The 57,671-nt window shown below is 52.8% G+C and carries 50 protein-coding genes (2 of these 50 cut by a window edge); 37 read left to right on the top strand and 13 right to left on the bottom strand.

Features of this window, described 5'->3' with window-relative positions:
* The 6 genes from BMX91_RS03535 to BMX91_RS03510 form a co-directional block, all read left to right on the top strand.
* Positions 1-1,209, top strand: the 3' portion of a protein-coding gene (locus BMX91_RS03535) for an MFS transporter (RefSeq protein WP_092050003.1). 84 nt of this gene lie to the left of the window's left edge; only the last 1,209 of its 1,293 coding nucleotides appear in the window; its start codon lies beyond the left edge, outside the window; the stop codon is at positions 1,207-1,209.
* 29 nt (positions 1,210-1,238) lie between these two features.
* Positions 1,239-2,243, top strand: a complete 1,005-nt coding sequence (locus BMX91_RS03530) for a dihydroxyacetone kinase subunit DhaK (RefSeq protein ID WP_092050001.1) — start codon at positions 1,239-1,241, stop codon at positions 2,241-2,243.
* 12 nt (positions 2,244-2,255) lie between these two features.
* Positions 2,256-2,912 carry a dihydroxyacetone kinase subunit DhaL gene (gene dhaL, locus BMX91_RS03525; RefSeq protein ID WP_092049999.1) on the top strand — a complete coding sequence of 219 codons (657 nt, stop codon included), beginning with the start codon at positions 2,256-2,258 and terminating at the stop codon, positions 2,910-2,912.
* Between the two features lie 121 nt (positions 2,913-3,033).
* Positions 3,034-3,525, top strand: a complete 492-nt coding sequence (gene rpiB / locus BMX91_RS03520; protein WP_092049996.1) for a ribose 5-phosphate isomerase B — start codon at positions 3,034-3,036, stop codon at positions 3,523-3,525.
* Entirely contained in the window at positions 3,526-4,497 is a 972-nt protein-coding gene (glpX, locus tag BMX91_RS03515; protein WP_092049995.1) for a class II fructose-bisphosphatase, read from the top strand.
* 239 nt (positions 4,498-4,736) lie between these two features.
* Positions 4,737-6,302, top strand: a complete 1,566-nt coding sequence (locus BMX91_RS03510; RefSeq protein ID WP_092049992.1) for an FGGY-family carbohydrate kinase — start codon at positions 4,737-4,739, stop codon at positions 6,300-6,302.
* Positions 6,303-6,374: 72 nt separating this feature from the next.
* Here BMX91_RS03510 and BMX91_RS03505 read toward each other — a convergent pair whose 3' ends face one another.
* Together BMX91_RS03505 and BMX91_RS03500 are read right to left on the bottom strand one after the other, a co-directional pair.
* Positions 6,375-6,710 (bottom strand): hypothetical protein, encoded by a 336-nt coding sequence (locus BMX91_RS03505; RefSeq protein ID WP_092049990.1) that lies wholly within the window; start codon positions 6,708-6,710, stop codon positions 6,375-6,377.
* Positions 6,711-6,720: 10 nt separating this feature from the next.
* Positions 6,721-8,109: a YfcC family protein gene (locus BMX91_RS03500; protein WP_245744228.1), complete on the bottom strand. Its 1,389-nt coding sequence runs from the start codon at positions 8,107-8,109 to the stop codon at positions 6,721-6,723.
* A 113-nt stretch (positions 8,110-8,222) separates the two neighbouring features.
* Between BMX91_RS03500 and BMX91_RS03495 the strand changes: the two genes are divergently transcribed.
* Positions 8,223-9,020, top strand: coding sequence for a MurR/RpiR family transcriptional regulator (locus BMX91_RS03495; RefSeq protein ID WP_092049986.1), 798 nt, complete (start codon positions 8,223-8,225; stop codon positions 9,018-9,020).
* A gap of 17 nt (positions 9,021-9,037) precedes the next feature.
* A complete protein-coding gene (locus BMX91_RS03490) occupies positions 9,038-10,171 on the top strand; it encodes a M20 peptidase aminoacylase family protein (protein ID WP_092049984.1) in 1,134 nt (377 codons plus the stop codon).
* Positions 10,172-10,329: 158 nt separating this feature from the next.
* Here the strand turns inward: BMX91_RS03490 and BMX91_RS03485 are convergent, their stop codons facing one another.
* The 5 genes from BMX91_RS03485 to BMX91_RS03465 form a co-directional block, all read right to left on the bottom strand.
* On the bottom strand, positions 10,330-11,220 hold the full coding sequence (locus BMX91_RS03485; RefSeq protein WP_177168251.1) for a VOC family protein: 891 nt from the start codon (positions 11,218-11,220) through the stop codon (positions 10,330-10,332).
* An 18-nt stretch (positions 11,221-11,238) separates the two neighbouring features.
* Positions 11,239-12,822 (bottom strand): bifunctional 3-(3-hydroxy-phenyl)propionate/3-hydroxycinnamic acid hydroxylase MhpA, encoded by a 1,584-nt coding sequence (mhpA, locus tag BMX91_RS03480; RefSeq protein WP_092049980.1) that lies wholly within the window; start codon positions 12,820-12,822, stop codon positions 11,239-11,241.
* A 70-nt stretch (positions 12,823-12,892) separates the two neighbouring features.
* Positions 12,893-13,876, bottom strand: coding sequence for a fumarylacetoacetate hydrolase family protein (locus BMX91_RS03475; protein ID WP_092049978.1), 984 nt, complete (start codon positions 13,874-13,876; stop codon positions 12,893-12,895).
* A 14-nt stretch (positions 13,877-13,890) separates the two neighbouring features.
* On the bottom strand, positions 13,891-14,622 hold the full coding sequence (locus BMX91_RS03470; RefSeq protein WP_143059342.1) for a FadR/GntR family transcriptional regulator: 732 nt from the start codon (positions 14,620-14,622) through the stop codon (positions 13,891-13,893).
* Between the two features lie 208 nt (positions 14,623-14,830).
* A complete protein-coding gene (locus tag BMX91_RS03465) occupies positions 14,831-15,424 on the bottom strand; it encodes a TetR/AcrR family transcriptional regulator (RefSeq protein WP_092049973.1) in 594 nt (197 codons plus the stop codon).
* A gap of 163 nt (positions 15,425-15,587) precedes the next feature.
* Here BMX91_RS03465 and BMX91_RS03460 point away from each other — a divergent pair, with 163 nt between their 5' ends.
* Genes BMX91_RS03460 through BMX91_RS03450 form a run of 3 tightly spaced genes read left to right on the top strand, consistent with a single transcriptional unit; the run spans position 15,588 to position 20,450 of the window.
* On the top strand, positions 15,588-16,916 hold the full coding sequence (locus BMX91_RS03460; RefSeq protein WP_092049971.1) for a short-chain fatty acid transporter: 1,329 nt from the start codon (positions 15,588-15,590) through the stop codon (positions 16,914-16,916).
* 19 nt (positions 16,917-16,935) lie between these two features.
* Positions 16,936-18,465 (top strand): class I adenylate-forming enzyme family protein, encoded by a 1,530-nt coding sequence (locus BMX91_RS03455; protein ID WP_092049968.1) that lies wholly within the window; start codon positions 16,936-16,938, stop codon positions 18,463-18,465.
* On the top strand, positions 18,462-20,450 hold the full coding sequence (locus BMX91_RS03450) for an acetoacetate--CoA ligase (RefSeq protein ID WP_092049966.1): 1,989 nt from the start codon (positions 18,462-18,464) through the stop codon (positions 20,448-20,450). Before BMX91_RS03455 ends, BMX91_RS03450 begins: the two co-directional genes overlap by 4 nt.
* Before the next feature lie 188 nt (positions 20,451-20,638).
* On the opposite strand, the gene BMX91_RS03445 is transcribed toward BMX91_RS03450, so the two are convergent.
* Genes BMX91_RS03445 through BMX91_RS03430 form a run of 4 tightly spaced genes read right to left on the bottom strand, consistent with a single transcriptional unit; the run spans position 20,639 to position 24,097 of the window.
* Positions 20,639-21,991 carry a tripartite tricarboxylate transporter permease gene (locus BMX91_RS03445; protein WP_092049964.1) on the bottom strand — a complete coding sequence of 451 codons (1,353 nt, stop codon included), beginning with the start codon at positions 21,989-21,991 and terminating at the stop codon, positions 20,639-20,641.
* Positions 21,991-22,227, bottom strand: coding sequence for a hypothetical protein (locus BMX91_RS03440; RefSeq protein WP_092049962.1), 237 nt, complete (start codon positions 22,225-22,227; stop codon positions 21,991-21,993). Before BMX91_RS03440 ends, BMX91_RS03445 begins: the two co-directional genes overlap by 1 nt.
* 17 nt (positions 22,228-22,244) lie before the next feature.
* Entirely contained in the window at positions 22,245-22,796 is a 552-nt protein-coding gene (locus BMX91_RS03435) for a helix-turn-helix domain-containing protein (protein WP_245744226.1), read from the bottom strand.
* 5 nt (positions 22,797-22,801) lie between these two features.
* Positions 22,802-24,097: a hydroxymethylglutaryl-CoA reductase, degradative gene (locus BMX91_RS03430; RefSeq protein WP_092049958.1), complete on the bottom strand. Its 1,296-nt coding sequence runs from the start codon at positions 24,095-24,097 to the stop codon at positions 22,802-22,804.
* A 374-nt stretch (positions 24,098-24,471) separates the two neighbouring features.
* Here BMX91_RS03430 and BMX91_RS03425 point away from each other — a divergent pair, with 374 nt between their 5' ends.
* The 12 genes from BMX91_RS03425 (at position 24,472) to BMX91_RS03370 (ending at position 39,670) form a co-directional block, all read left to right on the top strand.
* The gene (locus tag BMX91_RS03425) at positions 24,472-26,052 is read left to right on the top strand and encodes a sigma-54-dependent Fis family transcriptional regulator (protein WP_177168250.1); all 1,581 of its coding nucleotides are present in this window, start codon (positions 24,472-24,474) and stop codon (positions 26,050-26,052) included.
* A gap of 167 nt (positions 26,053-26,219) precedes the next feature.
* Positions 26,220-27,212, top strand: coding sequence for a 2-keto-3-deoxygluconate permease (locus BMX91_RS03420; protein ID WP_092049954.1), 993 nt, complete (start codon positions 26,220-26,222; stop codon positions 27,210-27,212).
* 3 nt (positions 27,213-27,215) lie between these two features.
* The gene (locus BMX91_RS03415; protein WP_245744225.1) at positions 27,216-28,496 is read left to right on the top strand and encodes a four-carbon acid sugar kinase family protein; all 1,281 of its coding nucleotides are present in this window, start codon (positions 27,216-27,218) and stop codon (positions 28,494-28,496) included.
* A 31-nt stretch (positions 28,497-28,527) separates the two neighbouring features.
* Complete coding sequence (gene pdxA, locus BMX91_RS03410) at positions 28,528-29,496, top strand: 4-hydroxythreonine-4-phosphate dehydrogenase PdxA (protein ID WP_407640869.1); 969 nt, start codon at positions 28,528-28,530, stop codon at positions 29,494-29,496.
* Positions 29,497-29,633: 137 nt separating this feature from the next.
* On the top strand, positions 29,634-30,812 hold the full coding sequence (locus BMX91_RS03405) for a hydantoinase/carbamoylase family amidase (RefSeq protein WP_245744276.1): 1,179 nt from the start codon (positions 29,634-29,636) through the stop codon (positions 30,810-30,812).
* A gap of 174 nt (positions 30,813-30,986) precedes the next feature.
* Positions 30,987-32,579, top strand: a complete 1,593-nt coding sequence (locus BMX91_RS03400; protein ID WP_092049945.1) for an ATP-binding protein — start codon at positions 30,987-30,989, stop codon at positions 32,577-32,579.
* Positions 32,576-33,262 (top strand): response regulator, encoded by a 687-nt coding sequence (locus BMX91_RS03395; RefSeq protein WP_092049943.1) that lies wholly within the window; start codon positions 32,576-32,578, stop codon positions 33,260-33,262. Before BMX91_RS03400 ends, BMX91_RS03395 begins: the two co-directional genes overlap by 4 nt.
* A gap of 246 nt (positions 33,263-33,508) precedes the next feature.
* The gene (locus tag BMX91_RS03390; RefSeq protein ID WP_092049941.1) at positions 33,509-34,522 is read left to right on the top strand and encodes a tripartite tricarboxylate transporter substrate binding protein; all 1,014 of its coding nucleotides are present in this window, start codon (positions 33,509-33,511) and stop codon (positions 34,520-34,522) included.
* Positions 34,523-34,685: 163 nt separating this feature from the next.
* Complete coding sequence (locus BMX91_RS03385) at positions 34,686-35,144, top strand: tripartite tricarboxylate transporter TctB family protein (RefSeq protein ID WP_092049939.1); 459 nt, start codon at positions 34,686-34,688, stop codon at positions 35,142-35,144.
* A 13-nt stretch (positions 35,145-35,157) separates the two neighbouring features.
* On the top strand, positions 35,158-36,660 hold the full coding sequence (locus tag BMX91_RS03380; protein WP_092049937.1) for a tripartite tricarboxylate transporter permease: 1,503 nt from the start codon (positions 35,158-35,160) through the stop codon (positions 36,658-36,660).
* Positions 36,657-38,060, top strand: coding sequence for an SLC13 family permease (locus BMX91_RS03375; RefSeq protein ID WP_143059341.1), 1,404 nt, complete (start codon positions 36,657-36,659; stop codon positions 38,058-38,060). Before BMX91_RS03380 ends, BMX91_RS03375 begins: the two co-directional genes overlap by 4 nt.
* A 368-nt stretch (positions 38,061-38,428) precedes the next feature.
* Positions 38,429-39,670, top strand: a complete 1,242-nt coding sequence (locus tag BMX91_RS03370) for an MFS transporter (protein WP_092050769.1) — start codon at positions 38,429-38,431, stop codon at positions 39,668-39,670.
* Between the two features lie 55 nt (positions 39,671-39,725).
* On the opposite strand, the gene rpoN is transcribed toward BMX91_RS03370, so the two are convergent.
* Positions 39,726-41,012, bottom strand: coding sequence for an RNA polymerase factor sigma-54 (gene rpoN / locus BMX91_RS03365; RefSeq protein WP_092049933.1), 1,287 nt, complete (start codon positions 41,010-41,012; stop codon positions 39,726-39,728).
* A 141-nt stretch (positions 41,013-41,153) separates the two neighbouring features.
* Between rpoN and BMX91_RS03360 the strand changes: the two genes are divergently transcribed.
* The 14 genes from BMX91_RS03360 to BMX91_RS03295 all read left to right on the top strand — a co-directional run bounded on the left by BMX91_RS03360 (position 41,154) and on the right by BMX91_RS03295 (position 56,513).
* A complete protein-coding gene (locus BMX91_RS03360; protein WP_177168248.1) occupies positions 41,154-42,515 on the top strand; it encodes a sigma-54 interaction domain-containing protein in 1,362 nt (453 codons plus the stop codon).
* A 204-nt stretch (positions 42,516-42,719) separates the two neighbouring features.
* Positions 42,720-43,508: an enoyl-CoA hydratase/isomerase family protein gene (locus BMX91_RS03355; protein WP_092049929.1), complete on the top strand. Its 789-nt coding sequence runs from the start codon at positions 42,720-42,722 to the stop codon at positions 43,506-43,508.
* A 16-nt stretch (positions 43,509-43,524) separates the two neighbouring features.
* Entirely contained in the window at positions 43,525-44,658 is a 1,134-nt protein-coding gene (locus BMX91_RS03350) for an acyl-CoA dehydrogenase family protein (protein WP_245744223.1), read from the top strand.
* 27 nt (positions 44,659-44,685) lie between these two features.
* Positions 44,686-45,567 (top strand): 3-hydroxyacyl-CoA dehydrogenase family protein, encoded by an 882-nt coding sequence (locus tag BMX91_RS03345; protein ID WP_092049927.1) that lies wholly within the window; start codon positions 44,686-44,688, stop codon positions 45,565-45,567.
* Complete coding sequence (locus BMX91_RS03340; protein ID WP_092049924.1) at positions 45,545-46,321, top strand: enoyl-CoA hydratase/isomerase family protein; 777 nt, start codon at positions 45,545-45,547, stop codon at positions 46,319-46,321. The genes BMX91_RS03345 and BMX91_RS03340 overlap by 23 nt, the downstream gene beginning before the upstream one ends.
* 20 nt (positions 46,322-46,341) lie before the next feature.
* Entirely contained in the window at positions 46,342-47,820 is a 1,479-nt protein-coding gene (locus BMX91_RS03335; RefSeq protein WP_092049921.1) for a class I adenylate-forming enzyme family protein, read from the top strand.
* 44 nt (positions 47,821-47,864) lie between these two features.
* Entirely contained in the window at positions 47,865-48,998 is a 1,134-nt protein-coding gene (gene dctP / locus BMX91_RS03330) for a TRAP transporter substrate-binding protein DctP (protein ID WP_177168247.1), read from the top strand.
* A gap of 82 nt (positions 48,999-49,080) precedes the next feature.
* A complete protein-coding gene (locus BMX91_RS03325) occupies positions 49,081-50,400 on the top strand; it encodes a TRAP transporter large permease (RefSeq protein ID WP_092049917.1) in 1,320 nt (439 codons plus the stop codon).
* A gap of 24 nt (positions 50,401-50,424) precedes the next feature.
* Positions 50,425-50,955, top strand: a complete 531-nt coding sequence (locus BMX91_RS03320; protein ID WP_092049915.1) for a TRAP transporter small permease — start codon at positions 50,425-50,427, stop codon at positions 50,953-50,955.
* 36 nt (positions 50,956-50,991) lie between these two features.
* A complete protein-coding gene (locus tag BMX91_RS03315) occupies positions 50,992-52,173 on the top strand; it encodes a thiolase family protein (RefSeq protein WP_092050765.1) in 1,182 nt (393 codons plus the stop codon).
* Between the two features lie 214 nt (positions 52,174-52,387).
* Positions 52,388-53,779: a YfcC family protein gene (locus BMX91_RS03310; RefSeq protein WP_245744221.1), complete on the top strand. Its 1,392-nt coding sequence runs from the start codon at positions 52,388-52,390 to the stop codon at positions 53,777-53,779.
* 58 nt (positions 53,780-53,837) lie between these two features.
* Positions 53,838-54,962, top strand: a complete 1,125-nt coding sequence (locus BMX91_RS03305; RefSeq protein ID WP_092049913.1) for a M20 family metallopeptidase — start codon at positions 53,838-53,840, stop codon at positions 54,960-54,962.
* A 53-nt stretch (positions 54,963-55,015) separates the two neighbouring features.
* Positions 55,016-55,909, top strand: a complete 894-nt coding sequence (locus tag BMX91_RS03300) for a serine hydrolase (protein ID WP_092049911.1) — start codon at positions 55,016-55,018, stop codon at positions 55,907-55,909.
* 67 nt (positions 55,910-55,976) lie between these two features.
* Positions 55,977-56,513 carry a DUF1643 domain-containing protein gene (locus BMX91_RS03295; RefSeq protein ID WP_177168246.1) on the top strand — a complete coding sequence of 179 codons (537 nt, stop codon included), beginning with the start codon at positions 55,977-55,979 and terminating at the stop codon, positions 56,511-56,513.
* Positions 56,514-57,000: 487 nt separating this feature from the next.
* Here BMX91_RS03295 and BMX91_RS03290 read toward each other — a convergent pair whose 3' ends face one another.
* Positions 57,001-57,671, bottom strand: the 3' portion of a protein-coding gene (locus tag BMX91_RS03290; RefSeq protein WP_092049907.1) for a metal-dependent hydrolase family protein. The gene runs 565 nt beyond the window's last position; only the last 671 of its 1,236 coding nucleotides appear in the window; its start codon lies off the right edge, out of view; its stop codon occupies positions 57,001-57,003.

Below are 57,671 nucleotides of genomic sequence, written 5' to 3'. Positions count from 1 at the left end.
ATTTTCATGATGGGCGACGGGATGGAGCTGGCCTGGATCAGCCCTTATCTGGTGGATCAGGGGCTGACGGTCCAGCAGGCAGCATTCCTCACGACCGCTTACGGGGTTGCCATCGCCATCGCAGCATGGTTTTCCGGTGTCCTGGTTGAAGCCATCGGACCGAGAAAGACGATGATGCTGGGTGTCGCTTCGTATGTCATCGGACACGTGCTGTTCGTGGGACTGGCGCTTCCTTCGCTCAACTACTCGCTGATGATCCCGACCTATGCAGTCCGGGGCTTCGGTTACCCGCTGTTCGCGTATGCGTTCCTCGTATGGATCACTTACCGCACACCGGTTAATCAGCTTGGGAAGGCGGTAGGCTGGTTCTGGTTTGTATTTACCGGCGGCTTAAGCGTTTTGGGCGCTTTCTACTCCAGCTGGTCCATTCAGGCATTCGGACACATCCCGACTCTCTGGAGTGCAGTTGTCTGGGTGCTGATCGGTGCGTTCCTGGCTATTGTCGTGAACCGTGATCAATTCGACGGGGTGGAGAAAGAAGAAGGGAACAGTTCGAAGTTCAAAGAGCTGATCAATGGCCTCACCATTTTAAAACGGGAACCCAAGGTTGGGATTGCCGGAATCGTCCGGGTCATCAACCAATCCTCCCAGTATGCGTTCCCGCTGTTCCTCCCGATTTACCTCGGGGACAAAGGGATCAGCACGACGCTATGGCTGAACATCTGGGGGACGATTTTCCTCTCCAATATCATCTTTAACCTGATTTTTGGTTTCCTCGGGGACAAGCTCGGCTGGAGAAACACCGTTGCTTGGTTCGGCGCATTTGGCTGCGGGGTCTTCACGCTGATGCTGTTCTACACACCGCAGTTCTTTGAAGGCAATGTTGTACTCGTCGCAATCGTTGGGATGCTCTGGGGAGCCTGCATTGCCGGTTTCGTCCCGCTTTCCGCACTGACTCCGTCCCTAGTAGGAGACGGGGACAAGGGAGCGGCGATGTCGATCCTGAACCTCGGCGCCGGCCTGTGCGTCTTTGTCGGACCGGGACTTGTTGCCCTGTTCTATAACCTTGTCGGTACTGCCGGCCTGATGTGGATCCTGGCAGGACTGTATTTCATTGCATTCCTGTTGACGATGCTGCTGAAACTGCCGGATGAGGTGGCGAAAAAGCAGGGAGCCGAGCTGGCCGAAAGTGCAGCAACCAAGATATAAAGCAGCGTTTTGAATGGAGTGTAAATTGGATGAAGAAGCTAATGAACGATTCAAGATATGTAGTTGAAGAAATGATCGAGGGATACGTAAAAGCCCATCCCGATTACATTCGGCAATTGCCGGAAAATGACCGGTCGCTCGTCACAACGAAGGAAACGCGGGAAGGCAAGGTTGGCGTCCTGATCGGCGGCGGCTCCGGCCATGAACCCGGTTTTCTGGGCTACGTCGGCCAGGGGATGGCCGATGGCGTCGCGGTCGGCAATATCTTCGCCTCGCCTTCCCCGGATCCGATCCTGGAAGTGACAAAAGCCATCGACAAAGGCGCCGGTGTCGCGTATCTTTACGGAAACTACGCGGGAGATATCATGAACTTCGGAATGGCTGCAGAAATGGCCGACCTGGAAGAGGATATCCGTGTAGAGACGGCAATTGCAAGCGATGACGTCGCCTCCGCTCCAAAAGAAGAAAAAGAAAAGCGCCGCGGCATCGCCGGTGAGTTCTTCATCTATAAAGCAGCCGGCGCTGCAGCTGATTTCGGTTACGACTTGGATGAAGTCGTTCGTGTGGCTAAAAAAGCGAATGAAAACACACGTTCCATGGGTGTCGGCCTAAGCCCTTGCGCACTGCCGCAGACGGGTGAGCCGAGCTTTGAAATCGGTGAAGGCGAAATGGAAATCGGGCTGGGCCATCATGGCGAGCCGGGCATCGAAAAAGGCCCGCTACAAACGGCAGACCGCGTCGCTGACAGACTCGTCAACGACATCCTTGAAGACATTACGATTTCGAAGGGCGACCGTGTTGCCGTGCTGGTGAATGGCCTCGGCTCCACGCCGCTTATGGAACAGTACATCGTGTTCCGTCGCGTGGAACAGATCCTGAGCGAAAAAGGGATCGAGATTTACCGCTCCTATGTGGGGAACTATATCACGTCCCTGGAAATGGGCGGCCTGTCGGTCACGCTCATGAAGTTGGATGATGAATTGGCCAAAACGATCGATCACCCTGTTGACTGCCCGATGTTTGTTCAGAAATAGGAGGAATACAGCATGAAATTGACAGCTCAAGACTTCAGAAGCTATTTTAAGCAGATTGTTGAAATGATCGAAGAAGAGAAGGATTACCTGTGTGAACTGGACAGAAAACTCGGCGACGGCGACCACGGTGTCACCATGTCGATCGGCTGGCAGGCGGTCAATGAAAAGCTCGACAATGAGCTGAGCCAGGAGGAAGACTGCGCGAAGGTCAGCATCGTTGCGGGCAAAACGTTCCTGAGCGCGGTTGGCTCTTCCGTAGGCCCGTTGTACGCGACCGGTTTCATGCGCGGTGCAAAAGAGATCAAAGGCCAAACAGAAGTGAACGAAGAGGACCTCGTGAACTACTGGGTGGCATTCGGCAAGGGCATTCAAGAAAGAGGTCAGGCGGAAGTCGGGGACAAGACGATGGTCGACACGCTTGAACCGTTTTACCGGACCCTCGAAGAGGAATATACATCTTCCCGTGACTTTAATGCTTCGTTCGACCGGGCGGTGGAAGCTGCAAAAGCGGGGATGGAATCAACAAAGGATCTGCTCTCGAAGCGGGGACGTTCAAGCAGGCTGGGTGACCGTTCCATCGGCGCCCAGGACCCGGGTGCGACTTCGGCCTATCTGATCGTCTCGAAATTCCAAGAGTATATCCAGAACGGACTCGTTCAGGCAAAATGAAAATAAGGGAGCCAAAGTTAAAACGGCTCCTTTTTCTTTTAAATATAAGCGCAGAATTCGAAAACAAAAAGAAGCTTTAAACGAAAACAAACAAAAGGTAATTAACAGGAGGACCCACAACATGAAAATCGGCATCGGTTCAGATCATAATGCATTTCAACTAAAAGAGACCATCAAGGAATTCCTGGGGGACACGGAGCATGAAATCGTCGACTTCGGCTGCCATTCTAATTCAGCGGTTGATTATCCGGATGTAGCCTTTGAAATCTCCGAGTCAATCAGCAAGGGTGAAATCGAGCGCGGCATCCTGCTTTGCGGCACAGGGATCGGTGTGTGTATCGCTGCAAATAAATATCCGGGCATCCGGGCAGCACTGGCTCATGACGTCTACTCGGCTGAACGTGCACAGCTCAGCAACAATGCCCAGATCATCACGATGGGATCACAGATCATCGGACCGGAAGCCGCAAAGAAAGTGGTCAATGCCTACTTGAGCGTCAGCTGGGTGGAAGGCTCGAAGCGCAAAGTGGACAAGATCATCGAAAAAGAACAGGAATTCCTGAATGACAACTATAAAGAAGCTGTCGCCAGCGGCAACTGCGGAGCCAACTGAATGATTGCGGAGAAAAGGGCTGATTCCATGCAGGCACTCGTGCTGGACTTTCTTCGGGTAACAGAAAAAGCGGCCATCGAAGCTCTTCCGTGGGTGGGAAGCGGCGACAAAATGGCGGCAGATGCATCCGCCACCAACGAGATGCGTAAACAGCTGAATCGGATAGAAATGCAAGGAACCATTGTCATCGGCGAAGGGGAGATCGACGAAGCCCCGATGCTTTTCATCGGAGAAACGCTCGGGCAGGCGAGTTCCCCGGAAATAGACATCGCCGTCGATCCCATTGAAGGGACAACTCCTGCCGTGAACGGGCAAAATAATTCCCTGACAGTGATTGCCGCGGCACCTAAGGGAACGCTGCTGCATGCCCCTGATATGTATATGAAGAAAATTGCGGTGGGCCCAAAAGCAAAAGGGAAGATCAATCTTGATGCGCCGATCACCGAAACGCTCGAAGCCGTCGCCGAAGCCAACGGAAAACAGGTGAGAGAACTGACGGTCATGATCCAGGACCGGCCGAGGCACCGTGAAGTCATTGAGGAAATCCGCAGCACCGGTGCACGTGTGAACCTGTTTCAGGATGGGGATGTCATTTCATCGGTCGCCACCTGCATCGAGCAGGCGAATGTGGATCTGTTCTATGGCATCGGAGGCGCTCCGGAGGGTGTATTGGCCGCTGTGGCCGTCCGCTCACTGGGCGGGGAAGTTCAGGCGAAGCTGATGCCCCGAAATGAAAAGGAAAAAGAGCGGTGCAGCAAAATGGGGGTCGACACGGACCGGGTCCTGCAGCACGATGATCTGGTTTCCACCGATGAATGCCTGTTTATCGCAACGGGGATCACCGATAACCTGCTTGTGGGAGGCATTGAAACCATGAACGGAAAATATGCCGTGAACTCCATGGTTGTAACGGGCACCGACTGCGAAGTCAGGTACATGAGAAGCATCCATTCCATGGCTCCTGATGTGTAAGTCCGGAGGATGATCTATCCATGGGGCTGTCCGAAAAGTATATTTCCAACATAATCAAACAGCAGTGGCTCTGGTCGCTTTCCGCGGGCGTTGCCTTAGCCTCCTCGGACTCCGTCCTGCGGGGTCTTCGGCTAACGCTATTCCCGCAGGAGTCTCCCGACGCCACTGCTGTTTGCCATAGATACAAGAATTTAATTACTTATTGGACAGCCCCTTCTTTAATTAGGGAGGGAAAGCGGATGAACTATCTGATTGGCGTTGATATCGGGACGCAGGGTACGAAGGCCGTACTGATTGATGAAAAAGGGACGGTACTCGCACACAGCTATAAAGGCTATGAAGTAGAAACTCCGCGCCACTCCTGGGCCGAACAATGGCCGGATGTATGGGAGGAAGCCACCTGGCAGACGATCTCCCAAGTGATCGCCAAAGCCGGTGTGGCTCCGGAGAATATCAAAGCAGTCGGTGTAAGCAGTCTGTACGGCGGCTCGGGAATACCGGTCGATAAAAAGATGGAATCGGTCGGGCCCTGCATCATTTGGATGGACCGGCGGGCGGAGCCCGAGACGGAATGGGTACGGGAAAACATCGACTCTGACGAACTGTTTGCGGTCACCGGCAATTCCGTGAATTCATATTTTGGCTTCACGAAGATTCTATGGTATAAAAACAACCGCCCTGATATTTGGGACAGGATCCATCACTTCGTTCCGCCCTGCTCCTATATCGTCCATAAACTGACGGATACGGTCGCCGTCGATTATTCTTCGGCGGGCAATATCGGCGGCGTCTTTGATATCCGAAGAAAAGAATGGTCTGCCGAGATGATGGAACAGCTTGGCATTCCGGCATCCTTCATGCCGGAGCGACTGGTCGCCTCCACCGAAGTTGCCGGTCATGTGACGGATGAGGCTGCAAAACGCACAGGGCTTGCTGCCGGGATCCCTGTAGTCATTGGGGGAGTCGATGCTCCGGTTGCCACACTCGGCGCGGGCGCGCTGGAGGAAGGTAACCATGTCGCGATGCTCGGGACGTCGATGTGCTGGGGGTTTGTGACGGACCGGGCCAATCTGTCGCCCGGCCTCGTCAGCATGCCGCACGTACTGAATCCGGAGGAAAAAATCTATACCTTCGGGGGAGCCTCCACAGCAGGCGCAATTGCCAGTTGGTTCAAAGACACCCTGGGCCAGAGCGAAACGCTGGCCGCGGAACTGACGGGCATCAACCCGTATACGTTGCTCGATACAGAAGCGATGAACGTGCCTGCGGGATCAAACGGACTCCTTGTCCTTCCATACTTTATGGGGGAGCGGAGCCCCATCTGGGACAGCCATGCACGAGGAGCTATTATTGGACTCACCTTGCTGCACAAAAAGGCGGATATTTATAAAGCCCTCATGGAAAGCGTGGCCTACGCCCTCCGTCATAACATGGAAGAAGTACACGGCGCGGAAATCAGACTGGACAAAGAGCTCACCATCGTCGGCGGAGTATCCAAGTCCCTCGTCTGGCCGCAGATTATCGCGGATGTGACCGGTCGTCCGGTCAAAGTCGTCAAAGACGACGTCGAAGCCCCCTTGGCAGATGCCCTCCTCGCCGGCATTGCCACCAAAACCATTTCAGGTCCGGAAGTCGTCAAAGAATGGCTTGAATACGGACCGCTGATTGAGCCGGACGCTGCCAACCATGCAGTTTACACCGAGTACTACAGGCAGTACCTGAACCTGTATCAAAATATTAAAGGTTCCCTTCATGAGATTGCGGAACTTCAGAAGATGGAGGCCGGCGGGGAAGTGAGCCGGTGATCTTACTCTGAAGGTGAATCAAACTGGATAGAGGCAAAAGAAAAGCAGCCGCTCGGGCTGCTTTTTCATTCCTCAATAATTCAACTGTTTCCCGGAAGTGGTCAGATTTGGTTCCGGTTCTTCAAAGTCTCCAAGTTCTTCATGCTCTTCGTACTGCGTAATCGTCCGGGTATCCGGCGAGAAGATGGAGAGCACCAGGGAGATCAGGAGGCCGAAAATCATGAAGCCGCCGAACAGGTACGGAGCGGCGCCGAACTGGTCTCCCATGGATGGGGTGATGGAGAGGTATGAGGTTAACGAGTGATTACCCTTGTTGCTCGAGTGTTTACCAAGCCCCGACTCCCATATATCTGTCCATACAAAAAGGACGAACCCGTCAAAAGGTTCGTCCTTCTCTTCATTATTCATTTACTTTCAATCAGAACGGACCCCAGTCCATCCAAACACCGATGACAAGGAAGATGATTGCGATAACAGACCAGATCAGCAGCAGAGGTGCAACGAATTTAGCCCATTTTGTCCACGGTACACCGGCGACAGCGAGGCAGGCCATCAGTACGCCGGAAGTCGGGGTGATGACGTTGGTAAAGCCATCCCCCATTTTGTAAGCCTGGACCGCGATCTGGCGCGGGACATCCATGATGTCGGCAAGCGGCGTCATGATCGGCATGACGATGACCGCCTGTCCGCTACCGGATGTGACCAGGAAGTTGAAGAGTGCGTTTGCGATGAACATGGCGACGGCTCCTGTGGCGCTGGTGAACGGCGCCATCATAGCAGCCATGCCTTCAACGATGGTATCAAGGATTTTTCCGTTCTCGAGGATGACAACGATGGAGCGGGCCATCCCGATGATCAATGCGCCATATACGAGCCCTTTGGCACCGTTGAAGAATTCAGCAACCAGTCGGTTTGGTGTAATGCGGTCGATGAAGGCAGTACCGACAGCGATGATCAGGAAGATGGCGGCCATTTCATTCAGGCCCCATTGGTGCTGGAATACGCCATAGACATAGATTCCAATTCCGATGACGAGCCAGAGCAGGACCAACTTGTGGACACCGGTCATTTCGACATCAGTATCCGCCTGCCCTTTTTCCACTTTCGGGAAAGGATTATCGCTCAGGACACCTTTGGAAGGATCTCTTTGAATCTTTTTTGCGTACCAGAATATATAGAGAATCGTGGCTAATACGACAGTGGCATAGATGACAATCCGGTAGCCGACTCCGGAGAAAATCGGAAGTTCAGCAATTTGCTGGGCGGTTCCGACCGTCAGCGGATCAAGGAATGCGGTAGCGAATCCTGAATAGGCGCCGAGATAGATGATGGATACACCGACGATGGCGTCAAATTTCATGGAGCGGGCAAGGATGATGCCGATTGGGATAAAGGCGATGACCGCATTGACGACAATACCCAGAGCGCCGAAAACAGAGAACAGTACCATGACGCCCGCAATCAGTATCAATTCCTTATTCTTGGTTTTCTCAATGGTTTTCAGGATCAGTGCATCAATCGCACCGGTTGCTTCAATGACAGCAAACGATCCGCCGATGATCAGAACCAGGAAAATCAGTGGAGCAGCCGCGATCATCCCTTCCTGGATGGCCAGAAAGACATCCATGAGGCCGGCGGGTTCCGAATCGATTTGTGAGTAGCTGCCCGGAACGACAACCGTGGCGGTATCTGTTTCTTCTCTTTCATATTCCCCTGCAGGGACAACCCATGTCATGATGGCTGCCAGCGCCAGGATAATGAAAAGGATGACATAAGCATCCGGCAATGTCGCAAACCTCTTTTTCAACGAAATCACTCCCTTTGTGCTAAATCTTCTGAAGTTTATTTGACTAATGAAAATAATAAACCTTATAATTTATTTTGGCAATATTAAATTATTTGATTCATAGGAGGCCCGTGATGCCTTATCGTGAAAAAATAAGAAATTCGTTTGATTCATTGACACCCGGCTTGAAAAAAGTAGGGGAAGTCCTGCTGGCGAATCCCATCCTCTTTGCCACTCGGCCTGCGAAGCAGATTGCCGAAGTATTGGGTGTAAGCGAGACGATGGTCGTCCGCTTTTCAAAGGCGATCGGTTTTGACGGGTTCGGAGAATTGCAGAAAGATATCCAGCAGACGCTACTGGCCGGTCCTGTTGTGGCAGATGAAAGTGCGGGAGATACAGAAAATCCTTTTGGCCGCATCATGGGCAGTGACGTGCGGAATATCCAGAAAGCCGCAGCAGAATTGGATACGGACATCGGCCGCAAGTTCGTCGACATCCTCTCTGAGTCTGAGACTGTTCAGGTTGTCGGGTATTATCAGTCGTTCCCGTTTGCCCATTGGTTTGCTTTTCTGCTGAACACTCTGACGGGGACAGCCGCCTTATATCGTCCTGAGACGGACATTGGGATTATTAAGAAAGGCAGCGGACATTGTGTCGTGATCTTCTCTTATTATCGCTATGCGCTGGGCACAATCAGGCTGGCGGAAGAGGCAAGGGATAACGGAAATCAAGTGCTCGTGATTACAGATTCTTCTCATTCCCCGGTTGTCCGGTACGCGGACCATGCGCTGGTGCTGCCGGGGGCTGAAAGGTCGGTTTTAGAAAAGGGGCCTGTTACGTTTTCGGTGATGAATACTTTGTTGCTGCACGTTGCCAAAAAGCTTGGGAAACTGGATTTCATCAATCCTGCGAATCAATATTATGTGAAATAAGAGAGGGGATTTTCGTAATGACAGAATTGAAGAGTAGAGTGATGGAGACGTTCGAACATTTCCATGCATATCCCGAACTGAGCTGGGAGGAGAAGGAAACAACCAAAACGGTTGCTGAACTGCTGGCGGAAGCCGGATGCCGGATCCGAACATTCGAGGATTGCACGGGCGTGATCGGGGATATCGGAAACTTCTCTGATGGAGCTCCTGTTATTGCCGTCCGGGCAGACATGGATGCCCTGTATCAAGAAGTTCAGGGGGAAATGCGGGCCAATCATTCCTGCGGCCATGACGCCCATATGACCATGGTCCTAGGCACGATGTGGAAGCTCCGACAGCAACCAGAACTCCTCGAAAAAGTCGGTGTACGCTTTATTTTCCAGCCGGCAGAAGAAGTGGGGACCGGTGCACTTAAGCTGGTCGAAAAGGGTGTCGTGGACGACGTGGACTATTACTACGGTATCCATCTGCGTCCACACCAGGAGACATCGGATGGCAAAGCCGCTCCGGCAATCGTGCACGGGGCAACCGGCGCAATCGCCTTTGAAATCAGAGGGGACGATGCACACGGAGCACGTCCGCACCTGACACATAATGCAGTGGAGATCGGTACCTATCTCGTCAATGCATTCCACACCATTCACCTGGATCCGAATGTACCGCACACTGCAAAAGTCACGAGGTTCCTGGCAGGCGGCCGGAACATCAATATTATCCCGGGCAATGCATCGGTCGCATTGGACATCCGTGCGCAGACAAACGAAGCCATGACACAGCTCCGTTCAAGAATCCTGGAAATCATCCAATCCGCGCGGGATCTGTTCAATGTTGAAATCAATATTACCGATGACTTCGGAATCGCAGCGGCGGAAGTCCATCCGGATGCGGAAGAAGTCGCCCGGCAGGCCATTGTCCGGACAATCGGAGAAAACAACCTGACCGAACCGATCATCACCCCGGGAGGAGACGACTTCCACTTCTATACCATCAAACGCCCGCATCTGAAAGCGACTATGGTGGGCCTGGGCTGCGGACTGGCACCGGGACTCCATCACCCGGACATGACATTTAACCGCGAGGCCATGATGAACGGGATTGAAATCCTCAGTGAGATCATTGCAATTCACGCGGAGCGGGTGAAAGAAAGCTGATTCGTTCCAATTGAAATAAGTTGTGGTAAACAGGTGTGAATCACAACCTCGGCCTATCTGAACTCCCACCATGCAGGCCTGAGTTACAACGAACGCCACCTGAGTTCTCACCAAATCAAAAAAGCCGGCAGCCCTTCGAAAAGGGTTGCCGGCTTCTTTTATACATTCGCCAGGTCGACTTCGAATTCGGTTCCCCAGGCGCTGAGGCCGTCCCATACGCGTGGCTTGAGCGGAAGGAATTCGTGCCATGGGCGGGGTTCGTAGATTCCGAGTTCCGGGACGTAGACGTCCATGTCGGTGAACAGTTCGACGACGTTGCCGTCCGGGTCATAGTGATAGGTGGCGATGTTGTGGCCGGAGGTGTGGCGGGACGGGCCCCAGATGACGGGGTGGCCGTGTTTGGCCAGCAAGTCGCTGCTGATGGTGTGGTGGCTGGCGTCTTTGAGTTGGAACGCGATATGGTGCAGCGTCTGGCTTTTGGTTTCGGACGCGACAATGTTGATGACATGGTGGTCGGTGTTGCAGGTGAGAAAGTTGGCGAAGTCTTCGCCGATCTGGTCGCTGAACATGAACCCGAGTGCGTCCTCGTAGAATTTAATGACATTCTTGAAGTCTTTTGCATAGAAGGCAAGGTGGCCGAGTTTCTGCGGGACGATGCCCGATTGGCCGAAGCCTGGCGCAGGATGCTCGATTTCATTAAAGATGTGGACAGTGTTGCCGTCCGGGTCATGGAGTTCGACCAGTTCGGAAACGCCCGGGATAGCGTCCGTTTTCACGATAGAAGAGATGCCGATTTCTTTGAGTTCGGCTTGGACTTCTTCGTGTGTCAGCTTTCCGTCCAGCTGGTAGCCGTAGCTCAGGACTTTTTTCTCCAGGGCAGGGGTGATGATGATGTTGTGGTGGTCGAAGCCGTTGCTCAGATAAATGACGCCGCTTTCTTCTTTCGTCAGGACATATCCCATCGTACGGATATAGTAATCCTTCAACTTTTCAGCGTTTGGGGAAGCGAAATTCACGTACACCAGCCGGAATGCTTTCACGTTTGTCATAGTCATCTACCTCCTGATTTATCGGGCATTCGCCAAGTTTGTCTGTTGGGTAAGCTGTTCGGAAAGGCCTTGGATCAATGTTGGCAGTTCTTCTTTCTGTCCTCGGACACCATAAATGTAGAAATCCGGACGGTACAGGGCGACTTCAGCGCCGTTGCTTCGGAAGAATTCTTCATATGTTCCGTCAGTATCAATCACTGCAGCCGGTTCAGGCTGATCTTTCGGGACAACTTTGGCGAACACCGTTCCGATGTCCTCAAGCATCTGAATCTGCTGGTCATTCAGCAGCTCTTTCGGATCATGGTTCCATCCCGCAAGCACCCAGCCTTGGCCGACGACGTCATCAAATAATCCGGTCTTGCCGTCGAACTCGACTACTCCTTGAGGGGAAAGATGCCCGGTCAATCCGACCTCTTTTTCGCTTCCGCTCCTGTCGAATACACCTTCTGTGAGCGTCGGGAAAGCGGGGAACGGAGGGAAGTTTCCGCTCAGGAACTGTTCATCCCGCTGTTTTGCGCGTTCCACGTCTGTGGTGCAAATGATTTTCCCGAGGTAAATGGCAGCCTCGATCAGCTTTTCCATATGGGGCTTCCGCTCTTCCGTGTAGGAATCCAGAATCGAGTCATCAGTGACGCCTTTCAGAAGGAGATCCATCTTCCAGGCCAGATTGGCGGCGTCCCGGATGCCGGATGACATGCCCTGTCCCATGAAAGGCGGGGTGAGGTGAGCGGCGTCTCCGGCCAGAAACAGCCGGTTTTTACGCCATTGGTCGACCCACTTGGCCTTGAATGTATAGACCGCATGGCGTTCCATCTTTGCATTTCCGGGATGGATGCCCCACGACTTCAGGAGATCCCATGCGACCTCTTCGCTTTTGAACTCTTCCTTGGTTTCGCCGGGAAGGAGCATGAATTCCCAGCGCCTCCTGCCGGGACCGCCGGACACACAGGTGGTCGGCCGCTTCGGATCGCAGACCTGCAGGTTCATCGGGTTGAATTCCATATCTTCTGTCGGGATGATGTCCACGATGAGGAAGTCATTGTAGAATCCGAGATCGGTGATGGTGTGCTCCATGTTGTCACGGACAAAACTGTTCGCGCCATCACAGCCGATGACATACTTGGCGGCCGTATTGATCACTTCACCGTTGATGGACTTGAACAAGACGTTGACCTGATCTTCGTGCTCATCGAGATGAATCGCGTTGTAGCCGAGATTGATATTAACTGAAGGTAGGCTTTCACAGGCTTCATTCATGATCGTTTCCAGTTCGGCCTGGTTGAACAGCATGTCAGCCGGCCAGCCGGATATGCCGTCCTGCGACCAGTCGATTTCGAGGAGGGGAACCCGGTCTGCGTTGCACCAGACGTAGTTGTCAGGCACCTTTACTGAAATCCTCTGAATGTCCTCGACAGGGCAGATTTTCTGAAGCAGGCGAGTAATTTCGTGATCATATTTCACCGCCCGGGGCAGCCCATAGGGACGGTCATGCCGTTCGAAAACACCGACTTTCCAGCCTTTCTGCCCAAGCAGGGCGGAAACCATTTTGCCGACCGGGCCATAGCCGATCACGATCACGTCATAAGCGTGTGTATTCGTCATGTTTAACCTCCATCTTCATATGAGTGCAAGCGCATACAATTTGGCCGTGGGTGCAGGGCACCCCATTGATTTAAGCCTTGGAAGAGACGAGAGCGGGTGCCTGTACCTTGTTTTTCTGTTCGCCGAGATCGATTGTCCCGTCTGCGCTCTTGATGCTTGTGCGGATCACATCGCCGTCTTTCAGATAACGGTTGCTTTTGCTTTGGGCTTCAATGAGCACTTCCAGACGTTGGTTGGCATCGATGGTCGGATTGGAGACGGTGGCCAGCAGCTCAGGAGTCAGGTTAAGCGCCACGCCGCCGGTTGTACCGGAAAGGATCATATCGCCTTTATCAAAGTCCATGACGCCGGACAGTTCAGCAATCGTTTCGGCCGGCTTGAACAGCAGCTGTTCCGTGTTGGCTTCCTGGCGGATCTCGTCATTCACCCAAAGTTTGAGCTCAAGGTTGTGGATGTTCGGAATGTCTTCCTTGTCCAGCAGGTAAAGGTAGGGGCCGGTAGGGCAGAACGTGCGGTAGCTTTTGCCTTTAAGCCACTGTCCCTGGACAAGCTGGACGTCCCTCGCGGAAATATCGTTGGCCACGACGAGTCCTGCCAAATATTCATGAAGGTTGTCGTCTGTGACTGCCGTTTCTTCCGTAATGTCCTTGCCGATCACGAGTCCGAGTTCGATTTCATAATCGAGGAGCTTGACGTGTTCAGGGCTCACAACTGTGTCATAGGCACCGGTGAGGGAGCTGTTCGCCTTGCCGAAAATCATGTTGAACGGCGGGCGCTTGGCTTCCATGCCGGCTTCAGCGCGGTGCGTGGAGTAGTTGGCCCCTTGGCAGACGATTTTCGCCGGCTTGGTGACCGGGCTCAGGAGGGTGACTTCGGAAAGTGCTACTGTTTGGAGCGTATCGTTGTTAAGCACGTCTCTTGCTTCTGCTTGTCCATTCTCAAGGAATTTGGCAAGCGTTTTGGAGCTGTTGTTCAGAACCTTTACGTTCTCCCCGTCAACGACGCCCCATTTGTTTGTCCCCTGATGTTCAAAACGTACCAGTTTAATCCCCATCTTCAAAACTCCCTTCAGATTTGCTGTTCTTGTGTTGCTTCAATCAGCTGCCGCACCCTCAGAATCATGTCGGTCATTACGGATTTTGCTTGTTCGGCATCGCCTGAGATCACCGCTTCATAAAGGTTTCGGTGCCGGTTCAGGATCTCGGTAGTCGGCTGTTCCTGCTGCAGTTCGGTGTGCTCGTTCAAGGAGGTGACCGTTTTTTCACGGCTCAGGATCAGGCCTTTGTGCAACAGTTTCAGCAAGCCCGCCATCAGCTGATTGTTAGTCGCCTCAATGATGCTCAAGTGGAAGTCATAGTCCGCCGCTGCCCAGGCCTTCGGATCGTCCAGTGTCTGTTCCAGGCGCTCGAAGCATGCGGTGATTTTGGCTTTCTCTTCTTCCGTCGCATTTTTGGCTGCCAGTGCAGCCGCATCGGGTTCCAGCCCCAATCTGACTTCAGTAAGGTCGAGTAGAAACTTTTCATTTCGCTGTTCGGACTCGCTCAGCCACGACATGACACTCAAGTCCCAGAGCTGCCATTCATTACGCGGAAGTACGACGGTGCCTGAGCGCTGATTGGCACGGATGATCTTCCGGGCAGCCAATCCCTGCAGCGCCTCCCGCATCACCGTCCGGCTCACTCCGTAATCCTCGCTGAGTTCCTCCACTTTGGGAAGACGCTCTCCCGGGGAGATGACTCCGTTCACGATGTCTTTTCCGATCGCATTGACGACTTCCTCGCTCCGACTTTTAACCCGCATCTTAATCACCTACAGTCTGTATAGTCGTAACCAGTATATCGCCTCCAAGAAGCAATCATGAATAAAATAATATTTACTATCTTTTCAGATAAATATTATTTAATCGTATGATAAGCGAGTTGGTCGTGGGGTGTCAATAGGAGAGTTGAAGTTTTTTGGGAAAAAGAAAAAACAGCGACGTGGCTGTTTTTCCTAACAGTGATTCGGTTTAAGCCCTCAACCCATCCAACAACGCCCTGAACACCATCCGCTGCTCATTCACAAGCGAAATCTTCCCGCGGTTCAGGCTCCAGTTGTACAGCACGCCGCGCATTCCGTGAATCAGCACCGTCACAATGTCATGGGCGGAGTAGCCAGCTTTGAATTCTCCCTTTTCAATTCCTTCCTGGCAGAGGCCAATCAGAATATCGTACAGCGGCCTATCGGGGTCGAGGAAGTACGAAGATCGTTCCGTGCTGAGTTCCTGTTCGTAGATTGTGCGGGTGACGTCCCAGCCGAGTTCGTCCTGGATATAGGTCATCTGGAGCTCGAGGAAGAGGATCAGCCGCTCCATGATGGATTGATCCGCGTCCAATCTAGGCACCAGATGCTCGACGTAGAACTGGTCGATCTGCTTGAACTGCTCGGCGAAGACTTCGTGTTTGCTCGTGAAGTGATTGTAGAAGGCGCCTTTTGAAGTGTTGGTCACTGCCACGATCTCGTCGACTGTGACATTGTTGAAGCCGCGTTCGTGGAAGAGGGCGATGGCAGTCTCAATGATCCTCCGCTTCGTTTCCTGACCGCGTTTCTGACGAAGATTCATATCATCTTACCTTTCAGAATATTGATAAAATGCGATTGACAAACAGACTGCGGTCTGTCATCTTATCTATAAAGACTACAGTCTGTTCATTATTCCTGTCGGAAGTGTTTTTGTAAAGTAACTTCAATAGAAATGTAAGCGTATTCAAAAAGGGGGAGAACTGATGTTACGTGCAGTCTCGCAACGATTCAAGGTGGGGGTCGAAAACTACCTGCCAAACGCATTTATCTTTGCCATCTTGCTGACGTTTTTGACTCTTATTCTCGGAATGACCGTCACGCAACAGTCTTTGTTTGAAATGACTGGGCATTGGTACGGCGGATTCTGGAATTTCCTTGCCTTTACCACGCAGATGATTCTAATTCTAATTACGGGTTATGCCCTTGTTAAGGCACCTCCCGTCGAGAAGCTCCTGATCCGGATGGCCTCCATCCCCAAAAACCAGAAATCAGCTGTACTCATTACAATTTTGGTTGCAGCTGCTGCCGGATATCTTAGCTGGGGCCTTGGCTTTGTGTTGGGAACCCTCTTCGCGATTGAAGTGGCGAAAAATGTGAAGACAGCCGACTTCCGTCTTCTGATTGCCGCAGCTTATACAGGGACTGTCGCAATACTGCCGGCGAGTATCACGGTCACGGCACCGCTCCTTGTCAACACACCTGGTCATTCACTGGAAGATAAGATTGGACTCATCCCGCTTTCGGAAACCATTTTTAGTCCGACCCTTCTTTTGACCGCTTTCCTGGGGCTTCTTATCGTCATGTATGCGTACTTGAAAATGATGCCTAAGCCGGATGAAGTTGTTCCTTTCGAGGGAGAAAGTGAGCAGTTTAAGAAGCCAGAGAAAGTAAACGCAGTCACCTTTGCCGAAAAAATGGACAACAGTCGTCTCATCAACTATATTCTCGTAGCCCTTGGGGTGATCTGGTTATTTCAGTACTTCTCGCAAAACGGCTTTAATCTGGAGCTGAATATCCTGAACTTCTTCTTTATCATCCTGGGGCTTGCGCTCCACGGTACTCCGATGAGTTATATCAATGCGATCACGTCAGGTATGCCCTCTGCTTCCGGTATCCTTCTGCAGTTTCCATTCTACGCGGGAATCATGGGAATGATGGCTGGTTCCGGATTGATCTCAGTCATTACCGAAGGCCTGGTTGCGATTTCCAATGAATATACCTTCCCGTTCCTATCCTTCCTTTCTGCGGCTATCGTCAACGTTTTTGTTCCTTCTGCAGGTGGGCAGTGGCAAATTCAGGGGCCTATTATGGTCGAGGCAGCCCAACAATTGGGGATCTCTGTTTCTTCCGCGGTCAATACAGTGACAATCGGGGACCTTGTCACCAATCTCATGCAGCCGTTCTTCGTCCTGCCGGCACTCGGTTTGTCTGGGCTGGGACTGAAGGATATTTGGGGGTATTGTCTTGTCTCTATGATTCTTCTCTTTATATTATCCGGCGTAATTGTAACAGTCGCACCTTTATTGTTCTGACCAGGTAAGGAGGACGGTCATGCTCACACATGGGAATCAGACCCTATATACATTGCTGCAAAAACAGACCAGGAGATATGGAGACAAGCCATTTCTGTTATTTGAAGATGAAGAGATCTCCTATCAGGACATGCTTGGAAGAGCTAATCGCACTGCCAGGTGGCTTTCATCAAAAGGAATCGGAAAGGGCCACACGGTCGCGGCATTCCTGTCCAATTCTCCTCTTTTTTACGATGTGTGGTATGCATGCGGGGCGCTCGGGGCAGTGATGCTCCCGGTTAATACGGCTTCCACTCCCTCTGAGCTGGAGTACTTCCTTGACCATTCGGAAAGCCGGGGATTCATTTTTGAAGAGCGGCTGGTCGGTGAAGGTCATCTGGAAGTGGCTGAAAAGATGGATCTGGCTTTTATCCAGGAGAGCGGAAGAAGCTTTGAAGAGGGACGGCACAGCATGACCGATGATGATGTGAAATGTCAGGCAAATGCTGCGGATACAGCGTGTATCATGTATACATCCGGCACAACGGCAAAGCCCAAAGGAGTTCTGATCACGCATGAGAACTATCTGTTTGCAGGTCATTCCTCAGTTCTCTATCAGCAGTTGACACCGGAAGACCGGTATCTGATCTTTCTACCGTTGTTTCATGCGAACTCCCAGTATTACACGTCAATGGCTGCCTTGGTCGCCGGCGGAACCATCATCCTGCAGGAGCGGTTCAGTTCTTCCGGTTTTTGGGATGCGGTCGACCGTTACAAGCCGACCGTATCCAGCCTCGTCGCTACAGTGATCAAAATGCTTCTTGAACGTCCTGAACATCCAAAGGAAAAGCGGCATTCCCTCAAGAGGGCGGGTTATGGACTGTTCGTCACTTATCCTGATCTGCAGAAATTCCGGGAGCGGTTTGGCATCCATCTGTATCAGTGGTTCGGTATGACGGAGTCCATCACGACCAATATCGTCACACCCATTTATGAAGAGATGGTCCGCGATCCGGAGACCGGCATTGTCCCAATCGGAAAGCCGGCGCTTGGACATGAGGTGAAAATTGCCGATCCTGATGGAGAAGAACTGCCTTTCGGGGAAACGGGAGAGATTCTGATCAAGAGCCCGTCACTGATGAAAGGATATTTAAAAAATCCCGAAGCGACGGCACAGACCCTTCAGAATGGCTGGCTGCACACCGGGGATAACGGCTATATGAATGAAGAGGGGTTCATCTGGTTTGTCGACCGAAACAAAGACATGATCAAGCGGGCTGGAGAAAACATCTCTTCGATTGAAGTGGAGAATGTGCTGTCCGATCACCCCTCAATCCAAGATTGTGCCGTAATCGGCGAGCCGGATGCTCTGCGTGAAGAGAAGGTCGTCGCCTACATCAAACTGTTTGACGGGGAACAGGTGACGGAAGGTGAATTGGAGAACTTCTGCAAAGAACGGCTCTCCTACTTTAAAGTGCCCCAGGAATTCCGGATCATTGACGACTTCCCAAGGACATCTATCGGGAAGATTCAAAAAAACTTATTGAGGGTGAAGGGGGAAGTGAAATGACAGCAACCGCACAAGGGGAGGTTATCTGGGCACCTTCCAAACAGAGAATTGAACAGACGGTCATGTGGGATTTCATAGCCTGGCTCAAGAAAGAAAAAGGTGTAGAAGTCAGCCAGTATCCGGAATTGTGGAAGTGGTCTGTGGATGAGCTGGAGGCGTTCTGGGAAAGCATCTGGGAATACACCGGTGTGGTCGGTGACCCATCCTATACGAATGTATTGGAAGGCAGCTCCATGATGGAGACCCGGTGGTTCCAGGGGGCGTCGCTGAACTTCACGGAAAACGTCTTCTCGAACCGGGAAGCGGACCGGCCTGCGCTTTATGCGCGCTCCGAATTTCTTCCGACCCGTTCGATCAGCTGGGGGGAGCTGGAGAAGCAGGTGGCGTCAGTCGCCAAGAACCTCCGGGACATGGGCGTGAAGCCGGGCGACCGGGTCGCGGCCTACCTGCCGAATATACCGGAAGCGGCGATCGGCTTCCTGGCAGCCGCAAGCATCGGTGCCGTCTGGTCAATATGCGCACCTGATTTCGGATCCGACAGCGTGGTCACCCGGTTCGGCCAGATCGAGCCCGTCGTCCTGATTGCGGTCGACGGCTATTCCTATAATGGAAAGACGTTTGACAGACGCGGTGACGTGGAGACCATCCGGAAGCAGCTGCAGACGGTCCAGCATACGATTTTCGTCCCGTATATCCAGGAAGACGTGCCAGAGGACTGCATGGCCTGGGAAAGCTTGCTGCAGGAAGATGTCCCGCTTGCTGCGGAGCGGCTCCCGTTCAGCCATCCGCTCTGGATCGTCTATTCGTCCGGGACTACGGGACTTCCGAAGCCGATTGTCCACAGCCACGGCGGAATCGTTCTGGAAACCAAGAAATTGATGACCATCCAGCATGACCTGGGGCCGGATGACGTCGTCTTCTGGTTTTCCTCAACCGGCTGGATCATGTGGAACCTGCTGGTCGGAAGCTGGCAGGCCGGCTCAACAATCGTCCTATATGACGGCAGCCCTTCGAATCCGGACATGAATGTCCTCTGGGAACTGGCGGAAGAAACCGGCATCACCTTCTTCGGTACGAGTGCGCCGTTTATCGCCAGCTCATCCAAAATGGGCGTCAGCCCGAAGGAGAAATACGATCTAAGTAAGCTGAAATCCGTTTTCTCCACAGGCGCACCGCTCACGGCAGAGAGTTACCGGTGGGTATATGACCATGTGAAATCTGATGTCTGGCTCGTATCAGTCAGCGGCGGAACGGATATCGCCGGGGGCTTCGTGGGTGGCGTCCCGATCGACCCGGTGCGCATCGGGGAAATCCAGGGACGGTCGCTGGGCGTGGCAGCAGAAGCGTTTGACGAACAAGGCTATTCCCTGACCGACGAAGTGGGCGAACTTGTCATCACGAAACCGATGCCAAGCATGCCGATCTACTTCTGGGGTGACCAGAACAACGAACGTTACCATGAAAGCTATTTCGACGACTACCCGGGCATCTGGAAACACGGCGACTGGATCAAAATCGATGGGGAAGGACGGTGCATCATCTACGGCCGCTCCGACTCCACGATCAACCGTTCCGGTGTCCGGATGGGGACGAGCGACCTGTACCGAATCATCGCAGGCGTGGATGACGTATTCGACAGCCTCGTCATCGACCTTGAGATGATCGGAAAAACGGCGTCACTGCTGCTGTTTGTTGTATTGAAAGAAGGCGCCCAACTCGACGAGAACCTGGCCGCCCAGATCAAAAAACAGATCCGAGAGGAACTCTCTCCGCGCTTCGTGCCGGACCAAATCTACGAAGTATCCGACATCCCGAAAACCCTGAACGGCAAAAAGCTGGAAGTGCCGATTCGGAAGCTTCTTCTCGGGTTTGAGCCCGAACGCGTGATTAATCCGGACTCCATGAGCAACCCGGAATCGCTGCCGTTCTTTATGGAGCTGGCGGGGGAATTAAAGGGGAAGAGTACAGAGAAGCTGTTTGGATAAGGAAAAGATGTCTCTAATTCGAAGACCGTCCGGAGGGAAGACTCTCCGGGCGGTCTTTGTGTACGGGATAGGAGTGGTTACCTTGGGAGGGTGAGTGGCTACCTGGATTGGATGTTTATGTATAAGGTACAAAGAAGACGACACCAGTGAAGTCCGGTGTCGTCTTCTTTGTATAGTAACGATTTGGTTTAGCCAATTACACCCATCAACCAAGGCGCCGCATAAAGAACCATGAACATCACCCCATAGTTGACGCCAAACCGGTGTAAGAGCCCTGAGATTAGTGCAACAAGCAGCACGCCGAAGATATTGACCCAGCCGGCGTCCATGAATGCGAGCATAACGACGAGTCCTGCAAAGAGTCCAATGAGTGCTTCGTGCGGAATACGCTTAAATACGAAGGCACAGATTTGGTTGGAGTATTTGATTGTCGCATAGAAGGTCAGGACAATGGCAACGGCCGATCCGATAACTGCGGCAATCATAATCTCACTCATCGACATGATATGGTGGAAGTTATTCTCGGGCGTCATGACAGGCGGTGCATTGAACAGTGCGTTTGCCGGTCCGATGGCCATTGGCGAAAGCGGAAGTCCGATTGCCAGAAGAGGGATCAGAGTACCGGAAATATAGGAAGCATTGGTCAGCCCGTCCATCGTCGAGATGGCTCTTGATGCGCGCTTGACCGGGTCTTTAATATGACGGGTCAGGGCCTCACCCAAGAAGATCGTCATCCCGACAGGTGTAAGGAAGAACGTCAGGGTCCCGAGGCCGGCACCTGCTGCGGATGTTCCGATTTCCTGTTTGGTCAGAATCTTGAACGGGTTAGGGAAACCTTTGTATTGCTGCTGGCGCTTGAACGTGATGTCCTTTTCTTTCTCGGTATACTCCTTGTCCCGAACGTCTTTGTTCATCAGTTCGAACAGTTTAAAGACGACCGGTCCGATGGTGATGCCAAGGAAGAAGGAAACAAAGACGGTTGTATCCGCCGGGACAATACCCGTCTCCCAGTACAGCTGCCGGAGCCCCTGAATCAGCAGGGCAAATGGCAGGATCATGAGCAGGGACAGGATTTTATTGCTCGCCATGAGTGCCAGGAAGACAGCTCCCAGGAAAAAGATCAATCCGGCATGCTTACTGATGGTTTCTGCGTAAGGAATAATGAGGCTGGCGACCAAGAGACTTAAAGGAAGGGATACCAGGGTCCCGATTACAGAGCCGGAAGCCATTTTTCTGATACTCACGTCAGGCAGACCATGTTCCTTTAAGACCATGGCGTGCTCAACCATAGGTGCAGCCATGACACCGCCCGGAATACCGGCGACAGCAACCGGAATGGAGTCGGTCAGCTTCTTTGCAACGATTGCCGAGAAGAAAAAGGCCAGTACGACATATGGCGAAACACCCAGCAAGATCATTGCCAGTGTGACCGGAGCCAGAACAGCTGTCTCGTCAGTACCGGGTGCAATCCCGATGAGCGTATAGAGAACAGCGCCCCCGACGCTGGCCAGGATCATAAGGAGAATAATCGTGAGATCCATCAGGATGCATCCTCCTCTTCGGCATGAACATTCCGTTTTGGCCGGATAAAGACACTGCAGGCAATAAATGCGATCACACCGCCGGCAAGGCCGAATACGAGCGGCATCGGCGGCTCATTCGGCGCGATGATATAGCCGCCTAGTGTACCGGTGATACATAAAACAATCGAAATCAGCAAATCCTTCAGATCCACCGAATCCCCCCAGACGTCGTAATAACGCCTTTCTTTTTCCATTAGAAATCCCCCTTCGATCAGTTGGAAATAAAGATGGATAATACATTGGCTTCTTTGTCGTCTTCCGTCGGCAAAAAGACATGCGGTCTGCTTCCGTCAAAGTAAGCAGTATCCCCTTCCCGCAATCTTGTCAGTTCCCCGTCATAGGAAAGGTCAATTTCTCCCTGCAGCACATAGACAAATTCGTGTTCAGAATGAGTGTAGGGCACAAGATCCCGATTTCCCGGCAACACCCGGACAAAAGTCGGCTGAATTTTGGTGTTACTGGATGATACGGCCAATGTCTGATAAAGATAACCCGCCTCTTCGCCGGCCTGGATTTCCTGCCGCTCACTCACTCTCGTAATGGACAGCGGCTTTGCATCTTCTTCCTGCAAAAGCCAGGACAGGGTTACACCCAGCGCATTCGCCAATTTTGAAAGAGTGGCGACAGCCGAACCGGTTTGTCCATGTTCAATTTTCGAGATCAGGCTTTTGGTTAGCCCGCATTGGTCGGCCAGCTGCTGCTGGGTCATGCCTCTGCCGAGCCGCAGGTTTCGTATTTTTTGTCCTGTAGTCTGTAGTGCCATAAACGTCACTCTTTCTTGCCGGCATGCAATTCTTTGAGGAGCTTTTTTGCCGTATCTATCCGGACGTCTTTCATTTCCACCATCTTGTTGGACAGCCAGTCGATCTGATCTTTCTCGGCACCGGCCTGAACTGCAATGTTTCTTGCGTGCAGGGCCATATGCCCGCGCTGAACACCTTCGGTAGCCAGAACTCGTATAGCCGCCATGTTCTGGGAGAGTCCGACTGCGGCGATGATCTGTGCGAGTTCCGAACTGCTTTCAACCCCCATCAGCTTCAGGGAGGCTTGTGCAGCAGGGTGGGTTTTGGTTGCGCCCCCGACAATACCGACCGCCATTGGAATCTCGATGGAGCCGGTGAGTACCCCGTCTTCGACATGCCATTCGGTAAGTGCACGGTACTGCCCGGAAAGGGAGGCGTAAGCATGAGCACCGGCCTCAATTGCGCGCCAGTCATTTCCGGTTGCGATAATGACGGGGTCGATCCCGTTCATGATGCCCTTGTTGTGGGTAGCGGCGCGGTAGGGGTCGATCACGGCAATTTCGTTGGCCTGTTCCATTCGCCGTGCGACTTCTTCACCGGAGAACTCATCAGTTTCCAGATGCTCAACCGGGATTCTTACTGTTGCTTTCGCAAGACGATAGGCTGCCAGATTGCTGAGAATCCGGAGAAGAACGCTACCGTTAGTTAATTGTTCAATCTTTGGTGTAAGACGCTCCGTCATCGTATTAACTGCGTTTGCTCCCATGGCATCCAGTACATCGACAATGAGATGGATGGCCAGAACAGGGTCTCCATTCCTCATATGAAGAACGCGCATTTCAATATCTTTGGCACCGCCGCCAAGAGAATGCAAGGTTTGATCATATGAATTAGCCATTTCCAAGAGCTCCTGTTTGCTTGCTTCAATCACTTCCCGAGCCTTCTCAGGATCCTCAAGGTTCAGCACGTGCATCTGCGCAATCATGATGGAACCGGTATAGGAAGTTTCAAACCCGCCGGATTTCCGCGCAATCCGAGCCATGTTGGAAGCCGCAGCAACAACGGACGGTTCTTCAACCGCCATCGGAATCAGAATCTCCTTGCCGTTGATGATAAAGTTGCTGGCGATTCCAAGCGGAAGCTCAAAATTGCCGATCACATTCTCGATCATCCGGTCGGCGATATCGATAGGCAATCCTTGCGGTTCTGTCAGGATGGCGAGTGTCTCCTCGTCCAGAACATTCATCTCTTTTAACTGTTCGATTCGCTCTTCAACACTCTTTTTATAAAACTGAGGCAGTCGCGAACTCGGTTTTGTCATCGAAATCACTCCTAGGTATAAAATAATATTCAACTTTGTTGAATGGGATTCAACTCAAGGGCAAAAAATAAAAGCGCTTTCATGAAGAATACTAACAATGTCGAAACTTGATGTCAATGAATTTTGAAAAATGGATTTTCAGTGATGAAGTTATGAATACATGCTAGTTAACACATTTGAATGACTAAAAAAGTCAGCAAGCAGAAACGTGATTCGGCGGGAGGGGGGAGCCTCGATGAGACCCAAAGAGCGCATCCCCACTCAACATGGTACGATAAAAGCGGGTGAGGAGAATGAATATAAAAAGTTATTGGATCACACCGTATCCTGCAATGAAAACTGTGATACAAAGTCATTTAAATAGCATGCCGGAAATGAATGTGGAGATCCGGGAAGGGAACCTTGGGGATGCCCTATCAGCACTTAAGGAAGCGGAAGTGGCAGGTGCGGATGTCATTGTGAGCCGCGGGGGAACAGCGAAACTGCTGAAGTCCCAGACTTCGATTCCAGTGATTGATATTCATATTTCCGGTTATGATGTGCTGCGGGCGGTGACCGTGGCGGAAGGCTATCCGGGCAAGAAGGCGATTGTCGGCTTCTCTAGTATTACAGGAGGGGCGCGGATAATCGTGGATCTTCTTGGCCTAGATATTGAGGTCCATACGCTGGAGCATGAATCGGAAGTGGCCGAACTGATCAGCCGGCTGAAAGAACAAGGGACCCGTCTTGTCATGGGGGATGTGGTGACGGTCAACACATCCACAACTTTGGGACTGGAAAGTATCCTGATCCAGTCTGGTGCGGAATCCATTATGGATGCTTATGAGCGGGCGAAAAATGTTCATGGGCTCCTTTCCGGAATGAAGCGGGAGTTGGCGATGCTTCAGTCGGCGTTAGCCGACCAGGCCGATGGAGTCGTCCTTCTGGATGAGAAGGGCAAGCAGATCTGGTCAGTAGGACAGGTGCCGGATTCCGCTTTTGGGGAGGGCCATCCCTTTGGAACATGGACATCCTCAAAAACTGTCCGGATGACAGAAACAGAGTCTGGACACATGAAAGTCACATCAAAACCGATACAAAGTCAAGTGGGGAGCGGAACGCTCTTATTGTTTGAGAGGCTCAATCCGAACCCGACACAGGCAGACTATCGGATTGTGGCTCATCCTCCGGTGATTGTTGCAGAAAGTATTGCCATGCAACAAGTGATGGCAGAAATTGATGAGCAAATCGGGAAAGGCCTTTGGCTGCTTCATGGAGAGCGCGGAACAGGAAGGTCGGCTTTGGCTGCTCATATTCATCACCTCCGTCAACAGGGAGAAGGGTTGCTGATGACAGTACCGGCAGGGGAAGCGGTCATTCCACATCATTTGGACCGGGACATCCGAACGGTTTATCTGACCGGGCTGGAAACATTGACTGCCGAAGAACATGCCCTATTGGCGGGAAGGGCCGATGAATGGCTGGGGAGCGGACTGACCGTTATCCTGGCTGCCGGACCTGGTTTCCGATTCCGCAGTGTGTATGGCGGAGCGGTCTGCCTCAACCTCCCGCCTCTGAGGGAAAGGAAGGAGGACATTCGTGCGCTGGCGGCATGGCATGTGTCCAGAATCCATCAGGATGAAGGGTCGCCGGTTGTCCGGATTGGGGAGGACGCTGCAGAGCGGCTTGCTTCTTATCCGTGGCCGGGCAACGGAATTGAACTGACCGATGTGATCCAGAAGGCTGTCCGCCAGGCAGAGGGCGCGGTGCTGAGTTCGGCAGGTGTGGAGAGTTGGATCAGTCCGCAATCGGAGTCTCAAAACATCCCTCCCGCGAACGTAATGGCCGGTACTCTTGAAGAGATCGAACGGAACATCATCGAGCAGGTGCTCCGGGAAGAAGAAGGAAACCAAACAAAAGCGGCAAAGCGTCTGGGAATTAACCGGACCACGCTATGGAGAAAGCTGAGACTCTAAAGAGTTTCAGCTTTTTTTTAATGATGAGTGTTGCTTATTGCAACCATTTAAATAAAATTATAATTAACTATGAATTTTTCGTTGCAATTTGCACTATGATTATCTAAGATGATTTTGCAAACGATTGCAAGCTATTGTGGATTGAGGATATAAAAGGGGGAAAAGAAATGAGGATCAAGGCAACGCTGGACCGGATTCCGGGCGGAATGATGGTTGTACCGCTCCTGCTCGCGGCAACGATCAACACATTGGCTCCGGATCTGCTCAGGATCGGGAACTTTACAGAGGCATTGTTTGTAGACGGCGCCTCCACTTTGATCGCACTGTTCCTGTTCTGTACCGGTGCACAGATTAACTTGCGTTCTTTTGGGGTTTCCGTCGGTAAAGGTGCGACGCTGCTTGCAACAAAATGGGTAGTCGGAGCGGCGGTCGGTCTCCTTGCTTACATGCTTGCGGATTCAAACGGACTCTGGCTCGGACTTGCACCGATTGCCATCATTGCTGCCATGACCAACAGCAACGGCGGGCTGTATATGGCGCTGGTCGGACAGTACGGAAACAAAGAAGACCGGGCGGCCTATTCGCTGCTCGCACTGAATGATGGACCGTTTTTCACAATGGTCGCACTGGCGATCTTCGGAACGATGGGCTTTGTTGACGGGATGTTCTCGTTCGTGTCGTTCGTGGCTGTTCTGCTGCCGATCCTGATCGGGATGATCCTCGGTAACCTGGATGAAGAAATGCGGGTGTTCCTGGATAAGGGAAGCTCGATGCTGATTCCGTTCTTTGCCTTTGCGCTCGGTATGGGAATCGACTTTAAAGCCATCATTGAAGGCGGCCTGACAGGGATTATTCTTGGCCTGCTGACGGTGTTCGTCACAGGAACTGCCGGTTATCTCATCTTTAAAGCGTTCAAGTGGAACCCGCTTGTGGGTGCGGCGGAAGGATCCACCGCAGGAAATGCGGTTGCCACACCGGCGGCAATTGCCGCTGCCAATGCCAGCTTTGCCCCGTTTGTGGAACTGGCTACGGTACAGGTTGCCGCCTCCGTGGTGACGACGGCTATTCTCTTGCCGCTTTACATGGGCTTCCTCGTCAAACGATTGGAGAAGAAAGGCTATCGCATTGAAGAGGGAGACCTCGTCAAAGCGGGAGGATAAGGAGTGTCATTGTTGAGGAACAAATTTGGAATCATTGCAGATGATCTGACCGGCGCGAATGACAGCGGTGTGCAGTTGGCCAAAAAAGGCCTGAGCTCAACGGTCCTCCTAAAGGAAGAAGCGGGGGAGACTCTTGCCGATGCCGTGATCTTGGATACCGACAGCCGCTCTGCTGCTCCCGAGGTTGCCTCTGAAAAAGTCAGCCAGGCTGCCCGTCTGTTGAAGAAGATGGGCGTCATACATTTCTATAAAAAGCTGGACTCTACAATGAGAGGGAATGTGCCCGAAGAATTGGCCGCCATGGAAGCCGTCTGCAAACCGGACATGATGGTCATCGCCCCCGCGTTTCCGAAACTAAACAGGATCACGCGGGACGGTAACCATTATGTGAACGGTCAGCTCATCACCGAAACGGAATTTGCCAAAGATCCGAAGACACCAGTCACGGAAGGGTATCTGCCGTCACTGTTCGAAAAGGCGGCTGGAGGCCGGATCACGCTATTACCGATGGATCAGGTGAGACAGGGACCACAGCGCATCGCAGGTTTTGCAGAAGAGGCTGCCTGCAAAGGGCAGAACTGGATTGTTTGCGATGCCGAAACCGATGAGGATCTGAGGGCCATTGCGGAAGGATTCGGTAAGCTGGAGTCTACGATAGTCTGGGCAGGTTCAGGCGGGCTGGCCGAACAGTTGCCGGACGCACTAAAGCTGACAACTGATCAACAGCAGGCTGCAAAAAAACCGGCTGCGGAAAAAGTGCTTGTCGTATCGGGAAGCCTTTCCGATGCGACCCGCCGTCAGCTGGAGGCATTGCGGCTGCAGCCGGATGTCCATATGATCGAAGCGGATCCCGCGGCATTTGTCCGGGGAGACGTCATGAAGGCAGATATGTACTGTCCCTCGGACAAGCATTTGGCGCTGTTCGTCGGATCGGGTGAAGACAAGCGTGAGTCTGCCTTGAAGGCAGGACAGGCGCTCGGGTTGGACAAGCAACAAATTGGGGAAAGAATAGCAGAAGGCCTGGGCCGGACGGCAGAAGAACTGATCCGGAAATACCCGGAAGTTGATGCGCTGATCCTGACCGGCGGAGACACGGCGAAAACCGTGTGCAGTCAGCTGGGGCTAGATCGGATGCAGCTTCTTGATGAAGTCGAACCGGGACTGCCGTTCGGGCGATTGTATGGAGCGGACAGTGAATACTGGGCTGTTACAAAAGCCGGCGGATTCGGCAACCCGTCGTCACTTGCGTGTGCCCTTCGCTTGGTAACAGGAAAGGATGAATAAAGTGAATTCAAAACCGATCATCGGAATCACAATGGGAGATGCAGCCGGAGTAGGTCCGGAAATCATCTTGAAAAGCCTTCAGCACTCGGAGATGCATGACATCTGCCGGCCGGTCATCATCGGTGACATGAGTATGCTGGAGCGCGCAAAAACGTTTGTTGGGAGCGAAGTTCCTGTTCGGGCCATCACAGAGGACGAGCTGACGGATTTGGCTGAAGATAGCGGAACGGTCTACTGCCTCGACCTGGATCTCCTGCCGGCAGACCTCCCGGTAGGGAAAGTCTCACCGGAAGCGGGCCATGCAGCGTTTGAATACCTGGCCACGGCGATCCGGCTTGCCATGGACGGGAAGATCTCTGCTATATGTACGGCACCGCTCAACAAGGAAGCCCTTCAAAAAGGCGGCCATCTGTACCCGGGCCACACTGAAATTCTTGCAGACCTGACCGGAACTGAGGAATACTCCATGATGCTGTCTGCCCCGAATCTCCGCGTCATCCACGTCACTACACACGTCGGCATTGTGGATGCCATTAAGATGATCAACCCGGAGCGGGTGTACCGGGTGATCCAATTGGCGCACGAAACCCTCCGGCGGTCGGGACTGGAAAACCCGAAAATCGCCGTCTGCGGAATTAACCCGCACGCCGGAGAAAACGGGCTCTTCGGCTACGGCGAAGAAGAGAAAGTCATTCCTGGTGTTGAACGCGCTCAGGAAGAAGGCATCGATGTGGTCGGCCCCCTTCCGGCAGACACGCTCTTCTTCCGGGCGGTCCGGGGCGACTTTGACATCGTCGTCGCCATGTACCACGACCAGGGGCATGGTCCGGTGAAAGTCCTCGGACTGGATGCAGGCGTCAATATCACAGTCGGTCTGCCGATTGTCCGGACGAGCGTCGATCACGGAACAGCTTTCGATATTGCAGGCACCGGTATTGCCGATGAGAAAAGCCTGATGGAAGCGATTCGCCAAGCGGTTGATTTGGCGCCAAAATCATAATCTGAGCCTTAGTAGACAGAGGCCTTTTCTCTGTCTGCTTTTTTTGTGTAGGACATATTGCTTTATCACAGGAGGTGTGCCACGTTTAAAGAATGGTTGCGGACGAATCAACTGATGGGGGGAGCAACTTGTCTAAAGTGAAACTTGACGTTGAGCGGATCAAACACCAATTGGAAACAGTTGCGAATCGATATAATAGCGGTGAAAAAGGATACACACGACTCGCTTTCTCAAAAGAAGAGGACCAGGTCATTGAGTGGGTTGCGCAGGAATTGGAGACCTATGGCGCCAGAGTGAGAACAGACAGCATAGGAAACTTGTATGGAACAATTGGACCCGATAATGCCCCGGTGATCGCCTTCGGATCCCATGTGGATACCGTGAAAAACGGGGGTCTTTTCGACGGAGCGCTGGGCGTCTTTGTAGGACTTGAGTGCATCCGGGTACTGAGAGATCAGATGGACAATGCGGAAGTAGCTTTTGAACTTGTTATCTTTAAAGGAGAGGAAGGAAATCCTCTGGGCGGCACATTCGGCAGCCGCGTCGTGACCGGCCAGGTGGACCCCGATGAGTTTGATGATTCCTTGTTGGAGTCTCTCGGTGTGACAAAAGAAGAGATCCGGCGTGCAGTCGGAACCTTGCCCGAGTACAAGGCATTCCTTGAGCTTCATATCGAGCAGGGTACTGTCCTTGAAGAGAATGACAATAAGACGGGAATCGTCACTAATATCGCAGGAATCTCCAGGTCACATATCAAAGTGCTGGGCACCCCGGGCCATTCAGGAACGATGCCGATGAACTCACGGGATGATGCACTCGTCCATGCCAGTGAAATTGTCCTTCATATCCATCAAGCGGTGAAGAAGTACACTGATGGGACTGTCGCTACCGTCGGACAACTGAATGTGATGCCCAATCTCGCTACCGTCATCCCGGGCGAAGTGGAACTCACATTCGAAGTCCGATCGGGAAATCAGGAAAGCATTGATTCGTTCGAAAAAGAAATTCTGGAATGGGTAAGGGCAAATTATCATGTGAAAATCATTCCGGGCGTAAAGAAAAAGGCGAGCAAGCTTTCGGAGAGTGTCAGAGGAGTTCTTAAAGAAGCGGCAAGTGAGCTTAATCTTCCCGTGATGGAACTGGTCAGTGGCGCCAATCATGACGCCAACACCCTTACCCATCACACAGAAGTCGGTATGCTCTTCGTCCCTAGCATCAAAGGAATCAGTCACAATCCGGAAGAAGACTCGGATTGGGCGTATATCGGAAATGCGGCGGAAATCATGCTGGAGGCTTTGTTGAAATATAAAAAGTGAGAAGTGACTAAAAAAGAGAGAGCAGCACGTCCGGCAATTCGGGCGTGCTGCTTTTTACTTTTTTCTAAAGAATTAAACAGAAACTATCCCACAACTATTCATCCAACCTTAAATAACCTTTATGATAGAAGCAATAAGACCTGAACCGATTGGCCTATACAAAGGAGCTCTCCCATGTTTCCCAATGTCTCCATGCAAACTAAAATACTCGGCCTGGTCACCGGCCTGATCCTTTTCGTCTCGCTTCTCCTGACCATCTTTTATTCTGTTATGGAGTACCAGCGGATTGAACAGGAGATGGGGGAGAGGGGGCTGCAGATGGCGCAGGTGGTGGCGAAGATGCCGTCTGTGCGCAACGCGTTTAATGAGGCGCATCCCGAAGTGATCCTGCAGCCGATCGCGACAGAGGTGCGGATTTTGTCTGGTGCGGAGTATGTCGTCATCGGGAACACGGACAGTATCCGGTATGCGCATCCGGATCCGGACAAAATCGGGAAGAAGATGGTCGGGGGAGACAATGACCGTGCGTTGCGCGGTGGCGAGTCGTACATCTCTGAGGCCGTCGGCAGTCTCGGTCCCTCGGTCAGGGGGAAGGCGCCGATTCTGGATTATGAGGATAATATTGTCGGGGTTGTCTCGGTGGGGTTCATGGTAGAAGATATCCGCTCCGTTATCTATGAACGGCTTGGCAAGATCATTGCACTTGCCCTGCTTATCATTGTCGTTGGCGTGATCGGAGGCATCCGGCTCGCAGACAGCATCCGGAAGGATACGATGGGGCTGGAGCCGGCGGAAATCGCATCCCTTTACACCGAGCGGACGGCGATCCTGTCTTCGGTACACGAGGGCATCATTGCGGTGAATAAAGCAGGGGAGATCACGATGCTGAATGATTCGGCGCGGCGGCTGCTCGGGCTTTCGGAAAAGCAGGACATCACCCGGCTGGATGAGGTGCAACCGGACTTGGAAGCGCAGCGTTTCCTCCGGCCGGATGCCCGACTGTCGAATGAGGAAGCGCTCATCAACGACCGTCATGTGATCGTAAATGCGGTGCCGGTCGAACGGGAAGGCCGACCTGCGGGCGCAGTATTCAGCTTCCGGGACAAGACCGAGCTGAAGGAGCTTGTCGACACGCTTTCAGAGGTGCGCGAGTACTCGGAATACCTGAGGGCCCAGACCCATGAATACACGAACAAGCTTTATGTCATCTCAGGACTCATGCAACTGGGGAATTACACTGAAGCCATTGAACTGATCTCGGACGAGCTCGACAGCGCGCGCAGCCAGAACCGGATATTGTTCACACAGATCCAGGACCCGACCGTGCAGGCGATCCTCATGGGCAAGCTCGGCAAGGCGTCAGAGATCAAAGTCCAGTTAAACATTGATGACAACAGCGGCCTCGGCCCGCTCCCCGGGCACATCGGCATCGCCCAGATTGTCACGGTTCTCGGGAATCTTCTCGACAACGCAATGGAAGAAGTGCGGAGCGCAGAACGCCGGGAAGTTACGTTTTTTGCGACGGACATTGGCCAGGAAATCATCTTTGAAGTCGCAGACAGCGGAGGCGGCCTGCCTGAAGAGGAACTGGACCGGCTTTATGAACGGGGATACTCCACGAAGGCATCAGCCGGAAGAGGGTATGGCCTTCCGCTTGTGCGCGAGGTGGTGGACGAACTCGGCGGCTATATCGAAGCGCACAACAGCCCCGGAAGCGGAGCGGTGTTCACCGTATTCATACCAAAGCAGGAAGGAGGAGTTGGATGATCCGTGTATTGATTGTAGAAGATGATTTCAGGATTGCCGGCATCCACGAAGGGTTTCTGGGAGAAATACCGGAGGTGGAAGTGGTCGGGAAAGTCCTGACGGGCAGTGACGCGGTGAAGGCGGTGGAGGAAAAGGAAGTCGATCTGGTGCTTCTGGATGTCTTTATGCCGGACACCACCGGCGTCGAACTGATCCCGAAGCTGAGAATGATCCGTCCTGAACTCGACTTCATCATCATTTCAGCAGCGGTCGAGCACGACATCGTCAGCCGGCTTCTCAACCAAGGCGTCACCGACTACATCATCAAGCCGGTGAAAAAGGAGCGGTTTATCGAGGCGGTCGCCCGATATAAGTTGAAGACGCAGCAGCTCGGCGACGTCCGGGACTTTGACCAGAACCTGCTTGACCGGCTGCTCGGTGTGTCTGCTGAGGCAGATCAACCGGCTCCGGTCCAAACTCCAAAAGGAATCGATCCCCTTACGTTGGACAAGGTCAGGGACACCCTTCAGCAACTGGAAGCCGGCATCACCGCAGAAGAAATGGGCGAACAGATCGGCGCTTCCCGCACGACCGCCCGCCGCTATCTGGAATACCTCATTTCCGAAAGCGAAGCCATCGCCGACCTGGAATACGGGGCCGTAGGAAGACCCGAGCGGAAATACTTCATAAACAAGAACAGCTAAACGCCGCCCCGGAGCGGCGTTTTTTTGATGAGTGATTACATCGGGCGGGCGAGTGGTTACCCCGGCGCATGGAGTGGTTACCAATAGGGTACGAATATGGGCTCCTAGGTTTGAACTGTACTTAACCTCGTGAACACAATGAACAAAACGCCCTTTAATTTGCAAACGTTTACAGTACGCAATTGGGCTACTAAACTGAAAACTATGTCATTGAAGAAATTCGTATAAACGAAGGGGGAACCACCATTGAAGAAATTCCTACTGCCCGCTGCACTGGGCTTGTCCATGATGCTGGCCGCTTGCGGCAGCGATGACGGTGCGTCCGAAACTGCCAATGCCGGAGACGGCGGAGAATTCACGCCGTCCGAATCCATCGAAATTGTCGCTCCTGCTGGCGCAGGCGGCGGATGGGATACAACTGCCCGAATGGCGGCGAAAGTCCTTCAGGAAGAAGAAATCATTGACGGTAAAATCGGCGTCACGAACAAGGAAGGCGGCGGGGGAGCTGTCGGCTGGTCGTACATCGCCAACTATGAAGGCAACCCGCACAAGCTGTTTGTCACATCGCCTCCGATGATCTTCATCCCGCTGAACGGGCAGTCCGAATATGACCACGAAGACTTCACGCCGATCGCGAACGTCATCGCGGACTATGCGGCATTCGCGGTGCGCGAAGACGCAAAGTGGCAGGACCTGAACGAACTGTTTGAAGACATGAAGAAAGACCCGACAAGCGTAACCGTTGTCGGCACGTCGTCCCCTGGCTCGATGGACCATATGCAATTTGTCCAGATCGCCAAGGCTGCAGGCGTTGACATTACGAAGATCAAGTACGTTTCCGCACAGGATGCGGGCGGCATGACACAGCTGCTGAACGGCAGTGTGGATGTCTACTCCACAGGTGTTGCCGAAACGGTCGAGCAGGTAAAGGCCGGCAAGGTCCGCGTACTTGGCGTCACATCCGAAGAGCGCCTGGAAGGCGAAGTCCTCGAAGACTTCCCGACTGCCAAGGAACAGGGAATCGATGAAACCTTCATCAACTGGAGAGGCTTCTTCGGTCCTGCAGACATGGAACCGGCTGCCATCGAGTACTACGAAGAGAAATTCAAGGAACTCAGCGACTCCGAAGCATTCGGAGAAATCCGCGAGCAGTTTGGCTGGAACGAAATGTACCTCGATAGCGAAGAGTATAAAACGTTCCTCGATGAGCAGCGCGAAGAGATCCAGACACTCCTCGACGAGCTCGGCCTTGCGAAGTAAGCAGGCTGCCTGACGAACTACCCTGGAATGACCGGCTCCGCCCGTCTTCCGAAAAAGTTCAAGATCCCGGAACCCCCGGCTTCTGAAAAGAGGCGGGGGGTTCCATCCATCTTGGGCGCGAAAAATGACGAACCATCAATACAGCATCACAGGAGATGTTCCCATGCTTAAAACGATGAATCAGAAAGTCAGCCTCGTCCTTGTCGCAATCGGTGCGCTGTATCTGTTCGGTGCGTTTCGCATCCCCAGCTATCCATACGCGATCGTCGATGCCGACGTCCTGCCCAAAACATTGGGCGTGCTGCTGATTGTCCTGTCCATTTTCCTGTTCTTCGCAAAAGATTCCGAAACGGAAGAGCAGAAAAAGAGGCGCGACATTCCGAAAAAAGAGATCGGCATGCTCCTCGGTGTCGCCGGATTGATCTTGGCGTACATCCTGCTTCTTGAAGTGATCGGCTTTGTCCTTACGACGGCGCTGTTCATCTTCTTCTGTTCGTTCTTCCTCGGGTACAGGAATCACGTCGCAAGCGGCATCACAGCGGTCGTGTTCCCGCTCGTCCTTTACTTTATGTTCACGGAACTGCTCAGCATCACGCTGCCGAGCGGGGTTCTGCCGTTCTAATTAGGAGGTTACTATGGGTTCTTTAGATGGAATCATCACAGGCTTTCAGACTGCGTTCAGTCTTGAGGCAATCCTGTTTGTCATCCTGGGGGTTTTTGTCGGGACGATCATCGGAATGCTTCCGGGCCTTGGCCCGATCAGCGCCATCGCCGTCATGATCCCGATGACATTCGGGATGGAACCGGCGACGGCACTCATCATGATGGCGGGTGTCTACTACGGCGCCATCTTCGGGGGATCGACCTCGTCGATCCTCCTGAATGCACCGGGTGTCTCCGGTGCAGTTGCAACATCGTTCGACGGTTATCCGATGGCGCAGCAGGGAAAGGCCGGAAAGGCGCTTGCCATCGCGGCGATCGCTTCGTTCACCGGCGGTACGGTTTCGGTCGTCCTGCTCATGCTTCTGGCACCGGCGCTGTCGAGTGTGGCTGTCTCATTTGGACCGGCCGCATACTTCGCACTGATGCTGCTCGGCCTCACTGCCATTGCCAGCCTGTCTGAGGGCTCGACGATCAAAGCGCTTATTTCTGCTGTTGCCGGCTTCATGGTTGTCACAATCGGCATCGATGCCCAGACAGGGACGCAGCGATACACATTCGGCAACATGAACTTGCTAGAAGGACTCGACTTCCTCGTTATCGCGCTCGGTCTGTTCGCGATTGCGGAAGTATGTTCACTTGTTTTGAGCAGAAAAGATAAGTCGATCGGCGACACACACAACATCGGCAGCCTGAAGCTGGATAAAAAAGACCTGAAGGATATGAGCGGACCGATGACGCGCCACTCATTCCTCGGCTTTATCCTCGGTGTGCTCCCGGGGGCGGGTGCGACCATCGCATCGTTTATCTCGTACATCTTTGAAAAGCGGCTTTCGAAAAATCCTGAGGAGTTCGGAAAAGGGTCCGTCAAGGGGCTGGCCGCTCCCGAGACGGCGAACAACGCCGCGACAAGCGGTGCCTTTGTTCCGCTCCTGAGCCTCGGAATTCCGGGATCCGGAACGACCGCTGTCATGCTCGGCGCGTTCCTCGTCCTTGGCGTCCAGCCGGGCCCGATGCTCATGACTGACCGGCCGGAGATTTTCTGGGGTGTCATCGCATCGATGTACATCGGAAACATCTTCCTGCTGATCATCAACCTGCCGCTGATCCCGTACTTCGCGAAGATCCTCAAGATCCCGCGTCCGCTGCTGATTTCACTCGTTATTGTTTTCAGTATGATCGGTGTGTACGCAATCAGCTTCAACACATTTGACCTGTACATGCTGCTCTTGTTCGGTGTGATCGGGTTTCTGATGAGGCTCTTCTCGTTCCCGGCACCGCCGTTTATCCTGGCATTCATCTTGGGCGGGATGCTCGAACAGTCGCTGCGGCAGGCACTGACGATTTCGAATGGCAGCCTGTCCATCTTCCTGGACGACAAGATTGCCCTCAGCCTGCTTTTCCTTGCACTGCTGTCGTTTGTCTTCCCGCTCGTTAAACAGCTTCGCAAAAACAAAGACAAAGCGACGGAAGCGTGAACGCATTATTGAACAGAAGGGCGGCGCTGCTGCTCGCCATCGGGCTGATGATCCTCTTTGCGGGAGTCATTCAGCCCGCTTTTTTGAGCGGGTTCAGCGGAGAACAGCAGATGACGCTCCTTCTTCTGATCATCGCGGTGTATTTCTGGATCGCGGCCCCCATTCCGAGCGGGGCGGCGAGCCTGCTGCTTCTGGCGCTGATGTTTCTTTTCGGACTGGCGGAAACGGTCGAAGACACCCTGCGCGGTTTTTTGTCGCCTGCCTTGTATTTCGTGCTCGTTCTGTCGCTTCTGAGCAAAGCGCTCGTCGCGGCGGAAGTCGACCAGGTAATCGCGAAGATCCTGATCAAACTGAGTAAGGGCGGACCGGCGGCAATCATCGCGGGACTCCCGGCATTTATCCTGGCGTTGCCGATCTTCCTGCCATCCGCCGCCGCCCGCTATAAGATCATGGAGCCGCTCATGGCCCGCATCAACAGCTTATACGGCTATCCGCACAGGAGCCTTTTCCATAAATACAGCCTGTTCCTGATTGGAATGGTGAACCAGAACGCCACAATGATCGTCTTTACCGGCGGGGGCTTCCCGATCTTGGCCCACCAGCTGCTGAAAGACTACGGCGTCGCCGAACTCACCTGGCTGGAATGGTTCGCCAAAGTCGCCCCGCCGCTCTGGATCGGAGCGGTCGCGATGGTGCTGTTTATGTGGCAGTACCTGAAGCGGAGTGTCCCCGAAGCAGGGCTTGAGGCGAAGGTGGCGGCGGAGGCGGATTCCTTGGAAGAAGAGCGGAAACCGCTTGGCGCCCGGTTCTGGATCGTCATGGCCGGATTCATTTTGATGATCCTTGCATGGATGTTCCTCGATGAAGGGAAAGTGCCCCTCATCGTCCCGCCGATCATCCTGATTGCGCTGTTCGCCCTGCCGAAATTGGGCCTGATCACCAATCAGACGGTGCGCCAATACGACTGGGAAACCTTTCTCATGCTCGGAGCGGCGTTTTCACTTGGACTGATCCTGGCGGAAAACGGCACCGCCGATGCGCTGGCAGGTCTGCTGACAGGACTGATCCCGGAAGGCGCAGGCGTTGTCGTGAAGGTGTCGGTCATTGCTCTGATCGTCTTCGTCCTGCGCTTTTTCTTTATTATTCCGTCCGGTGCACTCGTCGTCATTTTCCCCATTGTCATCTCGTACTCCGAACTCATCGGCATCGAACCGGTGCAGCTCGCATTCCTCGTGATTCTGATTGTCGGCAGCATGCTCGTACTGCCGATCCACTCCATCCCGACCTACCTGGCCTTCGAAACGAAAGTAATCGAAAAGCGCGAGCAGTACGTGATCGGGGCGGCATTTAGCGGGCTGTTTACGGTGATCTCGATTGTGGCGGCGGTTTGGTATTGGTAGGGGGAGCAGGGCGAGTGATTACCTTGGGGAATTGGGTGGTTACCCTGGGTGAGGCTTTTCTAGGAGCACTTTAAAAGGTGCTTCTTTTTTGTTGCAAAACTAATTGCCTAACCCGGCCTCATCGGTTATCCTAATAAAACTACACACACAGGAGGTTTCCACGTTGACCGCATCAATGAAATTGCGTTTCCGTTTTCCATTCAACTGAATATGATGGAAGCTCTGCTCCAGGCAGAGTAACGGGATCGGTCTGTCTTTTGGAAACCTGATAGTGGGTTAAGCAAAGAAGAGGGGCGAATGCCGCCTCTTTTTTGTGTTTTCAAACCGGACTTCCCAAACAAAAATGAATAGAAATGAGTGGGAAAACGATGAATTCGGTTATTAATGCCAAGGAGAATTGGCTAAGAAACATTGTGCTGTTCTTAAGCAGCCAGACGATCTCACTGTTCGGCTCGTCGCTCGTGCAGTATGCGATCATGTGGCATATCACGCTGGAGACGAAATCGGGGATGATGATGACGCTGTACATCATTTGCGGATTTATCCCGACGTTCCTTCTGTCGCCGGTGGCAGGGGTTTGGGCGGACCGGTATAACCGGAAGATCCTGATCATCTTGGCGGATGGTCTGATCGCGCTGTCGACGCTGATTCTGGCCATTCTCTTCCTGATGGGCTATGACGCGATCTGGCTGCTGTTCCTCATGGCAGCCATACGGGCTTTGGGTACAGGTATCCAAACGCCTGCTGTCGGTGCAATCCTTCCGCAGATCGTTCCGAAAGAGAAGCTGACACAGGTGAACGGAATTAACGGCAGCATCCAGGCAATCATCATGTTCGTCTCCCCGATGGTCAGCGCCGCTCTCCTCGCGATGGCCTCAATCGAAGTCATCTTCTTCATTGATGTGGTGACTGCGGCGATTGCGATCCTCACACTGCTGCTCTTCGTCAAAGTGGCCGTACACGAAAAGGCTGCCAACAAGCAGGAGACGAGCTACCTCAGCGATTTCCGGGAAGGACTCCGCTACATCGGTGAACATGCATTCCTGAAGAAGTTCTTCTTCTTTTTCGCGGTCTTCTTCGTCCTGATGGCGCCGGCGGCGTTTCTGACACCGCTCCAGGTGACGAGAAGCTTCGGAGACGATATCTGGCGTCTGACCGCCATTGAGATTGCCTTTTCCGTCGGCATGATGGCAGGCGGAGGCATCATTGCTTCGTGGGGCGGATTCCGTAACCGGATTAGGACGCTCGGTTTTGCCAGCATCATCATGGGCATCTGCACACTCGGCCTTGGACTTGTCCAGGTCTTCTGGATCTATCTCGCCTTCATGGCACTCTTCGGAGGCGCCATGCCAATCTTCAACACACCGGCCATGACGCTGTTGCAGGAAAAGGTTGAAGAAGATTATCTTGGGCGGGTGTTCGGCGTGCTGGGCATGATCTCCACCTCGATGATGCCACTCAGCATGCTGGTCTTCGGCCCGTTGGCAGACGTGGTCCGGATCGAATGGCTGCTTCTAGGAACAGGCGTGTTGATTATCGTGTTGGCCATTCTGATGGGACGGAATCAGGATCTGGTGAAAGCAGGGGAGCCTGCGGGGCAACAGGAATAAGTCAAAGAGACGTTGTGGACAAGGCAGTCCACAACGTCTCTTTTTGGATAAAGCATCATCCGATCTCCTTCCTTCCGCCCGAACTCGGGATGTCCAGTTCTTCCCTATACTTTGCGACCGTCCTCCTGGAGACGCTAATGCCGTGTTCACTCTTGATCAAATCGGACAGCTTCTGGTCTGACAGGGGCTTTGCTTTATTCTCTTTTAACACATAATCCTTCAGCAACGATTTGACTTGAGTGCTTGAAGCGGCAGATGGCTCCGAAGAATTCAGTGCCGAGGAGAACAGATCGTTCATGTTGATAAGCCCGACCGGTGTCTGCATGGTCTTGTTTTTGATGGTCCGGCTGACGGTTGATTCGTGAATATCCAATGCGTCCGCAACAGTGCCCATCGTAAGCGGTTTCAGAAACAGCTCGCCTTTCCGGAAGAATGCGGATTGCTGGGTCATCAAAAATTGGGTGATATTTGATAGGGTTTGCTGGCGCTGTTCCAGGCTTTTGAGCAGCCAATTGTATTGTTTATGACGGTCCTGAAGGTAATGGCCAATGTCGTTCGCCTGATGCATAAGCGGCAAATAGTCAGTGTTCAGTCTGATCCGGGGAAGGGCTTGGCCGTTGAGCCTGTAGGTCAGGTCTCCGTTCGGCTCCAGGGTGATCCACACGTCCGGAATCACATAGTGAGGAGGCGGAGAGGCATCCAGTTCACAGGGTTTCGGATTCAATGATCGAATCTGGTCAACCGCCTCCTTGACCTTGTCCATTGATATCTCCATCGAGCGTGCAATGTCGTTCCATTTCCTGCGGGTGAGCAGTTCAAAGTGGTCACGGATCAGCCGCTTGGCATGGTCACCTTCGTCGTGGCTTTCCAGTTGAAGCAGCAGGCACTCCTGAAGATTCCGAGCACCGATTCCAGGGGGACCGACTTTCTGGAGAAGCCGGATTCCCTTGCTCAATTCTTCTTCGCTCACGCGGTCTTGGGAGGAAAGCTGCAAATACCCGTTGTCATCAAGTTGTCCGATGAGGTAAGCGAGAAAGCGGATCGTGTCGGAATCCCGAAATGTGAATTCAAGATTAAGCAATAACTCGCGCCGGCCCAACTGAGGTTCTGATCCAATCTGTTCAATCCATTCAGGGCCTTGGGCGCCCGCAGGTTGATTCTGTTTGGAATGGCTCATCCGGGTATCCGGATATTCAAGTTCAATCAGCGGATTCTCCATCTCTTGTTCCTGCAAAAAATCAGTAAGCTCCATCTGGTTCATCTGTAGGAGTTCGATGGACTGCCTCAGCTCAGTCGTCATAATCAGCTGTTGTTCCTGACGCTGAGTTAAATGAATCTGCATATTACTACACCTCACTAACCCAAAATCTTGTTCTATTAATTATGGGGGATGTCCATCAGGTAAGCAACTAATTGTCTGAAAATTTGGTATGATAGATAAGACTGGATGGTGGGACCCGGCTAGTGACAGGGGGAAGAGATGATGAGTCACCAAACGATGTTGGAAATTGATCAGGTTTTTCTGGAGTCAATTGACCAAAGTTTCGATGGCTTCGTGCTGTCGGACCTGCGGGGTAAGATCTTCTATGCCAATAAAGCGGTTGAGAAAATCTCCGGGGTACCTACGTCTGAAATTGTAGGAAAAACCACAAAGGACATGGAAGAAGACGGTATCATCATCAGTCAATCGATGAAGATCCTGAAGAAAGATCCTCTGACAATTTCTCAGAAGCTGCGGACTGGAATTGAGGTCTTCATCACAAGTAAGCCAGTCTATGATGAAGACGGGGAGATTATCTGCTATGTAGCCAACTACCACCGTTTCTCAAGGATCGATGACCTATACCGGGAGCACCATAACCAAGTCGACATCAATTATACCGAGTTGCAGCAGCTCAGGCTCCAGATGCTGAAAACGGATGAGTGGATCGGCGTATCTTTTGAGACAAAGAAACTTAAAGAGAAGGTAGCGAAAGTCGCGAAGACAGAAGCGAATATCCTGATTATCGGAGAATCCGGAGTCGGAAAGGAAGTCGTCTCCAAAACGATCCATAAAGTCAGTGACCGGAGGGATTTCCCGTTTATCCAGATTAATTGCGGAGCGATTCCCGAGACACTCATGGAAGCAGAGTTGTTCGGGCACGAAAAGGGGGCATTCACCGGCGCGCTGAGTGCGAAGCCTGGGTTGCTGGAAGCAGCCGACAAAGGAACGGTTCTCCTGGATGAAATCGGTGAGATTCCATTGCATCTCCAGGTCAAGCTGCTGAGGGTGATCCAGACACGGGAAGTCACCCGGGTAGGCGGTACGAAACCGAGAAAGCTGGACATCCGTTTTCTGGCCGCCACTAACAGGGATCTGAAACAAATGGTACAGGAGGGCGGGTTCAGAGAAGATTTGTATTACCGCCTGAATGTCATCCCGATCAAGATCCCGCCGCTCCGCGACCGGAAGGAAGACATACCGGTTCTCTGCAGACACTTCCTAGAGAAGTACAACAAGAAGTATGTGGTGGATAAACGCCTCACTACCAGTGCTTCCCGGCTTCTTTCTGAATATGCCTGGCCGGGCAACGTCAGGCAACTGGAAAATACGATGGAACAGCTGGTGATTCTGACGGAGGACCCAGAAATTGACGTCAGGGATCTGCCGCGTGAACTTCTGAAGAATCAGGCCGATGACTATTTTCCGGACGAAATCATTCCGCTGCCTGATTTGCGTGAACAGACCGAAAAACGGATGATCCGGCTGGCACTGGACCGTTATAAGACGATACGGGAGGCAGCGCGGCATCTTGGGGTGGACCATTCGACACTAGTGAAGAAAATCAAAAAATATGGAATGTAGGCCGGTGAAAAAAATCACCGGTCTTTATTTGTTTTGCCTAATTGGTGAAAATCTTCACCGGGTTCTGTGAAATATTTCACCACGGACAGCCCGGCATACAACAGAATGCTGCTGTAACGCGATTTATGAAATTGGCATGGAACTTGCAATAATACTAGGCAGCAGGAAAATCTGCGGTGATCGGGATGTGGAGGGGGTGGAGTCATGGAGGTTTTTGAAAAACTGGTCATTGAGCGGGACCGGCACGTTGGTATGGTGACAATCAGGCAGTCGGCCGAGACAAATGTACTGGATTCAAGCCTGACTGCCGAGCTGTCATCCGCTTTTCTGACACTTAATCAGGATGCTGCGGTGAGGGCTGTGATCTTGAAGGCGGAAGGGGAGTCCTTTCTGGCCGGAGCGGATCTGAAAGAAATCAGCGGACTATCCGTTTCTCAGGCCTATGGGTTTGCTGAAAAGGCAAAGGCCCTTCAGGATCTTATCATTCATTCAGGCAAGCCATATATCGCGGTTGTAAATGGATACTGTCTGGGAAGCGGCCTTGAACTGATTCTGACCTGCGACTTCCGGATTTCAGGACCGGATGCCCTTTACGGAATGCCGGAAATCAATCTCGGACTGATACCCGGCGGAGGAGGCATCACAAGACTTCAGATGATGGTGGGAAAGGCCCATGCGACGGATCTGATCTATACCGGAAAGCTGCTTGAGCCTGAGGAGGCCCTGTCCATTGGCCTCGTCAGAAAAGTGAGTGACCGGCCACTTGAGGACGCGCTGCTCATTGCCGAATCATTGGCCAACAAGAGCAGTCTGGCCTTTGCGGTTGCCAAACAGTTGTTTAGCCGTCCAGAGGCAGACGACAGCACTTTGATTAACCAAGAAATGAGAGCGTTTTCAATGATGTTTGATTATCCCGATTCCCTGGAGGGGATCGGTGCGTTCCTGGAGCAGAGGCAGCCGGTATTCAAGGAAAGACGAGAAATGAGCACCTAAAAGGGGGAAGCAGAACATGCTGATGACCGAACAGTCTCAGATGATCAAAGAAATTGCCGGAAAAATAGCACGTGAAAAAATTGCTCCAAGAGCACAGGAAGTCGATGAAAAAGGAGAAACGCCCTGGGAGAACATCCGCCTGCTGGCGGAAAACGGATTTTTCGGCATCGATGTTCCGGAGGAGTACGGGGGCGTCGGATCTGATACGGCCGCCCATGTGTCGGTGGTGGAGGAAATTGCTGCAGCGTGCGCATCCACTTCTGTCGCACTGTCGACACAGGCACTCACCATCACGCCATTTCTATTGGCCGGAACGGAAGAACAGAAAAAGAAATACGTCGTTCCGCTGGCCACAGGCGATGTCCTGGGATCCTTCGGAATTACAGAGCCGGGAGCGGGATCGGATGTATCCAGCATTCAAACTAGGGCCGTGAAAGAAGATAACGGCTACCGGCTGAATGGGCACAAGATTTTCATTACCAATGCCGGTGATTCGGAAATCTATGTGATTGTGGCTAGGACATCAGAAGAACGGACAAACGGGATTTCACTGTTCATTGTGGAGAAGGGCACCTCTGGATTCTCCTTTGGAAAAAAGGAGAACAAGATGGGCATCCGCGGATCGGTCACCCGAGAGCTGTTCCTCGAAGATGTTTTTGTCCCTCAAGAGAATCTGCTCGGCGGTGAAGGCGAAGGGTTCAAGATTCTGATGAATGTCTTTAATATCACCCGGCCGGTCGTCGGTGCGCAGGCTACTGGCATTGCAAAAGGAGCGTACGAGTATTGCCTTGAGTATGTCAAGGAAAGGAAACAGTTCGGAAAGCCGATCCAGCATTTCCAGATGGTCCAGTCCACATTGGCAGATATGGCGATGAAAGTGGAGGCGTCCCGGCTGCTGGTCCAGAAAGCTGCCATGATGCTCGACCAGAACGATGAGGATGTCATCGCCTATTCGTCCATGGCCAAGTGCTTTGCATCGGATACCGCGATGCAAGTCACGACGGATGCTGTCCAACTGTTGGGCGGAAACGGGTTCATCAAAGACTATCCGGTAGAACGGATGATGCGGGATGCGAAGATCACGCAGATTTACGAAGGGACCAATCAGATTCAGCGCATCATCATCGCCAAACAGATCCTGGCTGACTAACCAACATTCTTGAACAGATAGGGGGAAATCGATATGAAAATAACGGTAATAGGCGGAGGCATCATGGGTTCGGGAATCGGGCAGGTGGCGGCACAGGCCGGCTTTGATGTCACGATCGTGGATGTTTCTGAGAAAGGCCTGGACAAAGCCAGAACGAGCATTTCTGCCTCATTGGAGAAATTCGAATCGAAAAAGAAGATTCAGAGTGCGGCTGAAGTCTTGAGCCGGATCAAGTTTGCGATGGATTGGACTTCGGTGGAAGAGGCGGATGCGGTCATTGAGGCAGTCCCGGAAAAACTTGAGCTGAAAAAACAGGTGTTTGAGAAGCTTGACCAACTTGCAGGAGTGGATTGCCTTCTAGCCTCCAATACGTCAACGCTCTCTATTACGGCGATTGCCAGCGCCACTTCTCGACCTGAAAAAGTGATCGGAATGCACTTTTTCAGCCCAGTTCCGATGATGGCTTTGCTGGAACTGATCAAGGGCTATCAGACATCAGAAGAAACTTATGAAAAAGCAAAGGAGTTGGGCGAAGGGCTGGGCAAACGGCTGATCACCGCCGAGAAAGATTATCCGGGCTTTTTGATGAACCGGATCTGGCTGCCGATGGTCAATGAAGCCTGCTTTGCACTCATGGAAGGCGTCGGAACTGCAGAAGAGATCGATCAGGGCTTTATCGACGGATACGGACATAAGATGGGGCCGCTCCGGACAATTGATATGGCAGGGATCGATACGACCCTATGGGCGATGGAGTCCCTGTATGAAGGGTTTGGGGATCCGAAATATCGACCGTGCCCGATACTTAAGAAGATGGTCGAAGCCGGGGACCTTGGAAAGAAAACCGGGAAAGGCTTCTACAGCTATGAAGGGGGAGTGAAAGAAGATGCAAAACGTGTTGTTGTTTGAAGTCCATCAGAACATCGCGGTGTTAGAGATTAATCGTCCGCCGTATAACCCTCTGAATCCGGAAGTGATCAAGGCCATGTCCGGTTACCTGGATGAAATCTACCGTAATGACGAGATTCGTGCACTGGTGATCAAAGGGTCTGGCGAGAAGGCATTTTCCGCCGGGGCGGACATTCAGCAGTTCGTGCCGAAACTCGGCTCGAGGGATTTATCGATGACTGCGGCCTTTCATCAGACTTTTGAGAAGCTGAGCCAGCTTCCAATTCCGGTTATCTCCGCGCTAAAGGGACATGTGCTGGGCGGAGGCCTCGAGCTGGCGCTTTCCTGTGACTTCAGAATCTGTGATGAGAACACCAAGCTGGGGTTGCCGGAAGTCAACCTGGGCATCTTTCCGGGGGCGGGCGGCACACAGCGCCTTCCAAGACTGGTCGGAAGTTCGAAGGCGATGGAAATCATGATGTTCGGCGATTCCATCGGTGCGGACGAAGCGCTGCAGGCCGGATTGGTCAACCGGGTGGTGTCGGCCGGCGAATCGGACGGAGAAGCGGTCCGGTGGGCCGAAGCACTGGCCGTTAAGCCGAAGGCGGCGATCGCGAAGATCAAAAAAGCAGTGGTGCATGGCCAGAACCTTCCTCTGGCGGAAGGAATCCGGTATGAAATTGAGCTGTTCTCGGACGTGTTCAAAAATGATGATGCGAAAGAAGGCGTCCAGGCCTTTATTGAAAAGAGAAAACCAAGCTTTGCCGGCAGATAAGCGGATAAGGAGTGAAAAGAGTGAACCTGGATCTTAAACTGCAGAAACATGCTGAACACCGTCCCGAAAGTCCTGCGATCGGGTGGGATACCGGAGAGCTCACTTATCGGCAGCTAAATGAACGTATACAGAAACTGGCCAACCGGTTCATGGAGCGGGGGATCGGTCCGGGAGACAAGGTGGCCATCATCCTGGAGAACAGTCCCGAATTGGTCATTAGCTATTACGCAAGTATGCGTGCAGGCGTCATTAATGTACCGGTCAATCCTTCCCTTGCTTCCAGGGAGTATGGCGTCATTTTAAATGACTGCAGGCCGAAACTGATCATCACGGAAATCAAGATCGTGGAGAAAGTGAAAAACAGCGGACTTGACTGGCCGGTGGAACTGATCGTGACCGGTCCGGACTTTGACCGCTATATCGATCAGGGAGGTGCCGCCCCTGGTAACCATTATCAGGAAGACTGCACGATACTCTATACATCCGGAACAACAGGCGTTCCAAAAGGAGCCGTTCTGACGCATGACAATCTGTATATCAATGCGGATGTGTTCGGACGCAATCTCGGACTTACTGATCGGGACAGGACGCTGATTGTGGCGCCGCTCACACATATCGCCGCCCAGAGCAATCTGCTCAATCCGACCCTTATCAGCGGCGGCTACTGTTACTTGCTGAAACGCTGGAAGTCGACTGTCGAGACACTCGGTAAAATGGAAAAAAAGCGCATTACCTACTTTTTTGGGCCGCCTACGATGATCACCTATATCCTGAACGAACCCGCTCTGGTCGATTACGACCTGAAGCTGAGATTGACCTATACCGGGGCCGCGCCGTTGCCTGAAGAAATTTTTCAGCGGTGGACAGAGCGATTCGGCTTTGAAATTGTTGAAGGGTATGGACTCACGGAAACATCACCGGTCGTCTGCATGAATCCGGCGGTCGGAAAAAAGAAGCTGAGAAGCGTCGGGCTACCGATCGAGGACGTTCAGGTCAAGATCATGAGTGAAGGGTTTGAAGAAGTTCCGCCTGGCACACCAGGTGAGCTCGTTGTCAAAGGGCCGAATGTGATGAAAGGATACTACAAACGTGAAGAAGAAAACCGGAAAGCGTTCCGGGATGGCTGGTTTAAAACAGGTGATGTCGCCATGAAGGATGACGAGGGCTATATCTATATCATCGACCGTAAAAAAGATCTGATCATCCGCTCAGGTTTCAACGTTTATCCGCGTGAGGTGGAAGAAGTGCTGTATATGCATCCGGCCATCCTCGAAGCTGCAGTCATCGGAACCCCGCATCCCGAAAAAGGGGAAACAGTGGTCGCCGTGCTGACCCTCAGGGACGGCTATGGTGAATCGGTTGTTGAAAAGCTGGAGCACTTCTGCAGGGAGCGGCTGGCGTCTTATAAAGTGCCTTCGGAGTTCAGGGTGGTTGCAGAGTTCCCAAAGACCAACTCGGGGAAAATCATGAAAGCGAAACTGAAGGAAGTCATGGTCTGACTTTAAATGTAAGCGCTTAACTAATGAAAAGGGGCGTGAAGAATTTGAAAAAGTGGTCACTCGGGGGAGTACTCCTCATGTTTTCTTTGGTTGCTGCAGGTTGTGTGGAACAGTCGGGCGGAGCGGACTCAGCGGATTCCGTTTCAGCAGAAAGTGATGAAAAAATTGTCCTGACATTATCTTCAGGGCTCAGTACGGCCAATGGCTGGTGGGAAGGATACTTCGTGCCGTGGATGGAGGAAGTTGAGGAACGGACAGACGGCCGTGTGGAATTCGAGCACTATGCCAACCAGGAACTGATTCCGATCAACGAAGAACTGCAAGCGCTGGAGAACGGGGCCATCGATATTGCCGCTCCTCTTTGGACGCAGTATGACCCTCAACGTTTTCCGCTCAGCGAAGTGACGATGCTGCCATTGCTGGAATCCGATACGATGATCGCAACCAAGGCATACGGCGAACTGGTCAAGAGCGATCATGAGCTGGCAGACGGCCAAACCTTCAATGAAATGGAGTTCAGCAGCCGTGGACTGAAGGTGTTCGCGACTCCGACAACTGCTGAATATGTCATTTCCACCAAAGATGTAGCTTTGGACACGGCAGCAGATTTAAAGAAGCTCTCTCTGCGATCTCCGACACGCGTACATGAGATCTTTGCAAACAATGTAGGCATCAGTTCCATCTCGATGCCGTCCACTGAAATGTTCGACGCGATTAACCGGGGTGCGTTCCACGGCAGCTTCTTCAGTGTTGCGGACTGGACAGGGTACGGGATGCAGGAAGTCTTCAATTATACGTTTGAAGGTGTGAATCTGGGCCACTTCGCGGGTATGTGGGCGATGACCGAAGAAACATGGAACTCTATTCCTGAAGATATTCAGAAAATCATGGAAGAAGCATCGTATGAACAGATTCCGAAAGGCGCTCAGGTCTGGATGGATCGCGCAGAGAAAATCCGTACGGAAGCCGAAGCGAATGGAGCCGTCTTTGAAAAAATGGACGATGTTGATGAAGAGGCACAGCAATTGCTTGTTCAGGGGATTGAAGACACTTGGATTGAGTGGATTGAAGAGTTGGAGGGGAATGGACAGCCCGGCAAGGAAATGGCTATTCTTTGGAGGGATTTGGTAATCGAACAGGGCGGGACTGTTCCTGAAGCCATCATGGAACTGGAATAAGCAATCGTAAGGGGGAATCTGGGGGAGCCGGGGCTCCCTCTTTTCCTAAACAAGCTAAACAAGATAGAAAAGAGGTGTTCAGATGAGCCTTGGGATTTTTTATATCATCATGCTGGTTTTGTTCCTTGTGCTTCTGTTCGCAGGCATGCATATTCACGCCGTTCTGTTGAGCATGGGGGTCATTGGCATCATCATGCTGGAGGGGCCAGGTTATATCACATCGTTTCTGCAGAGCAACCCGTATAAAGTGGTTGCCAGTTACACACTGACAACCATCCCGCTGTTCGTATTGATGGCGCAGTTCATCGTCCAGTCGGGTATCGTCAGGGATATGTACGCCCTAGTGTATAAGTTTTCAAAAGGGAAATCCGGATTTCTTGGGGCGCTCACAGTCATTATCGGGGCATTTCTCGGAGCCGTCTCAGGCTCAACGACGGGTTCATCGGCAGCGCTCGGCCAGGTCGCGGTACCGGAACTGCGGAGGCACGGCTTCCGGGACGTAACGGCCGGCTCGACGATTGCAGCTGCCGGGTCACTTTCAGGAATCATCCCGCCGAGCATCATTCTGATCCTATACGGTGTTGTGACAGAAACACCGATCGGATCCCTCTTTATTGCAGCGATTGTTCCGGGCATCATGATGACGATCGTGATTATCGGGGTTATGCTCTATTTCCATAAGACGGACAAGAGAAAGCCGCTGCCTAAAGTGGATGAAGAGATTGAGGCGGGAGAAATCCAGCCACTGACCCCGTTGCGTGCAGGGTTTGTCGTCTTGGTCGGTGCCGTAATTGTTACGGTCATTTTCGGAGGTATCTACTCAGGGGTCTTCACTCCAACCGAGGCCGGGGCAGTCGGCGCATTTTTGGGCTTCCTCACTGCGCTTGTACTGGGCAAGGTCAACAAGAAGTTCTATGTCGAGTCGATTACGGAAACCGTCAAGATTACATCAATGGTGCTGCTGATCATGGTGACCGCACAGATTTTCGGCAGGTTTATAACGGTATCCAAGCTGCCGAGAGAGTTGATCAATGCGCTGGGACCGATGATTGAATATCCGGTTCTCATTTTGGTCTTGCTGTCCCTGATTTACTTTATCCTATTTATGTTCATCGAGGGCGGTGCGGTTATCATCATGGCGACTCCTGTGCTATTGCCGATTGTCCAAGAGATCAACGTGGACATTTTATGGTTCGGCATTCTGGTATCCGTTATCTGTACAATCGGACTGCTTACGCCTCCGGTCGGCTTAAGTGTATTCGCGGTCTCTGGGGTAACAGGGATTTCGATTGAAAGACTGTTTGGCAGATCGATGATCTTCGCAGTTGTTCTGGCACTGGTGGTGTGCAGTCTGATGATTGCCTTCCCGGCGATGGTGACCTGGCTGCCTAATCTGATGTGACAGCTTTAGGAGAGGAGGAAGATTATGCGCACTGTCGATCAGGCTTATCGTGCCTTTCATTATGTGAAATATGCTGGGCTGCTGCTTAGCGGAACGACAATATTTATCATGATGGCGTTTATCGTCATTGATGTGGTGACCAGAAATCTGATGGGCTCCAGTGTATTCGGAAGTTATGAAATCACCCAGTATTTTCTGATGCCGCTGGCGTTCTTTCCGGCACTGGCCTACGCGTACGGCTCCGGAATCATGCCGAAGCTTGAGATGTTCACGAAACGTCTTAAACAGATTTCACAGCGGAATATCTCCATTCTCATGATGGGGATTGAACTTGTTCTTTTCGGTCTGCTGACTTTTTACGGATGGCAATATGCACTTGCCGGCACGCGGGAACAGCTTGGCTTCAGCATGAAGGGCGGGATTGTCCCCTATTATCCGATCCTGTACTTTATCCCGCTCGGATTCCTTTTGCTATCTATTGAGATTCTCTTTCTGATCATCAAGAGCTTCGGTCAGAAAGAGCCGGTTCTTGAGACGACAGAACTGGATCTCTGAGGCTGAAGAATATAAATGAAAAGCGAGGAATCATCAATGAAGAATGTTTATATTTTGGATGGTGCGAGGACACCCTTCGGTTCATTCGGAGGAAGTCTGAAAGATATTGAAGTGTCGGATTTGGGAGCGGTTGCGGCTAAAGCGGCGATTGAGCGATCCGGAATTCCAGCTGAGGAGCTGGAACAGGCTTTTTTCGGTAACGTCATTCATTCAAGTGAGAATGCTCCGTATCTGGCGCGCCATGTGGCACTGAAATCCGGCGTGCCTCAAGAGTCACCGGCACTGACGGTGAACAGGCTGTGCGGCTCGGGACTCCAGGCTGCCATCAGTGCATCACAGGCCATCCGGCTGGATGAAGCGAATGGGGTGATTGCGGGCGGCGCAGAAAACATGTCGATGACTCCTCATGTCGTGAGGGACCTTCGTTTTAAAACAATCAAAATGGGCGTTCCGCATTTTGAGGACGTGCTGAGCAGCACATTGTCGGACCCTTACATCGGTCTTGGCATGGGCATCACTGCTGAAAACCTGGCAGAGAAGTATGAGATCAGCCGCGGTGAACAGGAAGAATTTGCGCTGATGAGCCAGCAGAGGGCGGCTGAAGCACAAGGAAAAGGACGTTTTAATAAAGAAATGATCCCGGTCGGGGGGAAGAACGGAGAATTTCTTCTAGCAGAAGATGAATATATTAAACCTGATGCCAATCTGGAGAAGATGAAAAAACTCCGGCCCGCTTTCAAAAAAGATGGCAGTGTAACGGCAGCCACATCCAGCGGAATCAATGACGGTGCCGCAGCCCTAGTCATGGGAGATGATGTCCTCGTTGAACGGCATGGAAGGAAGCCTCTCGCAAAAGTCGTTTCCTGGGGAATCAGCGGAGTCGATCCTAGGATCATGGGGATCGGTCCCGTTCCAGCAACCAGGCAGGCACTGAAGCGTGCAGGGCTGGAGATGTCTGATATCGATCTGATTGAGATCAATGAAGCCTTTGCTGTACAGGTGCTGGCCGTCCAGAGAGAACTCGGCTTCGAGGTGGACCGGCTGAATGTCAACGGCGGAGCGATTGCACTGGGCCATCCTGTGGGAGCCAGCGGAGCGAGGCTGTTGCTTACTCTTGCTTATGAACTGAGGGAGCAAGGGAAGCGCTATGGGCTGGCCAGTCTTTGCTGCGGCGGCGGGCAAGGGGTCTCTATGGTGATTGAAAACCAGGAATATTAATGCGTTCAGTTCAGGAGGTTCGGCGAATCAAGCCGGCCTTCTTTTTGTATGAATTTTACATCGGAATTTAATTGAGAATACTCAGTATCGGAAAATTCCATTGACTCTTGTCGAATTATGCCGGTAAAATCATGTAAGCCGTCTGCTATTTTAATTGCCGAATTCACTGGTTGAAGCGTTGCATGGGCTTGTTAAGAAAGAGAGGGGAACTAGCGTGACTGAAAAGAAAAAAAGGCGTTTTGAGATGCCGGATGCTTTTGTCATCATCTTCGGGATTCTCGTATTGGCAGTACTGATGACGTATATTTTGCCCGCGGGGGAATTCCAGCGGGAAGAAGTGGACGGCCGCAATGTGGTCATCGAAGGCACTTACGAAAGGATTGAAAATGAGCCGACCTCACTGCTGTCGACATTCACGTCGATCCAGCAGGGGCTGATTGATTCCGCTCCGATCATCTTCATGGTTCTGATCATTGGGGGCGCGGTCGGAGTGATCGAGCACACCGGGGCGATCAATTCTGGAGTCAACGCCCTGATCAGCCGGACGAAAAACCAGCAGTATCTGCTGGTTGCCGCGTTTATCGCGATATTTGCCGTGCTGGATTTTGTCGGCATCAGCGGCAATGCGATCATTGCGTTTATCCCGATCGGCATCGTGCTGGCGAGGGCGCTTAATCTTGATCCGATCGTCGGGGTTGCAATGGTGTACCTCGGGCAGTACGTTGGGGTTGCTACGGGAACGTTCGACCCGGTCATCACCGGACTTGCGCAGTCGATTGCGGAGCTCGAGCTGTTTTCCGGCTGGCACCTCCGACTGATCGCCTTCTTTATTCTCCTGGCGATCACGATGACCTATATCTTGCTGTATGTAAAACGCATTAACAAGGACCGCTCAAAGAGCCTGTTGTCGTTTGAGGAGACCGGGGAGCCGGTGAAGGAGTCCGGGGAGAAGTTCGGGCCGTTTACGGGGCGGCACAAACTCGTCCTGCTGACAGCGCTCGCCTTTATGGCAACCTTCATCTTTGGGGTGTTCCAGTTTGAATGGAGCACGAATGAGCTCGCCGGTATTTTCATCATGATGTCAATAGCGGCAGCGCTTGTCGGCGGTATCCGGATGAATGAATATGTTCATGTGTTCATCAAGGGAGCCCAGGGCATCGTCTACGGTGCGCTTGTTATCGGCCTTGCCCGTGCGGTGGTGGTCGTCCTCGAAAATGGGAAGGTGCTCGACACAATTGTCAACGCGGCCTTCCAGCCGATGGCGCAGCTGCCGATGTTCCTGGCTGCGGAAGCGATGTTCATCTTCAACCTGCTCTTCAACCTGATCATCACATCCGGCACCGGACAGGCTGCAATCGTCATGCCGTTCATGGTGCCGCTTGCGGACATGCTCGATATCACGCGCCAGACGGCAGTGCTCTCATTTAAACTCGGTGACGGGACGACGAACATCATCGCGCCGACCTCGGGTGTCCTGATGGCGGTCCTTGCCGTCGGTAAGGTCCCGTATTCGAAATGGTTCAAGTTTGTCCTGCCGCTCGTTCTCATGTGGACGGTTGTCGGAATTATCATGGTCGCAGTTGCCGTCATGACGGGCTATCAATAAGAGATTAGGGGAGGACGGTCTTCGTTCTCCCTGTTCGATTTTAAAAGGAGTGATCGGAATGGATGATGTGCTGAAGTTCATGGAAGACCACCGCGAAGACATCCTGGAGGATATCCGTTACCTGGTGGAGGCGGATTCCCCTTCTTTGGATAAGGAACGGAGCGACCGGTGCGGGGAGAGGATTCAGGAGCTTCTGGAGCGACATTTCGGGAAACGGGCGGAAGTGATTCCGGAGGCTGACTACGGAGATCATCTGAAGTTCGAGTACGGGGACGGGAAAGAGACGATCCTCATCTTGTCGCACTTTGATACAGTGTGGGATCCGGGTGAGATTGAATACCGGGTAGAGGACGATCTCGCATATGGACCCGGAATCCTTGATATGAAGGGCGGCCTCGTCCAGGCGATGTGGGCTCTGAAAGCGGTGAAGGAGCTCGGTCTGCCTCTTGATAAGAAGGTCGTCCATCTGTTCACGAGCGAGGAGGAGCTCAGCAGCCCGGTGTCCCGTCATGTGATCCGGCGCGTAGCCGAAGGAAGCAGCGCGGTGCTTGTCACCGAACCACCGGAAGTCGGGAGCGGCGCGCTGAAGACAGCCCGGAAAGGATCGGCCCGTTATACGATCCGCTTTACCGGACAGTCGGCACACTCAGGGAACAACCATCATGAAGGGGCGAGCGCGATCCGCGCGGCGGCCCGTGCAACGGAATACTTGGAGTCGCTGACTGATTACGATAAAGGAACGACACTGAACGTCGGGATGTTCCGGGGAGGCGGCAAGCTGAACGTTGTCTCCGACCAGGCGGAAATCGGCGTGGACGTACGGGCGACGACGATTGCGGAACAGGAGCGCATCGACGGGATCATCAAAGGGCTTGAGCCCTTCATGGAAAGGACGACACTTGAAGTCGGAGGTGGCATTTCCCGTCCGCCAATGGAGCGGACGGGAGGTACGGCGGAACTGTTCCGGCTGGCAAAGGAAGCCGGAGCGGAAATCGGCGTGCCACTTAAAGAAACATCCGTCGGCGGCGTGAGCGACGGCAACCTCACTGCGGCGATGGGCATTCCTACGATCGACGGCCTTGGAGCAGTCGGGGTCGGCATCCACGCCCGGAATGAACATATTGTCATCAGTGAGATTCCGAAACGCGCAGCAATTTTCGCGAAGATGCTGGTGAAAATCTGATAAAGAGGGGCGTCCAGGTGGGCGCCCTTTGTTCTGAAAAGGGGAGAGGCACTATGCAACTGCAGGAGAAAGTCGAGAGAATATTGGAAGGAACAGATGCTACATTCGGAGTATCGATCAAGCACCTCCAGTCAGGGGAAGAAGTGCGAATCCGTGCGGATGAACCGTTCCAGATGGCGAGCGTGTTTAAGGTGCCGATTGTGCTCACGCTGTTCGAGCAGGTGCATGAAGGCCAGATCGACCTGACGACACGAATCGCACTCACAGAGGAGGACCGGGTGCCGGGTTCGGGCATATTGCAGGAGCTCGACCCCGGCCTGCCGGTAACGATCAAAGACCTGGCGACCCTCATGACGATCGTGAGTGATAACATGGCGACCGATGTCCTTCTTGGGATGCTCGGAAAGGATGCTGTCGGGGATACGATGAGAAGGCTCGGTGCTGAAAATATCTCTATCGTGCACTCTTGCTGGGAACTGCTGAGCCTTGCGGTCGGAATGGAGCCGGCTCCCTACAGCGAGGAATCTTGGAAGAAGCTAACGGAGCGGCTGGAGCTGGACGTGGATGAAGATCCCGGGCGGGGAAATTGGGTGATGAGGAAGGACCAGGAAAACAACGTGTGCACACCCGATACCATGACGGGCCTGCTGGTGAAACTGGCAGAGGGGGCGTTTATCAATCCAGCGGTTTCGGAGGCGGTCCTCGACATTCTCTACCGACAGCAGCTGAATGACAGAATCCCTGCCAGACTTCCTTCAGGAACGCGTGTCGCCCATAAAACCGGCACGATCGCTTCCGCTGTGAATGATTCCGGCATTATCGAGCTGCCCGGCGGAAAAGGGCCGCTCATCATCAGCATTTTCTCAGCGGGAAACGAGACGACCCAAGGCGGGGAAGCGATGATCGCCCGTATTGCCGAAGCTGCCTATCAGCATTTCACGGAGTGACAAATCATATAACTGGAGAAGCAGCTGCTATGGCTGCTTCTTTTTGATAGTGGAAAGGGGAATGGAGATGGTCGTCTGGACAGAAGAGGATGTGCGGATCGAATCGGGGGTTTGGCCTAAAGATGAAAATGTCCTAGTAATGGTTGACCATACGGGAAGACACCGATACCGGCTAAGCGTGACTTGGGAGACAGGTAAGCCCGAGTGCCTGTTCATTATGCTGAATCCGAGCACGGCGGATGCGGGAAAGCCTGACTCGACGATGAACCAGTGCATGAACATTGCCAAGCACCAGGGCTTCGGGGCCCTTGAAGTCGTCAATCTCTATTCATTCAGGACGAAAAGTCCTCAAGTGCTTTTTGGCTCGGATGACCGTCATCATCCCCAGAATGACCAGCACTTGGCGGATGCGATCGGAAACGCCCGGCTAGTCATTGTTGCGTGGGGGCAGCATGGCGGAGAGGAAGGAAGGGATCAGGTGGTCCTCGATATGATTCGGGAAGCCGGAAAAACACCGTTCTGCCTGGGGACAACAAAAAACGGAATGCCCAAGCACCCGCTCTTCTTAAAGTCCAATACGCCCCTCATTGAATATAGACGCTGACCGGTCATGAAACGCAATCCGATTATCCGTTTCCTGATGCAAATCGGGCGGATGAACGAACAGCTTTCCGAAGGAGCAAGCGCGAAGAAACAGGCGAATGGATCAACCAGGGAAATGACTGGGAAGAAGACTGGGTCTGGGTCGACAGTGACAAGGCCAAGTGGCTGTACAGAATCTGTTACATCAACATTCATAAACGCGAAGACGGCCACGACTTCATCATCTCCTGGGAGCGCGATCCGGATGCCGATCACGTCCATGAGTTTGCCTATCGCCACATCGACCAAACCATCGCCACCTGGTCCAGGTATTACAGTCAAAAAGGGAAACTAACATTGAGCCGGGAAGTGGAAGATAAGAAGCGGGAGGGCAACGCGTGGTTGTAAGTGGGACACTAAATAAAAACTGCAGACAAAGCGAATTTCTTCGCCTTGTCTGCAGCCGGACGCGCATCTCCCGAGAGGTGCGCGTATTTCTATTCGAAAACTTACTGCCCCTTCACCAATTCCCCGTCTTTCAGGACAGTCAGGATGTTGTCGGGATTGGATAGGGAATTGATATCTTCCAGCGGGTTGCCTTTTGCAATGATGATGTCTGCAAGCTTGCCTTCTTCGAGCGTACCCACTTTGTCCTCCCAGCCCATGCATGCTGCAGCAGACTTGGTGGAGGCGACGATGGCGTCCATCGGGGTCATGCCGCAGTCGACCATGAGGCTGAGTTCGCGCAAGTTGGTGCCGTGCTTGAATACGCCGGCGTCGGTGCCCATCGCGATGTTCACGCCTGCCTGGTAGGCCTTTGCGAAGCTGGCTTGATGGGCTTCGATGACTTCGGCGGATTGCTCGAAGGCCGACTGAGGCATGCCGACTTCTTCCGCGGTTTCCAGAACGGCGACCGGAGCCAGCAAGGTCGGTACGAGATATGTTCCGTTTTCTTTCATCAGTTCGATCGCTTCGTCATCCAGATAGATGCCGTGTTCAATGGAGTGGACGCCCGCACGTACTGCGTTCTTGATGCCTTCCGCGCCCTGGGCATGGGCCATCACCTTTACGCCATTGCGGAAACGGGCTTCTTCGACGATTGCCGAGAGTTCCTCGAACGAGTACTGTGTGAACTCGGGGTGATCGGTCGGGCTGAGGACGCCGCCTGTGGCATGTACTT

Source organism: Bhargavaea ginsengi, assembly GCF_900109165.1.
Taxonomy (GTDB): domain Bacteria; phylum Bacillota; class Bacilli; order Bacillales_A; family Planococcaceae; genus Bhargavaea; species Bhargavaea ginsengi.
Note: the sequence above shows the minus strand (reverse complement) of the source record. Positions and strands in the feature narration are given on the sequence as shown.

Bases quoted from the DNA above. Each gene is read 5' to 3' on its own strand.
- BMX91_RS03530 (WP_092050001.1), top strand. From the start codon at position 1,239: ATGAAGAAGCTAATGAACGATTCAAGATATGTAGTTGAAGAAATGATC.
- dhaL (WP_092049999.1), top strand. From the start codon at position 2,256: ATGAAATTGACAGCTCAAGACTTCAGAAGCTATTTTAAGCAGATTGTT.
- rpiB (WP_092049996.1), top strand. From the start codon at position 3,034: ATGAAAATCGGCATCGGTTCAGATCATAATGCATTTCAACTAAAAGAG.
- glpX (WP_092049995.1), top strand. From the start codon at position 3,526: ATGATTGCGGAGAAAAGGGCTGATTCCATGCAGGCACTCGTGCTGGAC.
- BMX91_RS03510 (WP_092049992.1), top strand. From the start codon at position 4,737: ATGAACTATCTGATTGGCGTTGATATCGGGACGCAGGGTACGAAGGCC.
- BMX91_RS03505 (WP_092049990.1), bottom strand. From the start codon at position 6,710: ATGAATAATGAAGAGAAGGACGAACCTTTTGACGGGTTCGTCCTTTTT.
- BMX91_RS03495 (WP_092049986.1), top strand. From the start codon at position 8,223: ATGCCTTATCGTGAAAAAATAAGAAATTCGTTTGATTCATTGACACCC.
- BMX91_RS03490 (WP_092049984.1), top strand. From the start codon at position 9,038: ATGACAGAATTGAAGAGTAGAGTGATGGAGACGTTCGAACATTTCCAT.
- BMX91_RS03485 (WP_177168251.1), bottom strand. From the start codon at position 11,220: ATGACAAACGTGAAAGCATTCCGGCTGGTGTACGTGAATTTCGCTTCC.
- mhpA (WP_092049980.1), bottom strand. From the start codon at position 12,822: ATGACGAATACACACGCTTATGACGTGATCGTGATCGGCTATGGCCCG.
- BMX91_RS03475 (WP_092049978.1), bottom strand. From the start codon at position 13,876: ATGGGGATTAAACTGGTACGTTTTGAACATCAGGGGACAAACAAATGG.
- BMX91_RS03470 (WP_143059342.1), bottom strand. From the start codon at position 14,622: ATGCGGGTTAAAAGTCGGAGCGAGGAAGTCGTCAATGCGATCGGAAAA.
- BMX91_RS03465 (WP_092049973.1), bottom strand. From the start codon at position 15,424: ATGAATCTTCGTCAGAAACGCGGTCAGGAAACGAAGCGGAGGATCATT.
- BMX91_RS03460 (WP_092049971.1), top strand. From the start codon at position 15,588: ATGTTACGTGCAGTCTCGCAACGATTCAAGGTGGGGGTCGAAAACTAC.
- BMX91_RS03455 (WP_092049968.1), top strand. From the start codon at position 16,936: ATGCTCACACATGGGAATCAGACCCTATATACATTGCTGCAAAAACAG.
- BMX91_RS03450 (WP_092049966.1), top strand. From the start codon at position 18,462: ATGACAGCAACCGCACAAGGGGAGGTTATCTGGGCACCTTCCAAACAG.
- BMX91_RS03445 (WP_092049964.1), bottom strand. From the start codon at position 21,991: ATGGATCTCACGATTATTCTCCTTATGATCCTGGCCAGCGTCGGGGGC.
- BMX91_RS03440 (WP_092049962.1), bottom strand. From the start codon at position 22,227: ATGGAAAAAGAAAGGCGTTATTACGACGTCTGGGGGGATTCGGTGGAT.
- BMX91_RS03435 (WP_245744226.1), bottom strand. From the start codon at position 22,796: ATGGCACTACAGACTACAGGACAAAAAATACGAAACCTGCGGCTCGGC.
- BMX91_RS03430 (WP_092049958.1), bottom strand. From the start codon at position 24,097: ATGACAAAACCGAGTTCGCGACTGCCTCAGTTTTATAAAAAGAGTGTT.
- BMX91_RS03425 (WP_177168250.1), top strand. From the start codon at position 24,472: ATGAATGTGGAGATCCGGGAAGGGAACCTTGGGGATGCCCTATCAGCA.
- BMX91_RS03420 (WP_092049954.1), top strand. From the start codon at position 26,220: ATGAGGATCAAGGCAACGCTGGACCGGATTCCGGGCGGAATGATGGTT.
- pdxA (WP_407640869.1), top strand. From the start codon at position 28,528: ATGGGAGATGCAGCCGGAGTAGGTCCGGAAATCATCTTGAAAAGCCTT.
- BMX91_RS03400 (WP_092049945.1), top strand. From the start codon at position 30,987: ATGTTTCCCAATGTCTCCATGCAAACTAAAATACTCGGCCTGGTCACC.
- BMX91_RS03395 (WP_092049943.1), top strand. From the start codon at position 32,576: ATGATCCGTGTATTGATTGTAGAAGATGATTTCAGGATTGCCGGCATC.
- BMX91_RS03385 (WP_092049939.1), top strand. From the start codon at position 34,686: ATGCTTAAAACGATGAATCAGAAAGTCAGCCTCGTCCTTGTCGCAATC.
- BMX91_RS03380 (WP_092049937.1), top strand. From the start codon at position 35,158: ATGGGTTCTTTAGATGGAATCATCACAGGCTTTCAGACTGCGTTCAGT.
- BMX91_RS03370 (WP_092050769.1), top strand. From the start codon at position 38,429: ATGAATTCGGTTATTAATGCCAAGGAGAATTGGCTAAGAAACATTGTG.
- rpoN (WP_092049933.1), bottom strand. From the start codon at position 41,012: ATGCAGATTCATTTAACTCAGCGTCAGGAACAACAGCTGATTATGACG.
- BMX91_RS03360 (WP_177168248.1), top strand. From the start codon at position 41,154: ATGAGTCACCAAACGATGTTGGAAATTGATCAGGTTTTTCTGGAGTCA.
- BMX91_RS03355 (WP_092049929.1), top strand. From the start codon at position 42,720: ATGGAGGTTTTTGAAAAACTGGTCATTGAGCGGGACCGGCACGTTGGT.
- BMX91_RS03350 (WP_245744223.1), top strand. From the start codon at position 43,525: ATGCTGATGACCGAACAGTCTCAGATGATCAAAGAAATTGCCGGAAAA.
- BMX91_RS03340 (WP_092049924.1), top strand. From the start codon at position 45,545: ATGCAAAACGTGTTGTTGTTTGAAGTCCATCAGAACATCGCGGTGTTA.
- BMX91_RS03325 (WP_092049917.1), top strand. From the start codon at position 49,081: ATGAGCCTTGGGATTTTTTATATCATCATGCTGGTTTTGTTCCTTGTG.
- BMX91_RS03320 (WP_092049915.1), top strand. From the start codon at position 50,425: ATGCGCACTGTCGATCAGGCTTATCGTGCCTTTCATTATGTGAAATAT.
- BMX91_RS03315 (WP_092050765.1), top strand. From the start codon at position 50,992: ATGAAGAATGTTTATATTTTGGATGGTGCGAGGACACCCTTCGGTTCA.
- BMX91_RS03305 (WP_092049913.1), top strand. From the start codon at position 53,838: ATGGATGATGTGCTGAAGTTCATGGAAGACCACCGCGAAGACATCCTG.
- BMX91_RS03300 (WP_092049911.1), top strand. From the start codon at position 55,016: ATGCAACTGCAGGAGAAAGTCGAGAGAATATTGGAAGGAACAGATGCT.
- BMX91_RS03295 (WP_177168246.1), top strand. From the start codon at position 55,977: ATGGTCGTCTGGACAGAAGAGGATGTGCGGATCGAATCGGGGGTTTGG.